Origin of the sequence: Bifidobacterium commune (assembly GCF_900094885.1) — a bacterium.
Lineage (GTDB): Bacteria > Actinomycetota > Actinomycetes > Actinomycetales > Bifidobacteriaceae > Bifidobacterium > Bifidobacterium commune.
On record NZ_FMBL01000001.1, the window covers coordinates 787250 to 844920 of the forward strand.

Below are 57671 nucleotides of genomic sequence, written 5' to 3' on the forward strand. Positions count from 1 at the left end.
CGGACAACTTCACAAATCGCATCGGCTTCGCGAATATTGGCAAGGAACTTGTTGCCCAGACCTTCACCCTCGGACGCTCCCTTGACGATACCTGCTATATCAACAAAAGTTACGGTGGCCGGCACAACCTTTTCGGTGTGCACCAAGTCCGCCAACACGGCAAGGCGGTCGTCAGGAAGGGGCACGATGCCGGTATTAGGCTCGATGGTGGCGAACGGATAGTTCTCCGCGAGCACGTTGTTGCGGGTCAAAGCATTGAACATGGTCGACTTGCCGACATTGGGCAAACCGACAATTCCGATAGTTAAAGACATAGCCACAAGTCTACCGTCAAACCGGACGAAACGTTAAGACCTACCAAACAAAAAAATTGTCCCGAAAAGGTCCTATTGTTTCGCATATTGATTATTCGTAGAAGAGGTCGCTGAACCTATCAGTAACCGTCGCGAGGCGAGATTGCGTCCATGACCGACGGCGAAAGGAGGTTTGGCCGAAATTCCTGAAGTCATTCTGCCTCAGGGGTTGGGCCCGGATCCAATAGATCCGGGACTGTCACGGGAAACCGTGGAGAGCTGTCGATGAATGAGCTTGGTGGACTTCTCGCGATGATGCGTGACCCTGCCGGCTCCACAAATCATGGCGAGCTCGCCCGATCATCGAACTTCTTCCTCATCAAGGGAGGAACCCATGTCGGTGCAAACCGGCCATACAGGCAAAAACCAGAACAACAACATCGCGAGCACGCCTGGTAAGAAAACGGCGACACAACACAGTCCGTCTCAATCTGGCGGCGTGCAGCGCAACCTCAAAACACGTCACGTCTCGATGATCGCCCTCGGCGGATGCATCGGCACCGGCCTGTTCATGACCTCAGGATCAACCATAGCCAAGGCAGGCCCAGGCGGCGGGCTCGTGGCCTATATCGCCATGGGCATCATGGTCTACTTCCTGATGACAAGTCTTGGTGAATTGGCCACCAACCAACCGGTTTCGGGCTCCTTCGCCACATATAACGCCAAATACGTTGACCCTGCCCTAGGATTTGCAATGGGTTGGAATTATTGGTTCAACTGGGCCATCACCGTTGCGGTCGACATCTCCACGGCCGCGCTCCTCATCCAATACTGGCTACCTGACACTCCTGGGTGGGTCTGGAGCTTGGTCGTTTTGGGAATCATATTTCTCATCAATGCACTGACCGTGTCGGCGTTCGGCGAAACCGAATATTGGCTCTCCCTCATCAAGGTCATTACAGTTATCGTCTTCCTCGTTCTCGGATTCGCGATGATCGTCGGCATCATGTATCACCCTGCGATTGGTCTGGGCAACTTCACCTACAAGGATGCTCCCTTTGTCGGCGGATTTCCTGCCATTCTGAACGTATTTCTCATCGCCGGATTCTCGTTCCAGGGAACCGAGCTGATCGGCGTGACCGCGGGTGAATCCGAAGATCCCGAACATGCGGTGCCCAAAGCCATCCACAGCGTATTCTGGCGTCTGCTCATCTTCTATATGCTGTCGATTTTCGTCATCGCGGCCATTATCCCCTACACCAGCCCGAATCTGCTGTCGGCAGCAGACGGCAACATCGCCATGTCGCCGTTTACTTTGGTATTCCGCCGAGCTGGGCTCGCAGCGGCGGCAAGCGTGATGAACGCCATCGTCTTGACCGCAGTGCTCTCCTCCGCAAACTCAGGCATGTACGCATCGACACGGATGCTGTATTCGCTGGCCGAAGAAGGGTATGCGCCAAAGTACTTCGCTCGCACCACCAAACATGGCATTCCGTTGGCCTCCCTACTGGTCACCACAATCATCTCGTTGGCGACCTTCGGCTCCTCGATCTTTGGCGAGAAAATATACATGTGGCTTGTCGCAGCCTCGGGTCTGACCGGGTTCATTGCTTGGGTTGGCATCGCCATCAGCCACTTCCGTTTCCGTCGCGCGTTCATCAGGCAAGGTCACAAGCTTTCCGAGCTCAAGTACCATGCCAAGCTTTTCCCGCTCGGCCCAATCATTGCTCTCATCCTGTGCATCATTGTGATCGGCGGTCAAAATATCGACGCCTTCATCAATTGGGATTGGCAGCAGATCGGCATCACCTACATCGGTCTGCCTCTGGTGCTCATCCTGTATTTCGGATACAAAATCAAGAACCACACTCACATCATCCCCTTGGATGAAGTGGATGTCTCCCCCTCAAAAATTGCAACCGACGACAATACTGCGTCGGCATAAACAGAGCGAAGCTGAAGCTGGGTTGTCTGGATACGGATGCCACCCAGCTTCAGACCATATGACGCAAAATACGGGGCTTGTGTTCTTTGACGATAACGGTCCATGCATCGGCCAGAGCATGAATCAGATGACCCTCCCGACGCTCCGCCGCGGCGATGGCCCTAGCCGCCCTGCCCATAATAGGATTGTCAAGATGCGGAACCACACGGAAATCCACAAGATGCAAACCGCTGACATCATTCGATGCGGGAACCACCCCCCGTCTGTCCATCTGGCCGATATACCCGATATCGGGTCCTGCAACAACGGCACCTGCCGAAACACCGACATAGGTCACCCCGCCTGTCACTTGTTGCACAATAAGGTCGGCTGCACCGGAACGACGCAGTTCATGAAGCAGGAAGAAGCTGTTGCCGCCACCTACCCAAATAATGTCGCAAGTGGTGAGAATATAGCGAATTTCCCTAATATCAGCCCTTGCAACATCTAGCTCATGCACGCGAAACCCTGTGGAACGCAGCATACGCCGCACCGCAGGCCGCATACAACGGCTGGGTTGACCGACATCGGCAGTAGGTATATAGGCGATGCGCAAACCGGCGTACAAGCCGCCATGCTCCCGCAAGGATTTCAGCAACAAACGCCAGGCAGGAAGCGGGCGCGACGCCAAAATAACCCTGCCCATAACCTTTCACCCCTCGATTCATACGATGACTTGCGGCCCCACAACAAGTTGGTCGATGAAACTTCATCATAACGCAGAAAAACGCAATGCAATCCAGTGTTCAATCCCCGCGTACACGCCATATGCGAATCCGAATGGTCAATCCACCAGCGCTCTTACCAATTCCGTTTAAACAAGCTATATCTTATCGTCGTAATCATCATCACAGCTCAAGCAAAGAGACAGCCCGGATACCGCTTGCCGTGTATTCAGCCGTTTTGAATCGCATCGACCCCCGAAATTACCGCGCCTCGGAAACCTTGCTTTTCCAGCTCAGTAACACCTTTGATGGTGGTACCCCCCGGCGAACACACCGCATCCTTCATAGCCCCCGGATTGGTGCCGGTTGCCATATAGAGGGCACCGACCCCCTCGGTCATCTTCGCCGCCAGCCGATAAGCGTTCTCGCGTTTGAGCCCGTACTTCACACCGGCATCAGCCAATGCCTCTATGTACATGGCGGTAAATGCAGGCGCGCATCCTGCCACGGATGAGCCTATACCCATCAACCCCGTATCCACACGTTCAATCAGAGCTATTGGCGAGAACAATTCATTGAAAACGTCTTGCTGGGCATCGGTGAGGCTATTGGCGTTTTCGGTAACCAGAATGCCCTGCCCAACCTCGATCGGCGTATTGGGAACGACACACTGCACATGTGCAACATCACCAAGAAGATCTTGATAGAAGTCAAGATTGCGACCTGCGGCAACGGAAACGACGAACTTGTCATCCTGCCTAAGATCTTCCAGCACATCGGCGAGCGCCGTTTCGATCTGCCATGGCTTAACCGCCACAACCACCACGTCGGCGGCGGCAACCGTTTCCTTGGCGCTGTGTGTCGCATGCGCCCCGATTGCCGCCGCTGCACGCTCGACTTTCTCGAAATGACCGGAGTTGGCAACGATATGCGAACCGTCCAGCACTCCCCTGTTTACCAAGCCCTTGGCAATACCCTGCGCCATATTGCCGAAGCCAATGAATCCGACCGTCACATTCCCCACCATAGGAAACTCCTTATCACGAAACATACCTTGTACGTTAATCCTAAATCATCGAACGTACCTGCCGGCAGCAAGACCCACGTCATCGCAAATCATGGCAAGCGTCGTCAGCCATGCAAATATCCGCCATCGTCGCGAGATCTGACGCATTCGTCGAATTACCGGACATACGCAAGACCCCAAATAAGGACACGATGCCATACCGCCTTGCGCTCACGGTATTCTAGAGAGATGAACACCATTCGACGGTTCGTGAAATGGACTGCCCACAACACTGTGATAGAAGACTGTCTACGGGCGCTCGTCCTGCTGTTCCTTGCATACGACAGCGTGACGAAACACGAACCAGGATTATGGTCCGATTTCAATGAAAACTGGCAAATAACTTGGTCATGCGCACTGCTTATTCCCGTCATCCTTCGTCGCAGATATTCCGAAAAGGCAACATACTCATTCATCGGACTTGTCATTGCTCAATTGTTAGCCGGCCCAAGCTTCGTTTTTGCTGATTTACTTGCACCGGTAATGCTCTATTCCGTCATCGTCCATGGCAATCAAAAACAAAGCAAAACTTTCATCCTATTGGCGGTCATCCTCGGCTCGGCAGCGGCAGTGCTCATTCCATGGAGCGAGGAAATCGGTCCAATCTTCGGTACGGGACAGGCAAACGATACCCATAGTCAGGTTTACCTGTCCTGCCACACGTCCGGCAACATGACCCTCAACAGCTCTTGCGCAAACAGTATTCTCCAGTACATCGCTATCCTTCTCATCATCATCATGCTCATGCTTACGGCAGCCTGCTTCATGGCTTATTGGACACGCAGCAGGAGAATGACCACACAACTGTTGAGAGAACGGAACGCCGCCCTTGCCGCACGAGAAGAAGCGGAATTGAACATTGCGCGCACTGCCGAACGCGCGCGAATCGCCCGCGATATGCATGATGTGGTGGCGCATACTCTCTCCACCATCATCATCCAGTCCGACGCAGGCCGCTATGCAGAATCCAACGACCCCGCTGCCGCACGAACCATCATGAAAACCATCGCCAACGAGTCCCTCAGGGCACAGCATGACATGGAAGGTTTACTCGGTACTTTCGGCGGCGCGCCTCACAACGGCTATGAACAAATCAGCGGACTTGTCGCCCAGGCGAATGCCACAGCACAGGCCACCAACGGAAGCGTAAAGCGAATAATCCACGGACACCCCCAACCCCGACGATTAACGGACAACGCCCAGTCCACCATCTTTCATACGGTTCAGGAAGCACTGACGAACGCTCGTAAATATGCCGGCAAAGGCGCTGAAATCACCGTCACGGAAACATGGGAGGCATCAGCACTGCGCTTGTCCATCCATGACAACGGCAACGGATCGGCAGCCGTGTCGGACGGACACCATCCGGGATTCGGACTTGTCGGCATGCGCGAGCGCATACAAGCCGTTGGAGGCAACGTACAGGCCGGTCCAGCCCTACACGGCGGTTTCGATGTTGATGCGACAATACCTTTTGATTTCGATAAGAACGGATCAACGAAACTTGCGAACACCCAAGGAAACGATGACTATCATGCAGATAGAGTCGTGAACGATTTGAATCATCCGAATTCAGCATTGACGAACACCGAAAACCCAACGGGCATTGCCACAGCACCCCACCGTTCTTTCATTCCTGAAATCGCGGAATCCCGGAGCCGCGCAAAGGACGGCACCAAAGCGCATCCACGACTTCTCTCACAGGCAGTGAGAATGGGGAAAAAGCACTCGACGCAGAGCATCGATGCCCCAAAACTCAACTGGGTGGAACGCATTTCTCGGTTCTTCGCATCACACTATGTACTTTCGGATACGCTCACCGCCACATGTCTCATGATGCTCATCATCCCATGGAATCACTTGTCCTCCAAATACGATTCGGAGACGAGAACCATGCTGTTCAACACCACTGATCCAATACCATCAACGGGTTCAGCCGTCGCCGTCATCATATTGTCCGTGGTCGCCTTCGTTTCACTTGCCTTGCGCCGCCGTTTCCCCCAATCCGCAGCTCTGATGATGCTGTCATCGGCCGTTATATCCCTGATGTTCTGTCCGGATATACCAATCGTCGTATTCATGGCCCCAATATCATTGCACTCAGTCTGCTTGTATGGGACAGGACATTCACGACGATGGTCCAGCTATGCCGCTCTGATCGGATGCATCCTGTTCGCCCTTCGTTTTACCGAATCGCCAGCCGGCTACCCGACATTATTTGATATGATTTTGGGCCATCGATACCAATTGCACGCAGAAATGACCGCAACAGACTATCTCATTTCAGCATCCGCTCTATCCGTGATCTCGATCACGACGTGCCTCGTAGCAATCGGCTCAGCGCTTTGGACACGGACCAGAGGTACCAACGCTATCGTTCTCGAATCGCGCCGTCAGGCAATGGAAGAAGAATTCGCAAAACAGCAAATTACGGCCGCCAACAACGAACGTGAACGTATCAGCGCGGAGATCAGAGGAACCATAAATGAGACGTTGGCTGGTGTGATCGACCAAGCGAACAACGGTTTGGCTTTGCTTGACAGCGATGTCAAGGCAGGCAACACCCCATCCCCGCAGACCATCAACGAAGCGTTCAAACAAATCGGCGAGGAGGGACGATCGGCCCTGGCCGACATGCGACAACTCTTGCGGATGCTGCGCGAAACAGGCGGTAGTGACAACAACGCCGCCATGTCTGCGGCACCGTTGCACCCCGTACAGTAACGTCAGCGAGCAAAATCCGTGTAGTGACATCATTTTACAATCCGCTTCACCCTACCGGCCATGACATTGCCTTCGCATGTTGGTAGCGTTGATGGCATGAATGAAACGAGACCCATTCGCGTTCTTATCGCCGATGATCAGGAGCTGGTACGGGCAGGCTTTGCCATGGTCATCGATTCCCAAGACGATATGGAAGTCGTCGGACAGGCTTCGAGCGGCGATGAGGCGGTCGCACTGAGCCTCCGACTGAAACCAGATACGGTACTCATGGATGTGCGCATGCCCGGAACCGACGGAATCCAAGCCACCAAGCTCATCGTCGACGCCGAAGACAGCTCAGAAGACGAGGGCATACGAACCCGTGTCATTATTCTGACCACCTTCGATCTCGACGAATATGTGATGAACGGCATCGACGCCGGAGCCTCCGGATTCCTTTTGAAGGACACGGAACCGGAAATACTGCTCTCTTCGATTCGAACGGTATATCAAGGCAACGCCATCATCGCCCCAAGCGCCACCAAACGACTTATTGAAAAGATGGTCGAAGGCAAACTCGAGACAGCGCGTGTACCAGCAAACAATGCATCCACCGACGGCAACATTGCCAGTGGAGCAAACACCGGCAACACCGATACGGGCAGCACTTCCGGCAATGGGCACAACAATGCAGCCACAGGACACAACACCATCTGTTCGGCTGCAAATGCGCAGCCGAGCGCGAATACCTCAGCACCTGCCTACCGAGACCCAGCAGTCGATACATTAACCGAACGCGAACGCGAAGTACTGACCGAGATCGCACACGGCCTGTCCAATCAGGAAATTGCGGACAAGCTGCGCATCAGCCTACCGACGGTCAAGACACATGTGGCGCATATTCTGCAGAAAACCTACTCACGGGACCGTGTACAGGCAGTCGTTTTCGCTTACGACAACCAATTGGTGCAACCCGGCGAATAGCATCAACAACGCTCGCAACAGAACTTCACACGCGCTTCGACCGATAACACACTACCGCACACGATTAGAAACCGGCACCCTCGCCATTAGCACACCCTCGAAACCCTCAAAACGACAGCAATCCGCCCGTCTCAAGCAAGAGACAAGCGGATTGTCGTCACACCGTGTTTAACGGTTCCTCGCCGCACACCGAGTCTAGGCTTCGGCCAGCGCCTCCACAGGAGGAGTCTTTACCGCACGGCGGGCCGGAATCACACTGGAAGCCCACGCCGCGAGCGCCGCGATGAGCAGCACCGCACCGTTGAACTTCCAATCGAAGATATACACCACATCGCCAAAGAGACTGAACACCATATAGGAGCCAAACCAGCCAAACACCGTGCCCAGCACAACACCAATCAAGCCGGAAACCAGTGCAATCAGCAACGCCTCGCACGCCAGGGAGCGTTTGAGCTGTCCACGCGTCATACCGATGGCCCGCAAGGTGGCCGATTCACGGGTGCGCTCAATCACCGACAAACTCAGTGTGTTGACAACACCAATCAGCGCAATAAGCACGGATACGGCCAGCAGAGCAATCACCATCTTCATAATGACGTCGATGATCATGTTGTAAACCACACGTTGCGCGCCAGGCCCCGTGATATTGATATCGTCCCCGGTGTCCAAAACATTCTCGACACCTTCGAAGACGTCATTCAGACTCTCAGGGTTGTCATCAAATTTCATGAAAAGAACATGACCGTTGGCGGTGATGTTGTTGGCGGCCAACGTCGACTCATCGACGAAAGCAACCATGGAATACGCAGTGGTGAGATTGCGATAATCGACCTGAGTTGTCTTCATTGCAGGCAACTCAACACCACCGTTCGCACCGATGCCGGAGAAACTGACGATGTTGTTGGCAAAACTGAGCTTATGGCCACTGCGCTCGTCATAGCGTGGAATCAGTACCGTGTCCGGAGCAATGGTACCTGAGGAGATATCGGCACGCATAACCTTTTGCACGGAATCCTTGTTCTTGACGCCAACCAACAGTACAGGCAGGTCATTCTTACCGTTGTTCTGTTTGATATGAGCCGTTACGGTCGGCAGATAAAGCGTATCTGAAATACCGCTGACCTTGGAGACCCTTTCCGCCTTGCTCCGGGAAAGGCCGCGGCCTTCGGCAAGCATGTCAATGCCATAATGCGAATCGAGTGCAGTATCTATCGTTTTCTTGCCACAGGCAGCACCAGTGGCAATGGTCGAAACCAGGGTGACACCGATCATCAACGCAACACCTGTAGAGGCAATGCGCCGCGGATTCTTTTGGATATTCGCATTGGCGATTTTAGCTGATGGACCAACGAGAGCCGTCAACGCGCCGATACCATGCATCAGCAGAGGAAGCCAAAATGCGGCGGTTACGGTTAAGCCAATGAAGATCAGCGCACAACCAGCCATTGCTGAAAGCAAGGCCGGATAATACGAACTCTCGCTTCCAGCGCTCGCCTTATCTGCAACAATCGAAGGGATACGACTGGCACCGAATCCACAGCAGACGACACCGAAAACAATCATCAACACACCAAGTACCGCACGTATTGTGCCAGCTTTACGAGTTTGCGTAATCTCCAACGGACGTAGCGCTTCAAGAGGAGTGACAGCCGTCGCGCTGCGAGCGGAGCCGAGCGAAGCGAGCACCGTCATCACGACACCGAAGACAAGCGGAATCACCACAACCTGCCAAGTGACAATGAGTTTCATCGGAGGACCCGCGTACCCCAATGCGGGACCAAACTGGCTGAATGCACCCATCAAACCTGAAGCCACTAAGATGCCGAGGGACGAAGCGATAAGCCCCAACACACCCGCTTCGAAGAGAACAGAGCAGTAGAGCTGCCCCTTCTTTGCGCCGATGGTGCGCAACAGGGCAAGCGTACGACGCCGCTGGGCGATCATGACTCGGAACGTATTGGCAATAACCAAAGCGGCGACAAACAGAGAGAGGACACCGAAGACCATAAGGAACGTCTTGACCGGCGAACTGTCGGTACCGGCCATGTCCTTCAATTTCTTCTCAGCGATTTGGTCACGCCTTTCAACATTCATGTCCTTGCCCAGAATCGCCTTGACCTGTTTTACAGCCTCTTCGTCCTTGTTGGAATCAACGTCGAACAGCAACCCGCTGATCGGGATATCCGCGAACGAGGGCGCCCCACAGAGTTTCGTATACACTTGCGGAGCAACCAAGGTCACGCCCCCGTACATGGAGTACTCGCCGTAAGCATCACTGGTCAGGCCCACCACTTTCACCCCGTGCTCATCCGTGTCGCCCGAACCGGACATATCCAAGCCGAGCGTGACGGTGTCCCCAATCTGCAAGTGAAGCCTGTCGGCCATTTTCATCGGAACCGCAACCTCGTTATCATTCAGAGGCGAATGCCCTTTTGAGATTTGAACAGCCTGCAGCTTTTTATCCGATGAACCCAACCCAAAAACGGTTCTTGCCGAATCGTCATTTCTTTTAACGGTTCCGTTTCCATCAATCATCACCTGTGTTGCGCTTACGCCATCCACTCTGCTGACTTGATCGAATTTGAAATGTCTTACATCGGACGGGTTTTCCTCAACTTTGGAAGCGTCGTCGCCGTTCGATGACACAGTGACGCTTTCATCGCCGGACGAGCTGGACAACGTACTGCTTTTGTCCGCATCTTTCGGCATTACGACATAATCCGCTTGCATCAATGTTGCAGTCACTTGAGAACGCAATGCATTATCAATCGAATTGCCGAACAGGAAGGTGGCTGCGATGAATGCGGTGCCAATGAGAATGGCGATACCTGCGGGGATGAGTATTTTCCCACTCTTTTTCACAAGTTTGAGTGTTACCGAGAACATCTTTGGTTCCTTTTGATCGAAGTTTCACGACGGGTCAACGTGCGTCTTGCCCGGTTCCGGCCATGCCGTCCATGAGTTGGCTCATCGTGGGAATCACGCCTTGCCGAGCGGCACGTTCGCTTTCTTTCATCAGCAAATCGCTCATTCGTTCGGCAGTGGGATGCTGTTCGTCAGCCACGATGCGGCCGTCCGCAAAAACGATGGCACGGTCGGCATAGGAAGCAGCCACGGCATCATGCGTGACCATGACAACGCTTTGCCCGAACTCACGGACGGAACGCTGGAGGAAACCGAGAACCTCGGCACTGGAAACAGAATCGAGATTACCGGTCGGCTCATCGGCGAAAACCACTTGGGGTTTGGCAATCAGCGCACGGGCAATGGCCACACGCTGCTGCTGCCCACCGGAAAGTTCGTTAGGACGATGCTTCAGTCGATTGGTAAGACCCAGAATTTCAGTCAACGTATCGAACCACTTCTTATCGACCTTGCCACCGGCAAGCGTCAACGGCATGAGAATGTTTTGTTCGGCCGTGAACATCGGTAAGAGGTTGAAGCTTTGGAAGACAAAACCGACCTCCTTACGACGCAGCATTGTCAGCTGATTGTCATTCATCTTGGTCAGATCCTGCCAGCCCATGACCACGCGCCCGCTGGTGACGGAATCAAGACCGGCGAGCGTATGCATCATGGTGGATTTGCCGGAACCGGAAGGACCCATGATCGCAGTGAACTTACCTCGCTCGAAGCCCACATTGACACCACGCAACGCATGAACAACGTTTTCGCCCTTTCCGTAGTCCTTGACCAGATCGATGGCTTCAACGGCGAATTTCCTTTGCCGTGTTGCCGTACCGCTCGCATCTGCAGAGATAGGATTGCCATTGCCCAGCTCATTGGCTTCATTGGTGTTGCCGAGGTTCATAAGAGCTCCTTTACCTTCGTCTCATGGCGTACTAATGGGACAAATTCTAAAGAATCTCGGCATTCGATCCCATCGTGCCGAAGAATGAATTCTTCCTGAATCCAACCAAACACAAGAAACCCATCCCTCATCCTTGAGGATGATGCACCAACGCAGCACGGACGCAGAGATGCAGCAATTGGTTGTGTTCCCGTTTCTCGTCGACTTCGCATGTCGAGACGGCTATTGCCAAGCGAAAACCGTTCGCCACAATACAGAAAGGCTGTTGCATAACCATGATTCGCATAGTTATGCAACAGCCTCAGAACCTGATGAAACCGCCCTTACTGCGCCAAACCTGAAGCGCGCACGGCTTCGAATCCATGCTCAAGATCGGCAAGAATATCATCGATGAATTCGGTACCTATCGACAGACGGATGGTGCCAGGGTGAATGCCTTGGCTATCCAATTCCTCAGCGGTTTCCTGAGAGTGAGTAGTGGATGCAGGATGCACCACCAGGCTTTTCACATCCGCAACGTTGGCGAGCAGGCTGAACAGTTGCAAATTATCGACGAACACTCGTGCAGCATCCTTGCCACCCTTGATTTCGAAGGTGAAAATCGAACCGGCGCCGTTAGGGAAATACCGCCCGTAGAGGCCATGATCAGGTCGGCTCGGGATCGAAGGATGCGAGACGGACTCAACCTCAGGCACGGTTTGCAGATATTCGACTACCTTCAACGCATTCTGGACATGACGCTCGACGCGCAGTGACAGCGTCTCGGTTCCCTGCAGCAGCAGCCAGGCCGCGAAAGGACTGATGCAGGCGCCGGTATCACGCAGCAGGATGGCACGTGCACGGGTGACGAAAGCGGTGCCGCCAAGGGCCTCGTAAAAATTCATACCGTGGTAGGAGGGATCCGGCTCGGTTAAGGTCGGGAATTTGCCCGGTACCGCAGCCCAGTCAAAGTTACCGCCTTCCACAACGACACCACCAAGCGTTGTTCCGTGCCCACCGATGAACTTGGTTGCGGACTCGATCACGATATCGGCACCATGCTCGAGGGGACGGAACAGATACGGGGTGGCGAAGGTGTTGTCCACGAAAACCGGCAGGTTATGGGCATGAGCAAGCTCGGCAATGGCCTCAAAATCGACAAGGTCCGCATTAGGATTACCGAAGGTTTCAAAATAAATGAGCTTTGTGTTTTCTTGGATGGCGTCTTCGAAGTTTTCCGGATCAGCAGGATCGACGAAAGTGGTGGTGACACCGTCACGAGGGAAGGTGTGGCGCAACAGGTTGAAAGTACCACCATAGATATGCGAAGAAGAAACGATGTGATCTCCAGTCTGCGTGATATTTCGCAAAGCCGCTTCGACAGCTGCTGCGCCACTTGCCAAAGCGAGCGCCGCAGTGCCTCCTTCCAGTGCAGCGATACGTCTTTCGAATACATCCTCTGTGGAGTTGGTCAGACGCCCGTAAATATTACCCGGATCGTTGAGAGAGAAGCGCGCTTCGGCATGATCGAAATCATGGAAAACATAACTGGTGGTCGCATAAATCGGCACGGCCCTGGCATCGGTGGCAGGATCTGCTTCCTCCTGCCCCACATGCAGCTGCAAGGTTTCAAAATGATAGTTTTTCGCTGTGTCTTCAACGCTCATGGCATCTCCTTCATGGATGGAATGTTGCATACGCTACTGCTTGATTTCGAGCGTAAACCAGAGCAATGGCTTCCAGCAAGGGCAACGCTATCCCAGAAATCTATAGCTGGTTGAAGGACTCAATTTTCTCGACATTTTCACGGCGGAACATTTGGTTTCAGACAGCGGTCGTTCAAGAACAAAACAACACCCCCAATTCGAAGGACGCCAAGCACGGATGAAATCGATCAAAAGCAACAGGTTCACACACCGAGGATGCGCAAAGCAATAAGCCCCCGTCAAGCAGTAATTCCCACTAATCCGCGGACGAATTGATGCATGTTTCCGCCGCCGGGTCTAGAGTCGATGGGAGCGACGCGACGGACAACCTGCCCGCCGACGGACGCCAATATTATTCATAGACTTTCTGAAAGGTCATGAAATGCAAGAAAATACAACGCTCTACCAGCGTGATCCCAACTATATTCCGCGCGTTGCAGCAGTGCACGACATGTGCGGCTACGGCAAATGTTCGTTGAGTGCGGCAATTCCGATTCTTTCGGCGTGCGGCTGCGATGTGTGCCCGGTGCCCACGGCACTGTTCAGCGCACACACGAAGTTCCCCGAATACACGTTCCACGACACGACGAATATGCTTTCCGGATATCTCGATGCATGGCAGAGCATCGGGGTGGATTTGGATGGCATATACTCCGGCTTCCTTGGATCGGCCGAGCAGGTCGACACCATCAAACGCATGTATCGCGAATATCCGAAGGCCCTGCGGCTCGTCGACCCCGTGATGGGCGACGGTGGGGAGATGTACCCCACATATTCGCAGGAAATGTGTGATGCGGTCAAAACCCTGGCCAAGGATGCCGACATACTGATGCCCAATCTCACCGAAGCCGCCATCCTTACCGAACGAGACTACCCCGGACAGAACCTGAGCGATGACGAGGTGACCGAATGGATCGAGGCGCTGCTTGATTTGGGCGCGAAAAACGTCGTACTCAAGGGCATTGATCGCAATGACGAAAAGTTGCGCAACTACGTAGGCAGCGCCGCAGCGGGAGCTTCGGCCCGAGTTGAGCTGGCGCACAGCAAGCTTCCTTATATGATTCACGGTACCGGTGATGCCTTTGCCTCGGCACTATGCGGCGCGGTAATGACCGGCAAAACGCTGGCAGAATCAGCTCAAGTGGCCGGTGAATTTGTTCGTCATTCTATGGAGTCAACATGCAACCAGCCCGATTTCAAGCGCCGTGGAGTCAGTTTTGAACTTAATCTCGATGAGTTGACCGGACTCGTGGGCTGATATTTCCAAGTGTCATCATCTTCGATATGCCGCCGTCCAGCATAAGCTGGATACAATAAGCAGTTGCACGACAAAACCCTGTCAATTAGCACCGTGCAACGGCAACTTATGCTGCACTCAGCGGCATATCGAAGCGCGATAAACGCTCCGCATCTGCCGCTACACGCCAGAACGTTTCTTTCACACGGCTCCCCTCCCAAAAAGACCCTTCCGTTCCACTTCGGTATCTGATGTAACAAAACACACTTGCCGCACACCGCAAGAGTTCGACTTATGAACCTCGGTGAGGAACAATGCACCACCTCATCCACAATTCCAGTAAGCTGTGACCAAGTTATCCCCAAAATGACAAGCGTTCGACCACAGCACCGGTTTTTGTCACGCTGAAAACATGAATCATGATTGACTCGGGTTCATGGATAACAACATTGCATCAGTACAACAACTCACAAAGCACTACAACACCAAGGCCAGCGTGGAACCAAGTGAAGATACCGAGGAAAACTCACTTGCACAGCTTGAACAGAAGCTCACCGCACCAGCCCTGTCAAACAAGCAGCTCGGAGCAGTCGGTGAGCAATATGCCGCCGCTTGGCTCGGAAAACTAGGATGGCAAGTTCTGGCGAGGAACTGGAAAACACGGTTCGGCGAGCTAGACATCATCATGATCACCGACGAACATATTGTCGTGTTCGTCGAGGTCAAGACACGGCGAGCACGGCGCTTCGGAACCCCACAGGAGGCCATCACTTCCCATAAGCAGGCTCATCTGCGTCATGCCGCAACCTTATGGCTTGCAGGGCCAGGAAAATCCGTTTATCGAACCGGCATTCGTTTCGATGCCATGTCCATTCACCTTGAAGGAAATACGCCAAAGGTCCAGCACATACCGGGGGCGTTCTGATGCCCATCGGAACGGCGATGTCTGTGGGCCTAGTCGGCCTGAAAGCGAACGCAATCCAAATGCAGGCCTTTATCTCGCCAGGGCTGCCGTATTTTTCTATCATCGGACTGCCGGACGCCTCATTAAGCGAGGCGCGCGAGCGCGTCAAATCGGCATGTCAAGCCAGTGGATTCAGTTGGCCAGAGACGAGAGTAACCGTCAACCTCTCCCCTGCATCCCTTCCCAAGCGCGGATCATCGCACGATACCGCCATCGCTGTGTCCGTGTTGAGTGCGGCCAACGTCATTACGCATAATTGCCTTGAAAATACCGTGGTGCTCGGCGAGCTTAATCTGGACGGTTCAGTGCTGCCCGTAACCGGCGTGCTTCCCATAGCGCTCTATGCACGCAAACACGGCATTGAGCGCACCATCGTGCCGCAGCAAAATCTGGAGGAAGCTCAGCTGGTTGAAGGACTCAATGTTACAGGAATACGACACCTCGGTGAGCTCATCGAACTGATGGGCGGCGACGCCAAATATCGAATCAATCGATCCGGTCTCGTCTCCGGTCAAACAGCCGACGATAAAGCCGGTCTTGCACCGACGTTGGGTGACATGGCCGAGGTCATTGGTCAGGAACGCACCAAATGGGCACTCGAAGTGGCCGCCGCAGGCGGTCATCACTTGTTGATGACCGGACCACCGGGATCCGGCAAGACAATGCTTGCCTCACGCATGCCCGGCATCATGTCCCCACTCGACGAGCAGGAGCAGCTTGAAGTGGCTTCTATCCGCTCGCTATGCGGAACACTGCCAAATTATGGCATCACCGACATTCCGCCATTCGAAGCACCGCATCACACCTCCTCCACCGCTGCACTGGTGGGAGGAGGGTCAGGCATTGCCGTCCCAGGAGCCATTACACGAGCACATCGCGGTGTCCTGTTCATGGACGAGGCACCCGAATTCTCGCCACGTACACTGCAAACATTGCGAGAACCGCTGGAATCAGGGTATGTGGCACTGTCGCGTTCAAAAGGAACGACATATTATCCGGCCAATTTCCAGCTCATCATGGCGGCAAATCCCTGCCCCTGCGGTTTTGGCTATGGCGACGGTTCACGTTGCACATGCAAGGAGAAGGATCGCATACGTTATTTTTCAAGACTTTCCGGACCTATTCTCGATCGCATCGACATCCAGGTGGAGGTACCGCCGGTGGAACGTCTCACGGTTCAGAATTCCGAAAAACAGATTACAAGCGCGCAGATGCGAAAAACAGTAGAAACCGCTAGACGTACGGCGCAAGAGCGTTTCACTGAGAGTCACTGGACTTGCAACGCGCAAGCTTCAGGAACCTGGCTACGGGCAAACACCTCCAAAGCCGCACTTGCTCTCATCGATCAAGCCCTCGAACATGGACGTCTGAGTCTGCGTGGAGCAGACAGAACACTGCGATTGGCATGGACATTGGCAGATCTAAGCGGCAAGACCTCACCTGGCCGTGGCGAAATGATGCAGGGAATCGCCTTACGAACAAGGGAATAGACATGAAGGAAGAGATATCAATAGATACATTGTCCCATTGCCCAACGAATATTGGGACACACATCCAGGCATCCACCTCTTCTCAAAACGCATCGTCTCTGATCGAGTCGCATCAAACAGTATCATCGCAGCAGCAGTCCGTTGCTGCACCAACTCAGGAGCAGAAAACCCCAACGACAATCGACGATGAAACGCTCGCACGAGCCGTGCTTACCTTCTGTATCGACAACGCAGACGCACTGCTATTCGCCACAATCAAGGGAGCAGGCGATGCCGCTACCGCATTGCACCTCATCGCGCAATCTCCATCGAGCGCGAGCAATCGTCGGCTCGATGAAGCTTTCGCCACCGGAACGGCACGATGGGGACGCAAAGTTGATTCGCGTGGTATGAATTCGTTTCACCTCAGACTGCAACACTGGCGGAAACGACTCAGCCAGCTGCCGTCAAACGATGCAGATGCACTCAGAAGATGGCTTAGTGCGGATGGTACACAATGGATCATTGGACCCTTTAGCCCCTACTGGCCCACTCACCTTAATGATCTCTCCATTAGAAAAGACTGGGCCACACCATTGTGTCTGTGGGGTATTGGCGACGCGTCCGCGTTGGTGAGCTGCTCCGAACCACTTGCGATTGTTGGATCACGAGGCGCCAGCGATTATGGCCGCTACGTTGCCAAAACATTGTCCAAAAAAGCAGCCGAACAAGGGCATCTTGTGGTTTCGGGTGGCGCATTCGGCATCGATGCCGCAGTTCACGCAGGTGCATTGGAAGCAATGGATAACATTGGTGAATCCGAAAGCGGCAGGACAATAGCGGTATTCGCCGGAGGTCTGAATCATATCGGCCCAGAACGCAACCGTTCCCTGTTCAATAGAATCATCTCAGGCAAGGGGGCGCTGATCAGCGAACTGTGTCCAGATACCATTCCTGAAGCCAGAAGGTTTCTACTGCGCAACCGCATCATCGCGGCCATCGCTTCAACCGTCGTTGTGGCCCAAGCACGCAGCAGATCCGGTGCCCTGAACACCGCCAATTGGGGAGCTGAACTAGGCCGTGAAATTTATGCCGCTCCCGGAGACATCAACATTCCCAGCAACACGGGATGCAACCGGCTTATCCGTGACCATCGGGCCGGCATTCTCACATCCGCACACAACATCGAAGAAATCTGCCATCAAGGGCATTCCCCCCAGTGCGCATCTATTGGCACGAATCCGACTGAACGACATGACGAACCCTCAATTCCTGCGACTAGACCAACCAGCTCGCAAAAGGAAATACTTACTGCGATACGCAGCTGCAGCAAAAAAGGCGTCACCGCCACACATGAAGCCATTCTCGCCACACTCAACACACCTCATCAAACCGGCAACAAGCAAGCATCCAAGGCTTGCAACACCGACAGAACACCTCCCGAACCATGGGATGTCGTCAGACTGGAAAGCGAATTGGGCGAGATGGAGCTGCTTGGATTCATAGAACCCAAATACGGCACGATCCGCATCACAGCGGCAACCTGTCACAGAAAACACCGACAGGGAAATACTAACGAAATGAGATCTGAGCCCAAAGATTGCCACATTTAACGGCGATGAACATGAAACCCATCAATGACAAGGCATAATAAAAATGCATCAGGCAGCACCGAAAATGCACCCATTCCCGACTGTTTCACTCCTGCCATTGGCAACGCTGCAAATCTACCAGCCATCCCTCAGATCCGGTGTTCTCTCGATCAGCGGCGGGAGGTACAAATGACACACCTTCATCCTCAAGCAGAGCCCGCTGACGATCAGGTCCACCGAATGCAAATCCCGGAGCCAATGACCCATCACGGAAAACGACACGATGACAAGGAATCACCCCGGGCTCGGGATTCGAATGCAAAGCATAACCGACGAACCGTGCATTGCGTGGGTTGCCCGCGAGCGCCGCCACTTGACCGTATGTTGCCACTTTGCCTTTTGGTATGCGCCTGACTACCTCATACACCCGTGTGTTGAATACTCCAGCCATGCCTTTAATGGTACTCGACACTCTGCGCAGACGACAAGAGCGACAACCATCTCCTGCATCTACTCTTGCCGACCTTGTGACATAATCGGGAGTATGAGTCCAGAGCATGTTGAAAAGATGTATGACGCCGTAATCATCGGTGCCGGTGCCGCCGGATTATCTGCTGCATTAGGGATATTGCAGTCCGATGAAGCCAAAGAGATGAAAGCTTCTGGCAACAATCCCAAGCTGCTGGTCATCTCGAAGCTACAGGCGTTGCGCTCGCACACCGGTTCCGCAGAGGGCGGCATCGCGGCAAGTCTGGGCAACATTGAGCCGGACAATTGGCGCTGGCATTATTTCGACACTGTCAAGGGCGGCGACTGGCTATCCGATCAGGACGCCGCCGCAATACTTGCCCAATACGCTCCGCAGACCGTCGTCAATCTGGAACGTCGAGGCGTCGCATTCTCACGCACTCAGGACGGCCATATCGCCCAGCGCAAGTTTGGCGGACATACCAAGGATTACGGCAAAGGTCCGGTGAAGCGAACAGCATATGCAGCCGACCGCATCGGGCATCAGATTCTTTACACACTATGGCAGCAATGCATCGGTGCCAGAGTGCAGTTCGCCGAAGAATGGTATGTCACCGATTTGGTGCTTGACGACAAGAAAGAAACAGCTTGCGGCGTTGTCGCCTTCGATACCCACACTGGGAAAACCCATGGGATTGCCGCGCGAAATGTTCTTCTGGCCACCGGTGGCGCCGGACGCCTGTTCCGCACAACTTCGAACTCATGGGATCTGACCGGTGACGGCATGGCATTGGGACTTAAGGCCGGACTCCAACTTGAAGACTGTGAATTCGTGCAATTCCACCCCACAGGCCTGGCACACACCGGCATCCTGCTCTCCGAGGCATCAAGAGGCGAGGGCGGAATTCTGCGCAACGCAGACGGCGAGGCATTCATGGAACGTTATGCGCCAGAACACAAAGATCTGGCGGCACGTGATGTGGTCAGCCGCTCAATCATGGCCGAAGTCGATGCAGGACACGGAATAGCGGACCCTAAGGATCCGGACGGCCCCAAGGATTGCGTGTGGTTGGACATGACAGGCATCGATCAGGATCACATGCAGGAAGTGCTGCCTCAAGTGGTGGAGACCATACGCGATTACGCTGGCCTTGACCCCAGCAAGGATTGGATACCCATCAAACCCACAGCGCACTACACCATGGGCGGCTTGCCCATTACGACAGAAGGTGAAGTTTACCGTTGGATCGACACAGAACGCCATGTCATCAACGGTCTTTATGCCGCCGGAGAATGCTCCTGCGTGAGTGTTCACGGTGCAAATCGATTGGGAGGCAACAGCCTGCTTGATGCGTGCCTGTTCGGTACAAGGGCGGGCGAGGCAATTGCGCGGCATCTGAACCCGGACGACTCCTCAGAAGACCTGATGCCGGACACCGCCACCGTCGAGGAAACACAAGCATACAACCCCTTGGAAGTGAAGGTGAATGAACGCAAGCGTCACATCCAGCTGTTGCTGCAACAATCCTCACACACACACAACGCAGCAGAACAAGCAAACAACATCAGTCTCGACAAAAATCAGACCGACGCTACCGACAGCACGACCTCACCCACTCATCAGGCCGCAACCAAGCAGAAAACTACCCCAAGGTCACCGGTCAATACCACTCAATCAGAAAACAGTAACGACGACAACCCCTATCATCTGTTGGCCGATCTCGGCATAACGATAGAACGTGCAGTTGCGGTGCGGTGCGACGCCGAAACGATCGCCAACGCACAACAAACCATTGTTAATGAACTGGTACCTCGTGTTCAAGCACTGCACAGTCACTCCGAGGCTCCGACTTTCAATCAAGAGCTGACCGCGATATTCGAAGCCGAAAACCTCATCGAACTGGCCCAGGCGGTACTCAAAGCCTCAGCTGCAAGACACGAATCGCGCGGCGCATTCACCCGTACCGACTTCCCCCAGCGCGACGACCAACACTTCCTGAGCCATTCTATGACCGACGAAACAGCAGACGTGACATGGCAACCCGTCCATATCATCGATATGCCGCCGCAGTCACGCGCATACTGATAGAACTTTAGGCGGTGAACAATTAACCCAACTGGGCACGGTTTATGGCAGACTTGCAACAACACAAGCAATGAGGGCAACGACGATGAGCGATGATATAGCACAGGACACAACGGTAATTCTACGAATCCACCGGTTTACTCCTAAACCGGAAACGAAACGAACCCGTCGTCGTCCATCAAGCCCGTTCGGGAACAAATCCCGAAACAGCAATCCGTTCGCTTCTTCACACCCGCAGCGCGGCATCAAAGGTAATCGTTTCACCCAGGACTACACTATCCAGCCACGCTCCGGACAGACCGTGCTTGATTGCCTGCTCTCCATCAAACGCGACTACGACCCCACACTGGCTTTCCGGTATTCGTGCGGCCATGGCGTTTGCGGATCAGATGCTGTGTCGATCAACGGAACCCCCACGCTGCTGTGCACCGCCAAAGTCGAGGACTACGCAAAGTCCCAGGTTCAACCCAGCAATGCCGGAAACGTAGACGAAGGTTTCCGACATACAGGCAATATCACCGGCACTGCGATTTCAGACAACTCAAGCGCATCCCAAGTCGGCAACACCGAACAAGCAGGCGATGTAAACCGAATCGAGTCGCACTTACCCACCATCATCGAAGTTGCCCCACTGCCCGGATTCCCCGTACTGCGCGACCTTATCGTGGACATCGACCGAATGATGGAACAAATCGCCAGACTCCAGCCCCACCTAGAAGCCGACGGCAAACTGGCCAAAACCAGCGATGGCAAAATCGACATGTTCGAATACCTACAGCACCCCGAAGAGCTTAAACGCTACGAGCTTCTGAGCAACTGCATATCCTGTGGCATATGCGAGGGGAGCTGCCCTGTCTATGCCGGAGGCGAGGCATTCGTTGGTCCTGCCGCATTGGTTGCAACATCGCGTTTCGTCAACGACTCACGTGACCGGCTCACCGGGGAACGACTTGAAGCAATCGCCACCGACGATGGAATCATCGCCTGCCAATCCGTTCGTGCCTGCAGTCGTAAATGCCCCCGCGGCATCGATGTCGGCGAGGAGATGTGGCAGCTCACGGAACAGGTCAAAAGTCATCAGGTCTAGCCCATAACGACAAATTCTTCAGCTCATCGCTGTCGTATGCGATACAGTGACTCCCTCATTGGGTTTTGGCAATTGTTGCCGTATTATAAAGACCAGTAACCGGCAGCATCCGTACAACAAATTGTGGAGCGAAATCATGGACAAACCATCATACACAAACATGGCTAAGGTGTGGCAATACGCCGAAGCCCATGCTTCGGAGCTTGAAAGCGAAACCTTGCGCAAAGCACGCACGGACGCCGAGGAAGCCGGACTGCCGCAAGGTTCCGCGGCTCAGGCTCAACTCCTGAACTTTATTACCCACACTTTGAACGCCACATCGATTATCAACGTGGGCACAGGTGCACTTATCGACACGATGCAACTGGTCGAAGGCCTGCACGGCGCAGGACAACTGACAGCTGTCGATTCATCGGCGCGAGGGATCACCATGATACGCAACTTCTTTGCCGAAATCTCAGACACAGCGGACAACAAAACTACCCTGCGTGCCGTCAACACCTCCCCCGCGGTTTTTCTGCCCCGTCTGAACGCAGGCACCTATGACCTGATCGTCGTCTCAGGAGTCACGTCCAACTATGCACCATCGTTCGAACAGGCTGCAAATCTGCTGAAGACCGGCGGACGCATCATCTTCACCGACATGTTAGGAGTGGCATCTCAAGATTCTGACAAGCCCAACGCCATGAACACACTACTGACGGACGTTGAGGAAGATGAGCGTTTTGAGCAGGTGCTGACACCGACCGGAACAGGCATGCTTATAGCAGCCAAACGCTGATTGTCGTTCTGGCTTCTCTGCGCAACAAGTCACTCCAGTGACGGGTATTGTGCTGTTTAGGCAGACAACGATACATTCCTGCAGAACAACACCCTTGCCGACTTCATCGATTCATCCCGTCGATTGCAAACCGCACCGCTTCCTCGGGGTCATCGGTAAAATGCACCTTTTTCAGGTCATTCTCATCTATTAGACCTCGCTCAAGCATGGGTCCACGAGCCCAGTCAAACAGCCCCTTCCAGTAGACGGTATCGAATAAGACCACTGGTTTGGGCGATGTTTTGCCAGTCTGCACAAGAGTAAGAATCTCGAACATCTCGTCAAGCGTGCCGAAACCGCCCGGACAAACAATAAGAGCCGACGAATATTTGACAAACATCATCTTACGCACAAAGAAGTAACGGAAATTCATTCCGAGATTGACCCACTGATTCAACCCGTCCTCGTGCGGCAATTCAATGCCCAAGCCCACCGAAACACCGCCAGCCTCGGCAGCCCCACGGTTTGCGGCCTCCATGATGCCAGGTCCGCCACCTGTGATGACAGTGACGCCGTTCTGTGCCGCCAATTGACCCATCCGCATCGCCTGACGATATTCAGGCTTGTCCTGTTTTATCCGAGCCGAGCCAAACACACACAACGAAGCCCCCAAATCCGCAAGCGCATCAAATCCTTCTACAAACTCCGACTGAATACGCAGCACCCGCCAAGGGTCACTATGACGCCAATCCTTGACGTCGCGCACCGATATGGGATGGTCGGCGTCTCTCGAACCATAAGAACTTTGAACGGCTTCCTGATTCTCACCGTTCATGCGAGCGGTGCTTGTCGCAAGTATACGGCAACTGGCATCAGCAGCGGAAAGCAAGGCATGGTCCGGCGTCTGCTCGGGAATCATCGACCCACGCATCAGCACAGATCCACTTCGATGCGTCTCCCACTGACTTGTATCTGCAGCACAATCATTCACATCCGTCGAGCGATTCGAATCAACCAACTCGTTACCACTTGCTCCGGCCTGATACTGATGAGCTTCCTTATTGACCACCATTGCGCCTCCTGTCTGCATCACTGGGGATGCTCCTCCCCGCATGACAAGCAAAAACAAAAAATCCGCGGAGTACTATCTACCGCGGATGCATTCTGTGCGCGCGACAGGATTCGAACCTGCAACCTGCTGATCCGTAGTCAGCTGCTCTAATCCATTGGGCTACGCGCGCAGCATTGTCAAAACAATTTTGGCAACGTGACTAGGATACACGACGTCACGCGATTGCGCCACTCCAGCGAGTCTTCACCGACAGCGAACTTTCCGACACCATAACTAGTACATGTTTCAGTATCTTCGATCCGTCGTCGTCTTCCATGCCAACCCCTCCAAAGTAGGTGTCGCATTTCATTGCTTCCCCAAACCGTTTACTGCCTGACATGTAAATGCATTACATTTTGTGCGGTGGCTACGTTATTCTTACCATGTAATACATTTGCTCGCGATGGCCCAATTGCCGGAGTTCACGCGGAGATCCAAGGGAGTGGCCATGAAAGGGACACGCCACAGGACCATCACATACAAAGCTATGATGCTACCATTTTATTCTGCGCATTCGCACCCTCTGCCCTTGCAGAGACTGACGGTAGTCCAGTGAGTCCCACCATCCAAGATTCCCCTTCCCAAGATTCGCCCTCCGAAGGCAGCGATTCACGTAACGGCACGAATGACATTGGCCCCAGATAGCCACTCGCGGAGACCCCGGTACACACACGGGATACGGTCCTTACGGAGGCTCACTCGTGTGGAACGAGCATGTAGACGGCGACGACTGTGTCCTCGAACTCGTCTCAGGCACCATACCCAACCACGGCACAGGCCCATACGACTGGATGAATGCCCCATGGTACCAGAATAGCGACAGCATAACGAAGTTGGTGGTGGACGACAACCCCGCCGATCCCGTCACCCTCGACACCAACAGCAGCTACGGCCTATTCTGCCGCATGTCCAATCTACGTTCAGCGGACGTGCGCAACCTCGATACCCACAATGCCACAAGCCTTCTCTGGATGTTCACCGGTTGCGTGAATCTTACGCAATTGGACGTGACCCCGAGGGACAACAAACGGAACACCAGCAACGTCACTAACACGCAAGACCTGTTCAGCGTCTGTACCTCGCTGAAATCAATCATCGGTATCGAACAGTGGAACACCGGCAAGTTCAGCACGACGCTTTCCATGTTCCAACAGGACCGGAGTTTGGAGTTCTTGGACATCAGCGGAAACGGATGGACCACCAGACAAGTAACCGACATGCGAAGCATGTTGGAAGGATGTCCCATACTTCAAAAAATCAAAATCAACCCAAATACCATCAACCTACATCAGGCATTCACAAGCTGGGTTAACAACTCTTCACTATCGGCGCCAGCATACTCGGACACAACCGGAACACAGAAGATAATCGGAGCTACCTCATCCACCATCACCACGACCACACCCACATGGTTGTATTCGAACCAGAACGTCCGTTACGACGCCGGAGGCGGTACCCTTGGCACCACAATGTCGGACCGGAACTGTGTCCGGCCAACCCGTATGCACGGATACCACCAAACCAGGCTATCGCCACACCACAGCAAACGGCACCGGCACCACCTACCCACTGACCAGCAACGTACCATTTGTGCCATTCACTACACAGAATAACGGAATCATCTGGTACGCTATCCCCTACGTGCGTGTAGCGGACAACAATATCGTCCTCTACCCAGTGTGGGAACCAGTGACTCGCGTCATCAGCAAGATCACGCCCAAAACCGACGGCAGCGTGGAAATCAAAGGTACCATGCCCGGAGGTACCGCGCTCGGAGACACTTTCACCACGACCCCCTACACGGTACAAGCCGGAGGAACCCCCGGTACCACCAGTACGAACGGAGCACCCGATAGCGTTCCTACCGCCCCGTGGACCGGCAGCTGGACCAGCAGTACCAACCCATACACCAGCCTTCATGGCCGTACCATCAACGCCGACCAAAGTGTAAGCCTGTGGCTGACCAGCAGACTCAACAACGGACTCAACCAAAGCGCTGAGTCCACACGCGCACGATTCACCATCGACACCATCGCCCCCGCTGCACCCGGACTGCATCTCGGCGGACGCACCGCGTTCAGCGGCACGGGTGTCAGACAGACCATACAGGGAACCGTACGCGCCTACGATAGTGTCAGCGCACCCGCCGGAGGCCGGAGACAAGATCACCGTCACATGGTCTGACGGCACCACCACGACCATCACCAGCGGCACTGGCGGCTCTTCATCGTCGATGCACCTGCAGGCATCATACTGGACGGCAGCCAGAACGCCACCGTAATCATATGGGACCAAGCAGACGGAGATGGAGCCGACGGACACCACCCCGCCTGATACAACAACACAGCCAACCAAAGCCAAGCCTTTAACGTGCAACTCCTACCGGCGATGGTCAACCTACCCGAGACCGGAAATTCCAGCCAACGAACATGGGCAATCGCACTTGGCACCACAGCCGCACTGGCCCTTGTCACCGAAGTCCCCCTCCAATACTACGCACGACGCAAGCACACCATCCGTCGAGACTGAACCCATAAACAAATCGCAAGATTCCCTCGCAGACCAATATTCCCTCATCAAAAGCCCCGAGAACCGCGACATGAAACTTGGAGGCAATCGGGTATCGACCGGGACGAATTCCCGCACCCATACCAGAGCAACCATGCGCCAAGACCATCGGACACACATTCGTGGCCAGTATCTTTTGTTTTAACCTGTACCGTGAAGATCGGAACCGTTAGACATGATTTTGGCCGATGTCACAAATCTATACGGTAAGTTCCATACGACAAGAAACGCACGTGTGATTTGTTTGAAGTAACAAAACCCCTCAGGAGCTAAATTCCCAAGGGTGAAGTGCGCGCGACAGGATTCGAACCTGCAACCTGCTGATCCGTAGTCAGCTGCTCTAATCCATTGGGCTACGCGCGCAGTGTTAAAATCTTTGTTTTTAGCAACTCATCCACTATAGCCCATCTCATCAATTCACGCAAACATGCCGTGTCGCACATGAATATTCCCGACAACGAGCCATCTCATCCCCGTTGTTCAATTGCACGCTTTTCGATTCGACGAGATGAACGGGACGACATAGCAGTCGAAACCACCATCTTCGGAACGCCTTCGCCATTAACGGCTGAGGCATCAACGATAACCTGTCGAACATCACTCATTTCCGGCAGTTGGAACATGGTTTCTTCCAACGTCTTTTCGATGATTGAGCGCAACCCGCGCGCACCGATTCCCTCGTTGATGGCCTTCGCGGCGATAGCCTCGACAGCCTCTTCGGTGAAGGAAAGTTTGACCCCATCGACGGCAAACAACTTACAATATTGCTTAATGAGCGCATTGGCGGGCCGTACAAGAATGTCTCTTAAATCCTGCTCAGTGAGCTCATCGAGCACGCTGACCACAGGAAGTCGACCAATGAATTCCGGCAAAAGGCCAAAATCAGCGAGATCGTCGGCAGCTACCTTGCGCAGCAGCTCGGCAACGGGCTGATCGTGTGCCCGCAACGTTGCGGTAAAACCGCTTTCCTGCGCACCAAGACGCTTGCGCACAATGGATTCAAGACCGACGAACGCCCCACCACAAATGAATAGAATGTCTCTCGTATCCATCTTAACGGTGTTCTGGTCACGATGTTTGCGTGTCCCCTCGCCTTCGAGCGGCACAGAAGCGATGGTGCCTTCAAGAATCTTCAATAGGGCTTGCTGGACGCCCTCACCACTCACATCGCGGGTGATCGAGGTGCTTTCCCCGCTTTTGCGAGCTATCTTATCGATTTCATCGATATAGACGATGCCATGCTGGGCACGATCCACATCCCCATCAGCGGCCTGCAGCAAACGCTGCAACACACTTTCAACATCATCGCCGATATATCCGGCTTCAGTCAACGTGGTTGCATCAACGATAACGAATGGTACGTTCATCACACGGGCCAGCGTTTGAGCAAGATAGGTTTTCCCGACACCTGTCGGCCCAAGCAACAGAATATTGGATTTGGCCACCTGGACGTCAGCCAACGGGTCCTTGCCCCCCGTTGCAGAAGGGCCCCCACTGCGCTTACCGTTGCCGGCAACAGATTTGTGTGCCGTTTCGGACGTCGCTGCCGCTTTACCCATTCCGGCCCCAGTAACGCGCCCGCCTCCGTCTCGCTCCATGTTGACGCGCTTGTAATGGTTGTAAACGGCCACGGAAAGAGTACGCTTGGCCTGCGGCTGCCCCACCACGTATTGGTTCAGATAAGCGTAAATCTCAGAGGGTTTAGGCAGGTTCAGCGCATCGATTTTCACATCTTCGTCGTTTTCATCATTAATCAGGTCGACGCATTGGGCAATGCATTCGTCGCATATTGCTGCACCCTGACCGGTAACCAGTTTGCGGACCTGGCGTTCACTTTTCCCGCAGAATCCGCAGCGTGGAGAGGAATCGTTATAATCCACCACGTCGCCCATGCCTTCTCCTTACCGCTTCGAGCACATTACATCCCGACCCGGTTCGGGTTTCCCCGCCAGGTTCATGTTCATCCCAAGTACGACGATACCCCTTACGCGCGAACGCAAGGGGTATCTCGCCTGTTGCCGGACTATCAGAGTACGACGGCCGCATGTTTACTTGCGGTTGGCGAGCACCTCGTCAACCATGCCATAATCCTTGGATTCTTGAGCCGTCAGGAAGGTATCGACCTCAATATCCTTACGAACACGCTCCTCCGGCTGGCCGGTATGCTTGGAAAGCGTTTCTTCGAGCCATTCGCGCATACGCAGCATTTCCTTGGCCTGAATCTCGATTTCGGTTGCTTTACCGAAGCCTTGGTCGATGGCAGGCTGGTGGATGAGCACACGAGCGTTAGGGAGCATCAGACGCTTGCCCTTCGTACCGGCAGCAAGAATGACTGCCGCAGCTGAAGCTGCCTGGCCGAGACAGACGGTCTGTACATCGGGCTTGATGTATTGCATCGTGTCATAGATGGCAGTCATGGCGGTCATTGATCCACCGGGAGAGTTGATGTACATCATTACGTCGCGGTTCGGGTCCTGGCTCTCCAGTACGAGAAGCTGAGCCATGATGTCGTCGGCGGAGGTATCGTCCACCTGCACGCCCATGAAGATGATCCTGTCCTCAAACAGGCGGCTGTATGCATCCTGCGTCTTCATGCCATACGGTGTCTTCTCGCTGAACTGGGGCATGACATACCGATTCTGCGGCACAAATCCGGCTACACCTCGTGCACCGGCGAGACGCTCGGCTCGTGCTACAAACTTCGCTTCTTCACTTGCCATGTTCACTCCCCGTCCTTCGTTGCACTCATGGTGCCCGGCGTGGTCACGATCTTGTCGAAGAAACCATACTCCAGCGCCTGCTGCGCCGTGAACCAATGATCGTACTCATTGTCACGATAGATCTCTTCAACGGTGTGACCGGTCTGCTCGGCGGTCAGTTGCGAAAGGGTCTTCTTCATATCCATGATCAGCTCGGCATTGATACGCACGTCAGTGGCAGTGCCGCCAATGCCACCGGAAGGCTGGTGCATCAAAATTCGGGCATGGGAAGTGGCAAACCGCTTGCCCTTTGTGCCACTGGAAAGCAGGAACTGGCCCATGGAGGCCGCCATGCCCACAGCAACCGTGGCGACATCAGGTTCAATCAGCTGCATGGTATCGTAAATGGCCATACCCGCGGTGATGGAACCACCAGGCGAATTGATATACAGCCAGATATCTTTCTTTGGATCTTGGGCTGCAAGCATCAACATCTGGGCGCAAATGACGTTGGCGTTCTGGTCCTTGACCTCATCGCCAAGCCAGATGATACGTTCTTTAAGCAATCTATTGAAAATCGGATCCGTCATGGAGGGGACAGAATCCTCCCCTTCATCCATCGACGGCGTAGATGTCAGTAATCCTGCCACCATATCTCCTTGATATTCACGTTTTATTATCGTTTAAGACATAGTACCGCGACTTATACGACAGCGCTTTCTTTTTTGCGCTCAGAACGAGAAAGAAACCCGCCAAACCCCTTGGAAATTAACGTCGACACGGCTACGCCAACAGCGACCGGAACAAAGAACTCCATTGGAGCCCTCGTCAGTTCCATGACCAGGCACATCGCCATGAGCGGAGCCTGCTGCGATGCCGCTAGCAACGCGGAAGCACCTACGAGCGCGCATGATGCAATCGTGTCACTGGGACTACAAACAAGCCACAGGATGCCAAGCAGCGCACCCAGTACGGCACCTATGGCAATACCGGGCTGCAAAACACCACCGGATGCACCGGAGCGGATGGTAGCCAGCGTGAGCACAGCTTTGGACACCAATAGGGCCAACAGCATCGGCACCACGGCCGCAGCCTGTTCTGAAGTGACCGAAAAGGCGTACTGTGCCATGGAACGTCCATTGCCCATAACCTGGGGCAGCCAAATCGCCACGATGCCAGTCACCAAAGCGGTCAACGGCATCATCCACAGAATGCCGGCTTTCTTGGGTTTGCTGCTCTCTGCCCATTGCGAGCCTTTGCGAAACAGCAGTCCTGCGATGCCGCAGGTCACGCCAACAATAACAGCGAACACCATTAAAGTCCAAGAGGGCGTTACAGATCCACCCATGGCTTCCATGCCATAAAACGTACCATGCTCACGAATAGAGGAAGCAACATAAGCCGATACCGACGACGTGCCGAGCGCCAGAATGACGGTTTCGACACTGATATCACAAAGCAGAATTTCAAGCGCAAAAAAAGTACCGGCGAGTGGCGCATTGTAAACGCCAGCGAGACCTGCGGCAGCCGATACCGCCACAACAGTGGTACGTTGCTTTTCATCAATCGCATGAACGAATTGCGAAAACCGCTGGCCCAACATCGCACCAAACTCACGAGGCGCCACTTCACGACCAATGGATGAACCAGAACCAACGATAATGATCTGAAGCAGAACGTGGGCAGCGGTCTGCCATAGCGGCATTTGCTCTCCCGATACCGCCTGCTTAACCGAGGGGACTTTGGTGGTTTTGGTGCGCAGCAGCCACCATACCAATGCTGCGAACACAGATCCTCCGACCACCGAGACAATCCTGCGCCATGACGCAACCTGATAGGGACCGGGATTTGCAGGACCCTCAACATAGCCCAGCATCAACTTCTCGACACCGCCGAGCATCAGACCCAGTAAACCGGAGCTTATGCCGACGACACCGCCCAGCAGGAATATGATTGCCACATTCACACCCAACTGCTTCAGCGTGTCATTGTTTTCCTGTTTCACCAGCAACTCCGACTCTCTACCACAACCTGCATGGAACATCTCTCATCTCTGACTTTAATCTCCATGACCGATATCGCGGATGATCGAACCGGCAGGCACCGCACGGACGGACTCCTGAATACCCCTAGGTCAACATACCCAAAGTCAATGTGCATCGCAAAACGAGAGGTCCCGCTTTTACTTCCAAGCGTGCAAGATCATTGAAAACACCACGCCAACGAAAAAGGGAGCCGAGGCTTGCCCCGGCTCCCTAAATGACCTTCTATCGAAAATCAGTCCCCGACAGAAATCGTCATCCGCAAATCACTCGGCTTTGTCCTTACCGGAAAGCTCGTCAGCAACTGCAGCAGCAGCGGAAGCTGCCTCGATGCTTTCGCTCTCTTCGGCATCCTCAAGAGCTTCATCCTCACCCAGGAACGGGGTCAGATCAAGGTCCTTGCCTTCACAAGTAAACTTGACGGCACGCATACCGGCAAGAAGACCCTTCGAACGTCCCACTTCCTGAACAGCGCTGCCAAGCTGACCGTTCTGGACAATGGCATTGATGAAGGCGCTTGGATCCATGCCGTACTGTTGGGCGATGGAAGTGAGGAAGTTGGTAACGTCCATCTGCGAAACCTTGACATCAAGCTGTTCAGCCAAGGTATCAAGTACGATCTGGTCCTCAAGTTCCTTATCTGTAGCCTCTTCGGCTTCCTTCTTCTGCTCGTCGGTAGCCTTGTCGGGATCAGCGGTGAGCTGCTTGAGACGATCCTCAATCATGCTCTTACGCACACCGGAAGGCAACGGAATCTCGATGTCCTTCTTCAGAGCTTCGATAAACACATCGCGCGCTTCGTTGGCCTGGCGACCTTCGCTGTCACGCTCGCAAGCCTTGCGGATATCCGCCTTGAGCTCATCAAGGGTATCGAACTCGGAAGCTTCCTGAGCAAAGTCGTCGTCAAGCTTCGGCAGTTCCTCGGTTTTTACGCTGTTGACCTTGACCTTGATCTGAGCTTTCTCACCCTCGTGCTCGCCGCTTTCCAGCATGCCTTCGAAGGTGGTCTCTTCACCTGCGGACAGACCTTCAAGCGCTTCATCGATACCGTCGAGCAGCTTGCCGCTGCCGAGCTCGTAGCTCACACCTTCCTGGGAATCGACGGACTCGCCGTCAATCTGCGCGTCGAGGTCGATATTGGCAAAATCACCCTTCTTGGCTGGGCGATCAACACCAACGAGGGTGCCGAAACGCTGGCGAAGGTTGTCGAGACGCTTGTCGACGTCTTCATCGCTGACCTCGGTCTTGGCGACCTCCAAGGTCATTCCCTCGATCTTCGGAAGCTCGATTTCCGGACGACGCTCAACAGTGGCAATGAACTTGACCTTGGTATCGTCGCTAGCGCTGGTCGGCAGTTCCTTGACATCCAATTCAGGCTGAGCCATCGGGCGGATCTTCTTCTGCTCAAGAGCCTTGGAGTAGAGCTCCGGAACGGCAGTGTTTACGGCTTCGCCGGCAACAGCGCCGAAACCGACGCGCTGGTCGACGATCTTGCCGGGGACGTGACCCTTGCGGAAGCCCGGAATGGTGATCTGCTTAGCAATCTCCTTGCGAGCCTGATCAAGATAGGGGTCGAACTCTTCCGGGTCGACGGTGACGGTGAGCTTCACCTTGGTGGGCTCGAGATTCCTCACGCTGATTTTCACGCTAGTGCTCCTGACGATTATTCCAACTACTTCTGCCCTTAGGCAACCCTTATATGATAACCCGACTTACGGACTCTGCAACCAACTTAATCTGCCATTCTCGTGCACCTTGCTCACGCAGAAATGCGGGAATGTCAAGCTCGGTCGCATCGTCTTGCCAACACAGGTTACGAATGATCTGAGGTTTAATTATCACATCCGGCGGAGTGTGCGTATCGTGACCGATTCGGACAATAACGTCGCGCACTTGACCAAGCCGATCAAACCTGTCGGGATGATGACTCGCCCAGTATTTCATGGAACGCGGCGCGTTGGTCTGAGACTCGGCACATGGAGCGGCCGGCTCCGGCCATTGATCGGGCTTTAATTCCAAGGCTTTCTGGATGGTGTTTTTCCAAACGTTTGACTTAACAGAACGCTGAATCGGTGCATAACGCTCAAACATCTTGTCGCGTTCATTGCCCATTCGGATACGCACACGCTCGTTGAGAATCCGGATGGCGCGAAACTCTCGAGCATTATGAGGCTTTTTCTGGGCCGCCTCAATAATGGCGGCGTCGCTGAGTAGGAGTGTCGGCGCGATATCGTATTTACGAGCCAGTTCGTCACGTTTCTCCCACAATGCCTTGGCAACCGCCTGCCCCTGCCTATCGTGACCGAGAACCGTGAAATGCGAGATGCGCATCCACGGCACCGGATGCTCCCGCCGCGGGGCGGTTCCTTGAGCAAGGACATATGCGAACTCCTCTTCAGCCCATTCGCTTTTTCCGGCTCGGTCAAGATCATTGCGCATCTTGTCTTCAAGCTCAATCAACAATTCGACATCAAGCGCCGCATAATTACGCCAATCGCGAGGCAACGGACGATAGGACCAGTCTACGGCGGAATGCTCTTTGGCCAGCGTGATACCGAGATAATGCTCGGTAACTGCCGCCAAACCGAAACGTTTCAGCCCCAACAGCCTAGCAGCTACTTCGGTATCGAAAAGCCGGCTAACCGTCATGCCCAAATCGATGAATCCCGGAAGGTCCTGCAGAGAATCGTGGATAATCCAAGTTGCATCGCTAACAGCACGGCTAAATTCTCCCCAATCGGCACCGGCGGCATTCAAAGCCATGGGGTCAAGAAGAACGATACCGGAACCTGTGCGCTTGAACTGCACCAACCAATCCTCATGCCCGTATCGATAACCCGACGCACGCTCCGCGTCAGCCGCTAGCGACCCCTTGCCGGCAGCAAGCCTGCCACAAGCCTCATGGAACCCATCAAGCGTGTCGATGACCCCAGGAACGCCTTCACGCGGCTCCGCCTGCAATCGTGGCTCGCTCAAACCGGACTCCTACTTCCATCCACCAACGCAATGCACAACCATGTCCGCACCACAAAGCCTTGCAAACCAGCCTTGCAGTAAACATAGTCATACCTCAATCCGGCGTCCACCATAGCGCAAGGCTTGGGCAGCGCCGCCAGTGTTGCGCATTAACTGTCAAGAACAGCGCAATGGCCGACAGCAAGGACGAATCAAACCAGCTGCTTAAGCCGATGGCTTTGCATAGGAATCGCCCAACTTGGCACAATTCGTAAGAACCGACAGCACGAACAGCGTGATTCACTACGTCTCATCGCTATTGATTCGAACGCACCACTTCCATGAAACGCGGTCCGTAAAGATGCAGCTTGTTCTCCCCCACACCGTTGACCGCAAGAAACTGAGCATCTGTCACTGGCTTGATGCGGGCCATGTCATGCAAGGTCTTGTCGGAAAACACGATATAGGGCGGCTTACCGATTTCTTGCGCTATGGTGCGTCGCAACTCGCGGAACTTTTGGAACAGCGCCTCGTCGTCCTCGTTGAATTCAACCTCATCACGGGACGCTTTTCCTGTGTGTGAAACCGAACCATTTTCAGCATCAACGTCATAGGAACCGGACGATTGCTCAACCGATGTTTTGCGTTGAACACGCTTGATTTCATAATGAAAATCAGGCTGAACCGTCTGCGCAGCACGCGGACCAAATCCGACAACCGGTAGCCTTCCTTCCGAAACGGTAAGATAGCCGTCCGTGACCATCTGGTTGATGACATCACGAATGCGAGCGTCCGGTACGTCATGAAGCGCCGCGTAACTAGGAACCCGATCAAACCCTCGGGCAAGGAGGTCTTGTGCCTTGGAACCTCGGAGCACCGATACTATCTTGCCCATGCCGAAACTTTGATGGATGTCATGGACGCAACGGCTGACGGCCCTTGCCACATCGGAAACATCAATGGTCTCGAAAGTGCTTTCGCAATTGAAGCAGTTACCACAATTCTCCTTATGTTTGCAGTCCGAGAAAGTCCCGTCTGCCTTTTTAGCGGCTACGCCTCCATCATCAGTGCCATCGACGCCGACACTGTCCGGATCAGCAAAATATCTGACGATGTAATGATGGAGGCAATCGGTGGTACGACAATATCCGATTATTGCATTCAGCAGACGGCGGTGACTGTGTCGGACGATGTCCCGTTCTTCCGAGGTCAACCACTCGTTTTCTGAACCCATATCCAACAACCGGCGACGCGTTACAATATCGAATTCATTCCACAGCAGGGTGCAACGCCCCGGCTCTCCGTCTCGTCCGGCTCGACCAGCCTCCTGGTAGTACGCCTCGATGCTTTCAGGCATATTGTGGTGAATGACATACCGAACGTTTGACTTGTCAATACCCATACCGAAGGCGTTCGTCGCCACCACCAACGGCACCCGATCGGTGACGAAATCACGTTGCGCACCGTCTCGCGCATCCGCCGACATGCCACCGTGGTAGGCAACAGCACGAAGGCCACGTCGATTGAGCTCATCGGCCAGCGTCTCCGTCTCTTTGCGAGTGGCGCAATAGACGACACCTGATTCATCCGAATGTTTGGCCGCATACTCACAGATCCATGCATTCTTACGCTTGGTGGGCATGTTGATGATATCGAAATACAGATTCGCGCGATCAAAACCAGTGACGGTAATCTCGGGTGTCTTTAACCCTAGCAATCGAACGATATCACGACGCACCTTTTCGGTGGCCGTTGCAGTAAACGCGGCAACGGTCGGACGTGTAGGCAAACTGGCAATAAACTCACCGATTCCCAAATAAGACGAACGGAAATCCTGACCCCATTGAGAAACGCAGTGAGCCTCATCGACGGTAATCAGCGAGATGTTCATATGAGCCGCAAAGTCACGGAAACGATCTGTCTCTAGGCGTTCCGGAGCTACATAAAGCATCTTTACATCACCGCGCCGGGCTTGAGCAAAGACCATTCCCTGCTCATCGATCCCCTGCGTCGTGTTGATGAATGCCGCTTTGATTCCCACGTCGTTCAAAGCATCCACCTGATCGCGCATCAACGAAATCAACGGAGAAATAACGATGGTCAACCCGTGAAGCATGGTTGCAGGCACCTGGTAACAAATCGATTTGCCGGCACCGGTGGGCATAACACCCAGCACATCATGCCCGGCAAGAATCGCATTGACCAAGCCAGACTGACCTTCACGGAAGGAGTCATAACCAAAGTACTGTTTTAACACTTCCAGCGAACCCTGAGCGGGCGCTGACGATGAGGATTGCTTTTCATACAAGGACGACACAGGCTCCATCCCACTTGACAACAAGGACGATGCCGACATCAGTCACCAATCCCTTTCTTTAGTTCTATACCAGCTTCACTCATTTCATTGCGCGCATCAATGCCCTGACTTTCACTGACCGGTTCGGTCATATCCTCAAAAACCGTCACAGCATAGCCAAGCTTCATGGCATCAAGTGCGGTCTTCTTGACACAATGTGATTCCGCCAGGCCTACGACATCGACATGGTCCACACCTGCATCCTGCAAGCTCCGGGCCAACGTCCGACCTTCTCGTTGCATCGCCACGAATTCCTCACGTGTTTGTATGTTGGCAGTGTTGTCTTCAATGCCTTCGAAACCCGAATACGCCGATGCGTACTGCCCTTTCTTGAAATGATGACTTAGGCCGAGAGCGGCGATTTGTGGCATCAACTCTGCGTTCACAGTGCCGGCCACACCGTGTTTCGGCCACGAATCAACAAAATCAGGTCGTTCAGAGAAATGCGAGCCGGGCTCGATGTGCCAATCCTGCGTGGTGGCGATATAGACATAATCATCGCCGCGAGTATTCACATATTGCGCAATGCGGTCAGCTACGGCCGATCCACCATCCACCCCAAGTTCCCCGCCTTCACAGAACGTTGGCTGCACATCCACGATAATCAACGCCTTGCTTGCCATCGGTGCTCCCATCCTTTACAAATCCAAACGCCTTCCGACACCCATCAACAATGCTGAAAAACCACTCTACAAGAACACAACACTTGCGTGCCACCGCATCAAGGAATGACCTCTACAACGACGCGGCCGCAATCAGTTCACGGGTATAGACAGCTTTCGGCCGGTTCAACACGTCATTGGCACTGCCACTTTCCACGACCTTACCCTCGTGGAGGACGACGATTCGGTCCGCAATGCGCTGAACAACACCCAAATCATGAGAAATCACAATAACCGAGGTTTCCGGCCTAGCCTGGCGGATCGCTGCAAGAGCCTCAAGTATCTGCAACCGCGCCACCACATCAACGGCACTCATCGGCTCATCAGCAACAATAAGCTTGGGGTCGGTCATCAATGCCCTAGCGACGGCAACACGCTGGGCCTGTCCACCTGAAAGATCGGCAGGATACCGCTCCAAAAATTCCGCAGGATCAAGACCGACCAGAGACAGGGACTCGCGGGTTTTCCGATCAATATCGAGACTATTCTTTCTCGAATGCCGTCCAAGTCGGATATTCAGCGGTTCCGCCATTGACCGAAAAACCGTCCAACGCGGGTCGAGTGAGGTGAACGGATTCTGAAACACAAGGCTTGAATCTCGTCGCAATGCCTGATATCCAGCCGACCTCCGGCCTTCCACCAACTCACCATCAAAGGTCACCACACCACTTGTTGGTTTATCAAGGCCCAGCAGAATCCGCATCAATGTGGACTTTCCCGACCCCGAACCGCCAATCAGTGCTAGGCATTGCCCCGAATGAACCTCAATGTTGACTTCATCGACCGCAATCTGACGCCCTCTGCCTTTCCCAAAAACCTGCTGTATCCCTCTGCCGGTTAGCAATATTTGTCCCTCAGTCATTGCCATCCTACTTCCTCTGCAATGTCAATTCATGTGCCGCATCGACGAGTTTCCGTGTTGAATTGGCCTGTGGATCTGCGAGTAGAGCCGCGGTTTGTCCGGAGTCGGCAATCTGTCCGCACTCAAGTACATAGCATCGCGTCGTGGCACATGAGAGTACCGAAAAATCGTGGGTAATGAACAGCATCGAGGCCCCGGCCTTGTCAACCAATTCAACCAACAGATCGACGATGCGACGTTGCGTGATGGAATCAAGCGCCGTCGTGGGCTCGTCGGCAATAATCAGACGAGGCGACGTAATGAGCGCTGTAGCTATGCCTACGCGTTGCTGTTGTCCACCGGACAGTTCGCTCGGATATTTCTTCGCTATCGTTGCGTCAAGACCGACCTTTTCAAGCATCCTAGCCACACGCGCCTGCCGGTCAACCTTGTCCAAATCGTAATGAAGCTTGAGAGGCAATTCGATTTGCTTACCCACCGAAAGAACAGGATTCAGCGATGAAGCCGGGTTTTGAAACACCGTACCAACGTAACGACCGCGCAGACTGGCCAGTACGGGTTCGCTTGCCTCAACAACTTGTATACCGCCCACCATTGCGGAACCGGAAACCTGCGCATTGGTCGGTAACAACCCAAGCAGCGCCTTGGATATCATTGATTTGCCCGATCCCGATGAACCGATAAGGCCGACGCGTTCACCATCGCTAATATGCAAATCGATATCCCGCACAATCGGCTTGCCGTTTATACAAACGCCGAGCCGCTTAACATCAACCGACATCTCAGGACCTCCTCAATTCCGGATTCGAGGACGGATCGGTGGTATCGCGCAGCACATCGCCGAAGATATTGAGCGCAACCGCCACGATGGTGACGATAAGCCCCGGCCAGAGCGCGCTCAGCGGGTAGACGTCGATAAGCTTCACCGAGGTTGCCAACGAATGACCCCAGCTTGGCACACCGCTTGGCACACCGATTCCCAGGTAGGTCAGTCCTGATTCGGCAAGCACCGCCGTACCAGCGGACAAGGAAAGCTGGACCATGACGGTCGGCATAACATTGGGCAGGATATGATGCAGCATCACCGAAAAACCGGAAGCCCCGTACGAAAGCGCCGATCCAACATAGTCCGAGTTCGCCGCCAGCAACGCCTCCGGCCGTGCGACACGAGCCAGATTAAGACCATAACCGATTCCGCAGGCAAGAACGACAACCATAACGGAAGCACCCATCGGAACCGCAAGGATCAAGGCAATCAGGATGGTGGGGATCGAAATCAATGCATCCACCGCCACCACCGACCCGTTCGACAGCGCAGAATTGCGTGAAACCATAATGCTTATCAGCAATACGCCCAATATACCGGCGAATATCACAGAAGCAACGGCAATAAACAGATCGGTGCGTGCACCAGCCATAAGCCAACTGAATACGTCGGCACCAATGCCGTCAGTTCCCAGCCACTGCGTTGCTGAAGGCTTGGCCCACACCTGATAACCGTCCGTTTTCCACAGCGACTGCGGCGTCCAAAACAGCGAAATCAAGGAAATCGCAACCCATGAGGTCATTACGGTCAGAGCAAACTTACCTTCGCCTCGTTTCCATATCAATCGCAGCACAACCGCAAATCCCCTACCCAAAGCTACGTTTTCCCTATCTTTCGCAGCCCTTTTCGACGGCTGATTTGCCGAACGTTCGACAGATGAGACAGCACCCTGTCGCATGTCTGACAAGTCCGTACCGGTCTGATATTCCTCTGCTCTGTTGTGCGAATCGTTCCGCATCATCATGCTCTCTCCTGTACGGCGTACCTGAGACGCGGATCAAGAAAACGATGCAACAAATCTACCAGAAAACCAATGAACAGGAAGAACGCGGCCAACATGAACAATTCGCTTTGCACAGCAATAAGGTCACGGTTGCCCAAATCAGTCACCAACCCAGTGCCTATGCCCGGAAGTGCAAAAAGATTTTCTACAACCATAACGCCGGTGATCATACTGGCGAACATCAACCCGACCACGCTCACCAACTGGGGCATCGTCAATCGCAAGCCTACCTTCAATGCAGCCGCACGGCGCGTATAACCGCAAGCCATCGCCTGGTCAATATAGCCGCTGTGCATGATGTCACCCAAAGCCGAACGCGTATAGCGCATAAGGCTTGCTCCGCTAATCACGCCTACAGTCAACGCCGGCAACACCAGCGACGCGAAGGCCGTACGGAAACTGTCCCATCCGGTTTCGGGGAAGCCTTGGGACGGCAGAACACCCAGCAATCCCGTTCCTCGGCCGAACAACAAAATCAACAGAAGACCTCCCCACAACGCAGGAATCGCACCTCCGATCAGCCCAAGTAAATGAAAACCGGAACGTAATGCAGGACGCGTGGTTAAAACAGCCATCACGCCAAATGTAAGACCGATTGCGATGGCCACAATCAGCCCCAGAACGATAAGGGGAAACGTGACCGAGCACCGGGCTGCAACCATCGAGCCAATCGGGCGACCAGTGAGCAGCGATATGCCAAAGTCGCCATGCAACAGGCCATCTATCCAACTAGAATATTGCACTGCGAGCGGCCGATCAAGACCCATTTGCGAGCGCAACATAGCAACCCGTTCCGGCGGCGCGTTCAACCCTGCCATCACACTGGGGGCATCTCCAGGCAAAATGCGCAGTGCCGCAAAAATCACCACCGAAATAACGAACAATGCCGCTACAAACAGCAGGAAGCGCCGAACGATGAATCGCATCTCACACCCCTTACTCACGTGAACTCAATCATTGCCCACTACCGCTGTGCCGGAACATAGGTCACATCACGAAGCGGCAACAGGGTCTGGTTCAGATTAAGCGGAAAACCAGTCACACCAGTTTTCATCGCTGTGGTGATGCGGTAGTTGAAGAGCCAGTCGGCCGGCGCATCTTCACTGACCTGACGAGCGGCTTTGGACAGTAAAGCATCGCGTTGGGAATCATCGGAAGCTGCCATCGCCTGCCTGTAATAGTTCTTGACCTTCTCGTTGCTGTAGTTGTAGTAGTACTGGTCGTCCGTCCACTGCGAGAAGTCATGACTTTCATTGTGGTCAACCAGCGACAAATCGTAATCCTTGTTTTTCAGCACGTCCTGCAACCATGTGGAGAACTCGACCATGTTCACCTTAAGGTTGATACCGATGGGTTTGAGCTGACTGCGGAGCTGATCACCCAGTTCAGTGCCGTATGTGTTGGCATAAGTCAGCCGCAGCTCCAGCGGGTTCTCGGTTGTATAGCCGGCTTCTTTCATCAGTTCTCTGGCCTCGTCGACATCGTGCGGATAGAGGCCCGTCAAATCTTCGTACCCAGGATCAAGCGAGGCAATCGGTCCACCCAGCGGCTTATCGGCACCACCGCGGGAGGCAATAAGCTGCTTGTGGTCGATGGCATGGCGAATGGCACGGCGAACCCTTATGTCCGAAGTCGCGGCACCTTTGGAGTTCATCGCCAGAACGAACTTGTCGGTACCGTCTCCGGCAGCAACGCGGTAATGCTCGTTGTCTTTTTCGAACGGCCCGGCAAGATTTTCGCTAACAGGGGCCAGCACCTGAACATCTCCGGATTTCAACGCGTTGACAGCCGCATTGTCATCTGCGAAATAACGCAGCACAACGGTCTGCGTTATAGCCTTGCCACCCCCCCAATAGTGCGGATTGGCCTTGAGCGTTATCGAATCATTCGGCACGAACTTGGCAACGGTGTACGGACCAGAACCAACTGCTTGAGTCTTTATGTCATACTCGGCGTTCCTGTCGAGCACAAGACCTGGCCGGCACGCAAGCACCCACAACAGGTCGGAGTATGGTGCGGTCAGCTCGATCTTAACAGTATCGGTATCCGCGGCAATGGCTGACTTGAAATTCATCAGCAACTCCGAACTGTGATAATGGTTGACCATCAATTCGTTGATGGACCATGCCACGTCTTCAGCATCAAGTTTGTCACCATTCGAGAAGGTCATGTTGTCGTTCAAATGGAACGTGTAGATAGTGCCGTCGGCACTCTTTTCCCAGCTTTTGGCCAGTCCTGGCACGACATTGTTATGCGAGTCACGGGCGACGATGCCCTCATAGACATTGCCGACGAGCACCTGATCGAGCGATGTACCGGATTGGTTGCGAATATCAAGATTCGTGGGGGCAAGTTTGAGACCAATGCTCACAGAATCAGCTTGATGAGCTCTGTCGGTGACGATTTCGGCTTTCTGTCGAATAACCAGAAAAACAGAGATAAGCGCCACTACCACAACCATGGCTGCAATTGCCCAAATCCAGCCTTTCTTCGTAAGGCCGTTCGCCGCTCTCTTGCCTCCAACAGCACGTTTTTTGACATGTGCGTTAAGCGTCTCGTCAGTGCTGGCTGCGTTCTGCGCATCAGGAACATCCCTTGAGCCGTTAGCAGTAGGCGACGTGACTACATGTCCAATTCCGTCTGCCGGATCCGCTGTTTGACGGGTTGCGTCGTTTTCATCGTACGCACCTGAATTGGTAGGCATACATTCCTCTTTGATGTGATAGTAATCAAGTAAATATTGCTAGCCGCCCAAAGGGTCGCCCGCACCTCTATCATAGGAATACGGATAGATTTGCACCGCCGACGGCGTATTATGGAAGCGGATTATCGACGGAACACAGGCGCCGCATCTTGCGACGACAGCCGGAAAGCAGACAGAATGCTACTCGCGATTGACATCGGCAATACCAACATCAATATTGGCGTCGTGGACGGTTCTCCGATTGCCACCGTCGGCGAAAGCTGGCGAATTACCACTAAAACCGCACGAACAAGCGACGAATATGGTCTGTTGCTGGTTCAGTTTCTCAGGTCGGCCGGATATGGCCCCCATGACGTGGAAGATGTGATCATCGCATCTGTGGTTCCTCAAATTATGCATTCATTCCGTTCCAGCATCATCAAATTCCTTGAAATCGACCCGATGGTCGTCGGCCCGGGAATTAAATCCGGTCTCTCAATTCGTTTGGATGACCCTAAATCTTTGGGTGCCGACTGCTTGGCCGATTGCGTCGGAGCGTACGGCGTATACGGCGGCCCCGTGCTTGTAGCGGATTTCGGCACCGCGACTACATTCAATTACATCGACGCAGACAAAGCCATTATTTCCGGGTTAATCAGCCCTGGACTACAGACTTCGGTCAGCTCGCTCGTTTCCGGCACGGCTCAGCTGCCTGAAGTGGAAATCACCCGACCCGATTCCATCCTGGCCAAAGGCACGAAAACCGCCATGCAGGCCGGTCTTTACTACAACTTCCTCGGCGGTATCGAACGAACAGTCAAACAATTCCGACATGAAATCGGTCAAGACTTCAAGGTCATCGCCACCGGTGGCCTCGGTTCCCTTTTCAAGAATGATACAGACGTCATCGATATCTACGACCCTGAACTTATCTTCAAAGGTATGGCGATCATCTATCGTCTTAACGCCTAGATCCGGCCTAACTTTGAGATGCATATACACGGCCAATACACACCTGGGCAAGTTTACGATTGTAATGCGAAACCTTGATTGGTGCCGTATTCTTTGATGTCTTTCTGCCATAATCTGATGCCCGCCATCAAACTAATTTTAGGACCTGGATCTTGAGGGAGCGACAGAGGACTTCCATCAGCATTCCTCTGCCCCAAGTCAATTCGTGTTTGAACTTTTTGCCGATCACGGGCAGCGTTCGACCATTTATATGATTGCCCAACCGTTGCACGGAAATCTCCTCGCGAATACACCTCAAATGGCAAGTATTGATAATCAACCCTCACATTTTCAGCCGCATCGGCGAGTACTCGATTGAACTGCTGTCCACCGAAATACTCGACATCGATTCCACGCGAATCGCGTATCGTTGTCTTATTCAAAAACTGTTCGCTGTTTAATGCCGACTTGTCTGCGGGAAAAGCACCACCGTCGACTCTTTTGGACACACCTTCGCGATCAAGGCAAACGTATCGGATAAAACGCATAGCAGCCTCTGGCTTGCGACTCAGATTGAGCACGGAAAGCGCCGAACCGCCATTTTCCGAATTGACGGATAAACCATCAGCGGTCGGCATGGGAGCCACCCTCCAAAGCCCAGCGCTTCCCGGAACGTCTGAAACCAAGAGCGAAGGCATCCATGCACCGGTAAACACCGAGGCAACCGATCCCGTAGCCAACGCATTTTTCCACCCATCAGACCAAGTGTTCAGACGAGTGTCGATCAAGTCCTCGTCAATCATTTTCTGCCAGAAATCAGTGAAACCTTTTGTACCGGCATCATCGTCAAGATTGACCGTGACTGTTTTACCATCGCCCGAGGTACGGAACGGACGTCCTCCGTTAAGCCAGATCATAGCGTTGTAAAAACTCGCATCACCCGAATCCGCCGCAATATAAACCCCTATTGACTTAAGTTTTTTGGCAGCTTCGTAGTAATCGTTCCAAGTATGCAGCTGTGAAGCATCGACACCAGCCTGTCGAAAAACATCATCGTTGTAAAAGAAAGCCATTGGGCCAGAATCCATCGGCACTCCGTAAACACGCCCGTTGAGATGCACACTAGCCCATGTACCTGGCGTGTAGTTATCGCCGTAATCCTGCGTCCGATCGGTAATATCGCGAAGCTGTCCGCTGACCGCATATTGCGGCAGTGCAAAATATTCAAGCTGTACCACATCAGGCATGCTATAGCCATCCTGGATAGCAGAATTGAGGTTATCGTAACCGCTGGTGGTTTTCACATCCACACGAATATCTGGATTAGCTTTTTCGAAGTCACGGGCTTCAGCCCGCATGCTCGGTTCCCATGACCACACGGTTACCACAGTGCGATTGTCTTGTTGCCCGCATGCAGCCGTGGCGACAAGTACGAGCATCGAACACAGCGCAGCAAGTAGTCTTATGCACCGACGCGCTTTCATATTGGCCCGCTCCCAGATCACTCATTCATTTACACACGACATTACGCCATGGCCAAAACCGTTGAAAGCCCGAAATTCATGGAATATATTTTCCCACAGAAATGACGCTGCAGCGGCACGCAGAAATTTTCTCCGAGTGATGGATTAAATGCGATCCGAATCTCATAACGCACATATGTTTTGAGGAATGTCGCTCAATCCTCTCGATTGGTTAAGATATATCCGAACATGCCCTACCCAGCCTAAAGCGCTTCCAAGTCCCATGACTGGTCCACGGCACCGGCGGAAAAACGAAGTCAACGCGCGAAGGAACCATGACCATGAAACGATCCGTTCTTAACAATAAGACAGTCGGCATTCTGGTTGGCATCATGTTTCTTGCCATCATTTCACGGTTTGATTCGATCATTTCCCCTTCTGTTGCACAAATCCAGAAGGCGTTCCCCTTAGAAAATCCGTCAAAAGTTGAATCCATCGTTTCCATAGGAGCTTCTGCCGCGATAGTTTCAGCTATCATCTTCGGTAAAATACTGGAAAAACTTTCCTTCAAAGCAGTCGGAATAACGGCGTGCCTGTTTGTTGCGTTCGGTGGATTAACGCCGCTGTTCCTGCACAGGAGCGTCAATGAGCTGCTGGTTTGCGCCGTTATCGCCGGTTTTGGAACCGGTATTATCACCACCATGCTACCCAGTCTTGCCGCACATTTCTTCCACGGAGAACAACTCTCCAGTCTGATGGGCAAGATTATGGCAATGCAGGATGGGTCTTCAATGATGATCATGTATCTCGGCGGTTTGTTCGCAATGTCTGGATGGGTACACAACTACTGGCTTTACGCCATCAGTCTCGTTGCGCTTACTTTCGTCATCATCTTCGTTCCAAGCGATTCCGTAGCCGATACCGTCAAGGAGAACGAGAATGAAACACAACCCAAAGAATGTGCAAAACAAAGCACTCCAGCGATTATCGCTTGTGAAATCTTAGGATTCTTTAGTATTTTCCTAGTTGCCGTTCTCTATAACAAACTTTCCATCTATGTCGACGCATATCATCTGGGAGCCTCGGATGCGGCAGGCATCGCACTGATGTTCAACACAGGCTCATCGGTGGTGATCGGCCTGTTAATCAACCGCATTCAGGCGCTCCTCAAGACATTTACTATCCCGTTCGCCTTTTCTCTGATGGCGGCCGGCGCGGTACTGTTCATCTTCACCCGTTCCTTTCCTGTAGTGTGTCTTGCCGCGTTTCTTGTCGGTTCAGGAAGCGCGATCATCATGACAAGGACACCGTATCTGCTTTCCAACATTACGGAGAAAAAGCATTATCCCTTCGTCATGGGCATTTTTTCTGCAATCAGCAGCCTCGGTTTCACCATCTCCACGTGGTTCTTCAAGCTTGTTTCGCAGATTTTCAACCTTGACCCACTGATCGGAACGTTCTGGTGCATGCTGATTATTTCCGTGGTCATGGCCGTTACCCTGATTGTTTTGTGTTTCCAAAAGAAAATCGAGGCCCACTACATATACAAATAATTAGACCTATATCAGCTGTTGATTAACCGTGACAAGCAAACGATTGTCGCCATCAACGCAGGCGCGCCACAGCATTCATCACACCGTTGCCCATGCTCCACAATAACAACATCATTCAGACAAGAATTTCCGACTTAAACAGCATCAACCGGTGACTTACCGGGTCAACAAATCGTACCGACCGCGCTACCAGTTGAAGCGGATTGGAAAAATCGGTGTAATCCGGCTCAATGATTCGTGGGTACAAATCATCTCCTGCAATCGGTAAACCCAGTGAGTTCATATGCACCCGCAACTGATGGGTCTTGCCTGTTTTAGGATGCAGCACATAACGACGATAACCCGGAACAACAACGCTCCCCTGCGCTGACGCCAGTTCAATCATCGTCTCGGCGTTGACCTCTCCGGGTACCTCATATGCCTGCAACCGCCCACGATCCTTGAGAATTCGCGAACGCCTTATCAACGGAAATACGGATGGAGCGGCAAGCTCCTTAACGGTTCCTGTTCGAGGCACTGCCACAGGTCGGCAAGGGGCCAAACATTCATATGTTTTCTCAACCTGTCGATGTTGAAACAGCATCTGATAGTCTCTGCGTACCGTCGGATTGCGCACGAACAGCACTATCCCCGCAGTCATACGATCAAGACGATGTGCTGGAGTTATCTGAGGGTCATCAAAATACTCACGCAACCTGATAAGCGCCGTTTGCCGATACCACATACCCCGTGGTGTCGTCGCCAGAAAATGCGGCTTATCCACCACGATGATGTTGTCATCCTCATAAAGAACCGTCAGTTCAAACGGCACTTCCGGTTCATCAACGACAAAACGATGGCTTGTTCGCAAGAAGCTTTACTCCACCGTTACCGACTTAGCAAGATTTCGCGGTTTGTCAACATCATATCCCTTGAGTTCTGCCATGTCCAAGGCCAGCAGCTGCAAGGGCACCACATCGACCAAAGGGCTGAGCAACGTCGGGCACTCGGGGCGCCAAAAAACAATATCCGCATACTTCTCGGCATCCGGATCACCGACTTCGGCCACTGCGATGGTGAACGCACCTCGAGCCTTAACCTCCTCGATGGCGGAAATAACCTTGTTATGCAACACATTGCGGCCACGCGACGAAGGAACGATGACAACAACCGGCTCCCCTTCTTCGACAAGCGCGATAGGACCATGCTTGAGTTCCCCAGCGGCAAAGCCCTCGGTAAAGGTATATGCAATCTCTTTAAGTTTCAGTGCACCTTCCATTGCCACGGGATACCCCACATGACGCCCAAGGAAGAGGAACGACTTGGCATTGATCATCTTGCTTGCCGCATCATTGATACTCTCGGCCTCATGATCGAGCACCCATTGGATCTTTTCGGGCATTTGCTTGAGTTGATCAAGAATCTGATGGATTTCATCGCGGTAAAGCGTGCACTTGACCTGGGCAAGATAAAGGCCGAGCAAGTAAGCCGCGACGATTTGGGCGACAAATGCTTTGGTAGAGGCCACGGCGATTTCTGGACCAGCATGAGTGTAGAGCACCGCATCAGATTCTCGTGGAATCGTAGATCCCTGCGTATTGCAGATGGCAAGCACGCGAGAACCCTGCTCACGGGCATGGCGCAAAGCCATGAGCGTATCCATGGTCTCACCTGATTGCGAGATGGCAACAACAAGCGTACGCGGGGTGAGGATTGGGTCACGATAACGGAATTCGTGTGCAAGTTCGATCTCGACGGGAATACGAACCCAATGCTCAATGGCATACTTGGCAACCATGCCGGCATAACTAGCTGTTCCGCAGGCAACCACAATGATTTTATCAATCTGGCGGAACGCCTCTGCATCAATGTGCACTTCATCTAGCTTGATTTCGCCGTCTTCATCAAAACGACCAATCAATGTATTGCGCACAGCTGAAGGATCCTCATGGATTTCCTTGTCCATGAAAGAATCCCAACCGCCTTTATCGGACGCGCTCGCATCCCAATCAATGGTGAATCGCTTGGGATTGTTGACCAAATTGCCATCGAAATCGGTAACAGTTACGCTATCTCCGGAAATGCAGACAGCCTTATCCTGATCGACTTCCATTGCCTCTTTGGTATACGCGACAAACGCCGCGACGTCTGAACCAAGGAAGTTTTCGCCATCTCCGAGACCTACGACAAGCGGCGAGTCATGACGCACGCCAACCACTATATCGGGTTGCCGAGCATCGACGGCGAGAATGGTGAATGCACCTGTCAACATACGGGCCATGCGGCGCAAAGCCTCGAACAAATCCGGCTTACCGGTCTCGTCAATGACAATATTGGCAATCTTGCCCAGAAGTTTTGCAGCTACTTCAGTATCAGTCGCGGAAAGGAATGTATAACCTTCCGCTTGTAGATCGAGACGTAGGGTCCCAGCATTCTCGATGATGCCGTTATGGATAATGGCAATCTTGCCATCTTCGCTGGTGTGCGGATGCGAGTTTATATCACTCGGTGCGCCATTGGTAGCCCAACGAGTATGACCGATGCCCACGGTCGCATCTGGCACGGGGATCCGTTTGATATCGGCCGCCAGATTGGACAGACGTCCGGATTTCTTACGTACGGCTACCCTCTGCATGCCCGGAGCCGCCAACGCGACACCAGCAGAGTCATACCCTCTATATTCGAGGCGTTTCAGCCCCTGCATGCATACTTCCAGCGGTTTTCCGCAAGCTGTCTTGTTTCCCGCATATCCAACAATTCCACACATAAACTATGAGTTTATGCGAAACCCCGCCCAGCCCACAACAACCTGACAAAAGTTTCGCTAACTGCCCACATACCACTACAGCACGTGGCTCAGGAAGTCTTGGAAACGAGGTTCCTGCGGATGTTCGATGATTTCGGCACCGCCGTGCTCAACAACGACTCCGCCGTCCATAAAGACGATCTGATCAGCCACTTCACGGGCGAACCCAATCTCATGGGTCACTACAATCATCGTCATGCCGGCATCTGCCAGCGAGCGCATGACAGCAAGCACTTCCCCCACCAGTTCCGGATCAAGGGCGGAAGTCGGCTCGTCGAAGAGCATAATCTTCGGTTTCATCGCCAAGGCGCGAGCAATGGCTACCCGCTGCTGCTGCCCGCCTGAAAGCTGCATGGGATAATAATTCGCTCTGTCACCCATACCAACACGCTCGAGCTCCTTTAAGGCCTCTTCGCGAGCCTGCTTTTTGGGCACTTTGGCGACATGAACCGGCGCTTCCATTACGTTTTGCAAAACAGTACGATGCGGGAAAAGATTGAAACGCTGGAACACCATACCCAGCTTTTCGCGCTGTCGAGCCATTTCTTTGTCATTCAAGGTTTGCAGCACATCCTCACCTGCCCGGTTGACATGTTTATAGCCGATGAGCTCGCCATCGACCTCGATGCTGCCCCCGGTCAGGGTCTCAAGTTGGTTGATAAGCCGCAGGAATGTAGATTTGCCGGAACCAGAAGGGCCAAGGATGACGGTGACTGTTCCAGGCATCACCTCCATGTCGATGCCCTTGAGCACGTGCAAATCGCCGAACGCCTTGTGTACCTGAGTTGCTTTGACAGCTGGTACAGTGTTCGAAACGGGATTCCCGACACTTTTCTGCTTTTCACTCGGGGACATGGCTGCAGGTAAATCATTAATCGTGGTGGTGTTCTTTTCCATGTTTCAGCCCTCTTATGCGTTGAGTCCAAGAAATGTGGCCTTGACAACTTTTGAATCGTTTTTTGCAACGGATTGCCCATCCTCATCGCCATCATCCGCCGGCGCGTGAGCCCCGGAACCTTCGTTAAAGCCCTTACCAAAGTACTTCTCAAGTCGTGACTGCACAATCATCAACACAGAAGTAATCACCAAATACCAGAAGCATGCCACAATCAGCAACGGAATCGGCTTATAGATGCGACTTGCAATCGCATTCGTCGCGAACTGAATCTCAAGGCTGAAGGGCACCGCAGAAACCAACGAGGTAGTTTTGAGCATACTGATAACCTCATTGCCTGTCGGCGGAACAATGATGCGCATGGCCTGTGGAAGAATCACACGACGCATAATCAATGTACGAGACATACCAAGCGCTTCAGCCGCCTCACCCTGCCCCGGATCGACAGCTTCAAGCCCCGCACGTACGATTTCAGCGAGATATGCCGACTCGTTGAACGCCAAGCCGATCATCGCCGCAAGGAAGCCTTGGGCTATCAGTTTATTGAGCTGTTCGGTGCTCATTTGCCAGAAACTGATGTCGGTAAACGGAATCCCGAGCGAGATCGTCGGTATCAGCACTGAGAAAAGACCCCAGAACACCAGCTGAGTATATACAGGGGTACCACGGAAAAACCAAATCCAAAACCAGCTAACCCCACGCAGCACAGGATTGACCGATTGACGCATCACTGCCAAAATCACGGCCAGAACTATGGCGATGAACATGGAGGTAACCGTAAGGATAATCGTCCAGCCGATACCGCTGAGCACATGCTCATTGAAAAGGTATTTCCAAACGGTCGGCCAATCGAATTTCTCATTGCTAACCATACCATGCACGAGCATCACTACGAGGAACGCAACGATGATGGCCGCAATAAGCGAGCCCGGACGGCGCACTGGTTTGGCATGAATCCGATTCGGGATACCAAGCCCATCCGATTGACTGCAGCGTGCCATAGCGCACCTTTCTTTGCTTCTGAAGCGTGACATATCCGTCTTTTTCTATCCGTCAGGTGTATCTCTCAACAGAATTTATTTGTATATTATACTTCAGTGCGCATAATCGCACCTGACATCTCATTCAAGGCCGCACTGCAGTCACCGCTAGATACACAAGCTAACTGCACAGCACGAGACCTCACAAAACACATAGTGTGACGCAAACAATGAAAAGGTCTGGTCGCTGCCCAAACAACACCGACCAGACCTCTGCACTGACCATCACATCTTATTTGATGTCGGTATAGTCGTTGATCTTGGCTTGCTTAACAGCGCCAGCTTCGTTACCCCAAGACTTAAGAATCTTGGCATAGGTGCCGTCATCCATAAGTTTCTGCAGTGCAGCCCGCACAGCCCCGGCCGTCTGCATGTCACCTTTCTGAACCACCACGGCCTCTGGAGTCATGTTGAAAGCCTTACCCATAAGCTCCAGCTGATTGCCGTTCTGTTTGACGGCATAACCGGAAACAGTCGAATCAGCGCAGAAGGCATCAGCCTTTCCAGTAGCGACATTGGTCGCGACCACAGTCTGTTCCTTCATCGGTTGAATTTCGATGGCCTTCTTACCGGCCGCGACACACTGGGAATTTAGATCTTTAACCGTCGTTTCATGCACGGTACTGGTCTGTACCGCCACGGTATGACCACACAGGTTGTCAACCGTCAACTTCTTCGGGTTGCCCTTCTGAACCACAAAGGACGCCCCAATGTTGAGGAAGGACACGAACTCAGCGGCATCCTTTCGAGACTGGTTCATGGTGAATCCGGAAATGCCGACATCATACTTCGAACCAATGCCCGGCATGATGGAGTCGAAATCAGCAGCGGTCGGGTCGAACTTCAAACCGAAAACGGCCGAGAGGGCCTTGGCGACATCCATGTCATAGCCGATCGGCGTCTTACCGTCCTTGTCAAGGAACTCAGCAGGAGCGTAATCAGGTGAGACACCGACGGTAAATTTGCCGTCCTTTTTTATAGAATCAGGCAGCATCGCGGCAATCTTGTCGTCCTTCTTCACGCTATCGACAATCGATGCATTGCCCTTAGGCGATGCACTTTCATCAGTTTCGTCAGTGGTTCCGCAAGCAGACAAGCCCGCAACCATTGCAGTGGAGCAAACCCCTACCAGAACACTTTTGACCAGTTTTGAAATTCCCAAAGACATTTTTCGTCCTCTCCGGAACGACTAACCGTTCCATCCGCTATTCACATTTTGCATATTATTCCTATTTCTGCATTTATACAATTAGCCGTCTCACTTGCCGGACAACTGACAGTCGAATTACAGCCCAGCCACAAGCATCATCGACTTGCCTTTACAAACCACATACCATTCGCACGAAGAAACACGTACCATCAGGACCGTTCATTAAGTTGCGAGAAAAAGCAATCCGACGAATAATTGCTCAAGCTTTGACAGTTTGGCGGACATTCGACAAGACCCATTCAAGAAACAAACCGGAGTCGGCCCTCAGTAATATATAGCTGTCCGTTGCCAGCCGCGAACATATCGGACAATCTAGCGCACAAGCTTGTTTTCATAACGCATAGCGCGAAGAGCTTCGCGCTTATCTTCCGCTTCTCGCAGCGCTTGGCGCTTATCATATTCCTTCTTGCCGCGAGCAAGTGCAATCTCGACTTTAACTCGACCATTCTTAAAATAAAGGCTCAGCGGAACGATGGTGTATCCCTTCGCCTCAATCTGCCGTTCCAGCTTGGCGATTTGAGCAGAGTGGAGCAAGAGCTTTCGTTTACGCTTGGGGGCATGGTTATTCCATGTTCCGTTGAGGTATTCAGGAATGTTTGCCCCTTCGAGCCACATTTCACCCTTACGATCAATAGAAACGAACGATTCGACAAGCGAGGCACGACCCTCTCGAAGCGATTTGACCTCGGTACCGGTGAGGACCAATCCCGCCTCATAATGATCTTCGATCGAATAGTTGTGACGCGCTTTACGATTCTGTGCAATAAGTTGCGTACCCTGTTCCTTCGCCATGCCTGCCCTCGTTTCCTCAATTCCTAAGATATGCCCGACGATAGCATAAACGCGCCACCCAAACGGGAAGGCGCGTTTATGCCTGCTTCTATCGACACTGAATCAAATCCTGTACCCACATATCAGTAGATATATTCATAAGCGCTCGAAGCTGCGATGACCTCGTAATGCGGAAAATCAGGGAATCCCGTTCCACCTTCGGAAATCATCATCGTTCCACCATTAATGGCCTCAACAACAGCTACATGGCCGTATGCTCTGTGAGCATTCCAATGACCGCCGACACTCTGTCCTCGAGCAAACACGACAACCGCTCCGACAGCTGGGGTCCTTCCGACCGACCAACCCATGCTCCGCGCAGTATTCGCCCAATCACCACCATTACCCATACGACCAGTCACCGGTTTGCCGAGTGCGTTCCTGCGCATCCAAGCCCACAAAGTGCATTGTTTGGGAGGATACGGTGCTGCTCCACCACTCGAACCACCGCCACCAGTGGACGGTTTCGAAGGAGCAGGTGCAGGAGTTGGTGTACCTTTGCCTCCTGAGGAATTCGAGGAAGAACCGTTCGAAGGCTTACTCCACGTCTGCCCGCCGTTGGAATGCGCATTGTAATTCTTGTTAGCTGCAACAATGGCTGCCTGAGCTTGAGCATCGATTTGCGCCTTGAGCGAGACCATCTGCACGGCCGCCCTTGCAGAATCAGTCGTCAGCTGACTCTTCTGGCTTTCCAGATAGTTGCGCTGGCTGACACCCTGGTCAAGCAAAGTTTGCAAACTGTTCTGCTTAGCTTGCGCCGTCTGTGCCGCCTGTTGCGCAGCAGCTGCATTATTGTCAGCCTCGACTTTGAGTTTGGAAATCTGAGCTTCAATGGCTTCCAGCCGCTGCTTACGATTCATTGAAGAGTTGAGCGTGTTGGCGTCCTCATCCGCAGCATTGACCTCACTGCGTTTGACGGCGGCCTGAGACTGCAACTTATCAACGAAATCCTGGGTTGTGGAAGATTTGGTAACCACATCCATAACCTGCGTGGCTTGTGTGGCATGGAAACCATCACGGGCTACCTGAGCAACACCGGCCTTAGCATCGTCATAATCCGCACCGGTCTGCTCAATCTTGGCCTGCAGATCTTGCTTATCTTTTATAGCTGCGTTAAGCCGCTCAGTGGCCGACTGTGCGGCGGTCTGAGCTTGCGTCGCGCTGTCTTGCGCATCGGATGCGGCTTGCTGAGCCGCGGGAATCTGATTATCAGTCAGATCGTTGAGCTGGATGATTTTATTGGCCAAATCCGCATTTACACCAGCCAACTGGTTACGCAAATTATTGGCTTCCTGTTGCTTCTGTCGATAGTCGCCCCATGTAACGGCCTCGGCCTTCTCCGGATTGGTCACAAATACCAGCGCGACAGAAGTAAACATCACGGAGAATGCAACTACCATGCCCACTACTGTACGTACTCGTTGGGCGACTTTTAACACAACAAAACCTTTCATTAGACGTTGCAATGGTGTCATTGTAACAGACTCACATCAAGAGTCCCTGAGAACATCTGAACCCGATAGGTTCAAACCTGCAGGTATCTGCGCAGCGAAAGCGTGGAAACGAATGCCGAAAGTAGCATGGAACCAGCAACCAACGCCGGAGCCATCAACCACACGGTTTTCTGATTAATGAACGGCATCCATTGCACGGTTTGGGCCAGCCAATCGGTTATGAACAGTTTAACGATAGCGCTAAGCGCCGCACACGACAGCAGCGATCCCAGGAATGAAGCCAGCACACCCTCGAGAATGAAGGGCAGACGAATCGTCCAGTTGGATGCACCGACGAGGCGCATGATTTCCGTTTCGTTTTTCCTGCTCGCAGCACTCATTCGTATGGTGATACCCGTCAACAGAACAGCAACGACGACCATTACCGCAGCCAGCACCAACGTGATGGCTGTTCCTTTATTGAGTATTGCGAACACGGGATCAAAAATCTGACGCTGATCAAGAACCTCTTCAACCCCTTGGCTGCCAGTGAGAGTTTCCGATACCTCTTGGTACTTGGTCGGATCTTTGAGTTTCAGTCTCAGCGAATCCTGCATATCAGCAGCCGTCAAAGTCCGTCCCTGATAAATCCCATTGGGATATTGCTTCAAAAATGTGTTCTTGTAAAAGTCTTCGCGACTCTCGTACGTGATTTTGTCGACCACATTATGAAGATTGTCATGAATCTTCTCTTCGAGCTGGACGATTTCCTGCTGAGTCGGAGCCTTGCCGACAGAGCAATTGGCTGCCTGACTTGTACCATCAGGGCAAAGCCAGACCACAACTTCGACCTCTTTGTACCAATCCCCTTTCGCTTTTGTAATCTGCGCCTGCATCAGACCGGACGCACCGATGAAAAGGAAGGAGATGAAAGTCACCAGCAACACCGAAAAAATCATCGAGACATTCTGCTTCAAACTCGTCCATGTCTCGGAAAGAATAAACCGCGCTCTCACTTGCTTTCCCCTTTGGCTTCTCCGTTATCAGAAGATTGACCATCGGCATTGCGCCGACTACCTCTATTGCTATCACTTGATTGAGTTGCCGTTCTTTTCGGAGGAATCGGCGGTGAAGGTATATCTGAAACATTGGTCTTTGCAGCGGACTTGCTGTTTATTTCGGGCTTAGCAGCATCCTGATTATGACCATGCTGATCCGTTTTTGATGTTGAGGTCTTTGGGGACTCTGGTTCAGAGTCATGAGCACTGACCAGCTCTTCATTGGTCAGTCCTTTACCCCAGGTCATCGTGGTTTCGGCAGACTGGAATGCCTCACCATACCGCCCTGTTCTCCCTGAATGCACGGCATTGGCCAAGCGGGCGATCCCCTCGTTCTCACCGGTTCCATTGACCACAGCATTCGCAACGGCATCCATAGCCCGTTCCACGACAGTGGAACGATTGCTAGTGGGTCGCTTAGGAACATCAGTCGTCTCTGACGGAACAGTCTCGGCATCTTCTTGTGATCGCTTAAATTTGCCCTCGTCGGATTCAATGACTTGCTTGGCTTTAGACTCCACTTCGGCATCCGGGAAGTATTTCGACGAATCGTAACTGCCCTTTGCCTCATCACGTACGATGTTGCCTGTATGCAGCTCGACCACTCTCTTACGCATGGAATTGACGATTTCTTCGTTGTGTGTCGCCATGAGGATGGTGGTGCCGGTGCGATTGATGGCGTCCAAAACTTCCATAATACCTAAGGAAGTGGTCGGATCCAAGTTACCAGTGGGCTCATCTGCCAAAATAATCTGTGGATGGTTCACATATGCACGAGCAATGGCCACACGCTGGGCCTCACCGCCGGAAAGCTCGTGCGGATAATTATTCTCTTTGCCCGTGAGCCCGACTGTTTCAAGCACTCTGGGCACCAACGTCTTAATGGTCGAACGTCGGGTTCCGATAACTTCCAAAGCAAAAGCGACATTCTGCCAGACCGTTTTGTTGTTCAACAATTTGTAGTCTTGGAAAATGAAGCCGATGGAACGCCGATACTGTGGAATTTGACGGGTTGTAAGACGTCGCAGATCGTTACCGGCCACACGGATTTCACCATCGGTGGCCTCCTCTTCACGGAGGAGCAAGCTCAGCAACGTCGTTTTGCCTGAGCCGGAGGCGCCTACAAGAAACACAAAATCGCCGCGCTCAATATCCAGACTGATGTTGTCAAGAGCCGGCCGCGTGCCTTTGGGATAGATCTTCGAGACCTCATCCAATGTAATCAACGCCATATTGCCGTTTCCTTACTGCTTTCGAGTGTGTTCAAATATATTGACATAGTATCTTTTGCAGTCTGACAAAATGCGAAGGCATTCCACCAAACCTCATCAGCCTTTATCTTCAGCTTGCTCTGCAGCGGCCTCACGCCGTTGCTCATGGCGCCAGCGAATGCCCGCGTCAATGAAACCGTTGATATCGCCGTCGAAGACGGCCTGCGTCTGCGAAGTCTCATAACCGGTACGCAAATCCTTGACCATCTGGTAAGGATGAAGCACATACGAACGCATCTGATCGCCCCAGCTTGCCTTGATGTCACCGGCAAGTTCCTTTTTCTTCTTAGCCTCTTCCTCGTGGCGAAGTACCAGAAGCCGGGACTGAAGAACGGCCATCGCCGCGGCACGGTTCTGTATCTGGCTACGTTCGTCCTGCATCGTCACCACAATGTTGGTGGGCAAATGGGTGATGCGCACCGCGGAATACGTGGTGTTGACACCTTGTCCTCCCGGGCCCGACGAGCAGTAGGTATCCACACGAATCTCCGAATCGGGAATGTCAATGTGATCGGTTGCCTCAACCAACGGTACGACTTCAACCGCAGCGAAACTGGTCT

At 53.2% G+C, this 57671-nt stretch carries 45 protein-coding genes, 2 tRNA genes, 1 pseudogene and 1 riboswitch (2 of these 49 running past the window's edge); of the genes and pseudogenes, 14 read left to right on the forward strand and 34 right to left on the reverse strand.

All coding sequences use genetic code 11. The annotated features are described in order from the left end of the window. Positions 1–314, reverse strand: partial view of a redox-regulated ATPase YchF gene (gene ychF / locus GA0061077_RS03165; protein WP_091847428.1) — the 5' portion only. It extends 775 nt beyond the left edge of the window; the window shows 314 of its 1089 coding nt (coding positions 1–314); the start codon lies at positions 312–314; the stop codon falls past the left edge of the window. 93 nt (positions 315–407) lie between these two features. Beyond that, positions 408–583: riboswitch (Lysine riboswitch) on the forward strand. Between the two features lie 104 nt (positions 584–687). On the opposite strand from ychF, the gene GA0061077_RS03170 reads away from it, so the two are divergent. Continuing rightward, positions 688–2238 carry an amino acid permease gene (locus GA0061077_RS03170; RefSeq protein WP_091847429.1) on the forward strand — a complete coding sequence of 517 codons (1551 nt, stop codon included), beginning with the start codon at positions 688–690 and terminating at the stop codon, positions 2236–2238. 49 nt (positions 2239–2287) lie between these two features. Here GA0061077_RS03170 and GA0061077_RS03175 read toward each other — a convergent pair whose 3' ends face one another. Next, a complete protein-coding gene (locus GA0061077_RS03175; RefSeq protein WP_091847430.1) occupies positions 2288–2923 on the reverse strand; it encodes a Type 1 glutamine amidotransferase-like domain-containing protein in 636 nt (211 codons plus the stop codon). 248 nt (positions 2924–3171) lie between these two features. Beyond that, positions 3172–3969 (reverse strand): pyrroline-5-carboxylate reductase, encoded by a 798-nt coding sequence (proC, locus tag GA0061077_RS03180; protein ID WP_091847637.1) that lies wholly within the window; start codon positions 3967–3969, stop codon positions 3172–3174. A 228-nt stretch (positions 3970–4197) separates the two neighbouring features. Here proC and GA0061077_RS03185 point away from each other — a divergent pair, with 228 nt between their 5' ends. Together GA0061077_RS03185 and GA0061077_RS03190 are read left to right on the forward strand one after the other, a co-directional pair. Further along, positions 4198–6732: a sensor histidine kinase gene (locus GA0061077_RS03185; RefSeq protein WP_446325275.1), complete on the forward strand. Its 2535-nt coding sequence runs from the start codon at positions 4198–4200 to the stop codon at positions 6730–6732. Positions 6733–6828: 96 nt separating this feature from the next. Continuing rightward, entirely contained in the window at positions 6829–7695 is an 867-nt protein-coding gene (locus GA0061077_RS03190; protein WP_091847638.1) for a response regulator, read from the forward strand. A 195-nt stretch (positions 7696–7890) separates the two neighbouring features. On the opposite strand, the gene GA0061077_RS03195 is transcribed toward GA0061077_RS03190, so the two are convergent. From GA0061077_RS03195 to GA0061077_RS03205, 3 genes are all read right to left on the reverse strand, one after another. Further along, entirely contained in the window at positions 7891–10581 is a 2691-nt protein-coding gene (locus GA0061077_RS03195) for an ABC transporter permease (RefSeq protein WP_091847432.1), read from the reverse strand. Positions 10582–10615: 34 nt separating this feature from the next. Beyond that, positions 10616–11506: an ABC transporter ATP-binding protein gene (locus tag GA0061077_RS03200; protein WP_091847433.1), complete on the reverse strand. Its 891-nt coding sequence runs from the start codon at positions 11504–11506 to the stop codon at positions 10616–10618. 323 nt (positions 11507–11829) lie between these two features. After that, complete coding sequence (locus GA0061077_RS03205; RefSeq protein ID WP_091847639.1) at positions 11830–13152, reverse strand: O-acetylhomoserine aminocarboxypropyltransferase/cysteine synthase family protein; 1323 nt, start codon at positions 13150–13152, stop codon at positions 11830–11832. 421 nt (positions 13153–13573) lie between these two features. Between GA0061077_RS03205 and GA0061077_RS03210 the strand changes: the two genes are divergently transcribed. The 4 genes and pseudogenes from GA0061077_RS03210 to GA0061077_RS07235 form a co-directional block, all read left to right on the forward strand. Continuing rightward, positions 13574–14449, forward strand: a complete 876-nt coding sequence (locus GA0061077_RS03210; RefSeq protein ID WP_091847434.1) for a pyridoxamine kinase — start codon at positions 13574–13576, stop codon at positions 14447–14449. A gap of 415 nt (positions 14450–14864) precedes the next feature. Further along, a complete protein-coding gene (locus GA0061077_RS03215; protein ID WP_091847435.1) occupies positions 14865–15353 on the forward strand; it encodes a YraN family protein in 489 nt (162 codons plus the stop codon). Continuing rightward, a complete protein-coding gene (locus GA0061077_RS03220; RefSeq protein ID WP_091847436.1) occupies positions 15353–16882 on the forward strand; it encodes a YifB family Mg chelatase-like AAA ATPase in 1530 nt (509 codons plus the stop codon). Before GA0061077_RS03215 ends, GA0061077_RS03220 begins: the two co-directional genes overlap by 1 nt. Before the next feature lie 389 nt (positions 16883–17271). Next, a pseudogene (locus GA0061077_RS07235) lies at positions 17272–18009 on the forward strand (DNA-processing protein DprA); the annotation flags it as partial. A gap of 550 nt (positions 18010–18559) precedes the next feature. Here the strand turns inward: GA0061077_RS07235 and GA0061077_RS03230 are convergent. Continuing rightward, a complete protein-coding gene (locus GA0061077_RS03230; RefSeq protein ID WP_183193114.1) occupies positions 18560–18904 on the reverse strand; it encodes an MGMT family protein in 345 nt (114 codons plus the stop codon). A gap of 93 nt (positions 18905–18997) precedes the next feature. Here GA0061077_RS03230 and GA0061077_RS03235 point away from each other — a divergent pair, with 93 nt between their 5' ends. The 3 genes from GA0061077_RS03235 to GA0061077_RS03245 all read left to right on the forward strand — a co-directional run bounded on the left by GA0061077_RS03235 (position 18998) and on the right by GA0061077_RS03245 (position 22875). Continuing rightward, entirely contained in the window at positions 18998–21007 is a 2010-nt protein-coding gene (locus GA0061077_RS03235) for an FAD-binding protein (protein WP_091847438.1), read from the forward strand. 85 nt (positions 21008–21092) lie between these two features. After that, positions 21093–22094 carry a succinate dehydrogenase/fumarate reductase iron-sulfur subunit gene (locus tag GA0061077_RS03240; RefSeq protein WP_091847439.1) on the forward strand — a complete coding sequence of 334 codons (1002 nt, stop codon included), beginning with the start codon at positions 21093–21095 and terminating at the stop codon, positions 22092–22094. A gap of 136 nt (positions 22095–22230) precedes the next feature. After that, positions 22231–22875: an O-methyltransferase gene (locus GA0061077_RS03245; RefSeq protein ID WP_091847440.1), complete on the forward strand. Its 645-nt coding sequence runs from the start codon at positions 22231–22233 to the stop codon at positions 22873–22875. A 103-nt stretch (positions 22876–22978) separates the two neighbouring features. On the opposite strand, the gene GA0061077_RS03250 is transcribed toward GA0061077_RS03245, so the two are convergent. Both GA0061077_RS03250 and GA0061077_RS03255 read right to left on the reverse strand, forming a co-directional pair. After that, positions 22979–23926: an LOG family protein gene (locus GA0061077_RS03250; RefSeq protein WP_375773970.1), complete on the reverse strand. Its 948-nt coding sequence runs from the start codon at positions 23924–23926 to the stop codon at positions 22979–22981. A 95-nt stretch (positions 23927–24021) separates the two neighbouring features. After that, positions 24022–24095, reverse strand: a tRNA-Arg gene (locus GA0061077_RS03255). Positions 24096–24666: 571 nt separating this feature from the next. Between GA0061077_RS03255 and GA0061077_RS03260 the strand changes: the two genes are divergently transcribed. Both GA0061077_RS03260 and GA0061077_RS03265 read left to right on the forward strand, forming a co-directional pair. Further along, positions 24667–25578, forward strand: coding sequence for a BspA family leucine-rich repeat surface protein (locus tag GA0061077_RS03260; protein ID WP_143249593.1), 912 nt, complete (start codon positions 24667–24669; stop codon positions 25576–25578). After that, positions 25556–26149, forward strand: a complete 594-nt coding sequence (locus GA0061077_RS03265) for a hypothetical protein (protein ID WP_143249594.1) — start codon at positions 25556–25558, stop codon at positions 26147–26149. Before GA0061077_RS03260 ends, GA0061077_RS03265 begins: the two co-directional genes overlap by 23 nt. A gap of 673 nt (positions 26150–26822) precedes the next feature. On the opposite strand, the gene GA0061077_RS03270 is transcribed toward GA0061077_RS03265, so the two are convergent. The 14 genes from GA0061077_RS03270 to GA0061077_RS03335 all read right to left on the reverse strand — a co-directional run bounded on the left by GA0061077_RS03270 (position 26823) and on the right by GA0061077_RS03335 (position 42642). Further along, positions 26823–26896: transfer RNA gene (locus tag GA0061077_RS03270), tRNA-Arg, on the reverse strand. Between the two features lie 104 nt (positions 26897–27000). Next, positions 27001–28425 (reverse strand): ATP-dependent Clp protease ATP-binding subunit ClpX, encoded by a 1425-nt coding sequence (clpX, locus tag GA0061077_RS03275; RefSeq protein WP_091847443.1) that lies wholly within the window; start codon positions 28423–28425, stop codon positions 27001–27003. A gap of 156 nt (positions 28426–28581) precedes the next feature. Then, positions 28582–29253: an ATP-dependent Clp protease proteolytic subunit gene (locus tag GA0061077_RS03280; RefSeq protein WP_091847444.1), complete on the reverse strand. Its 672-nt coding sequence runs from the start codon at positions 29251–29253 to the stop codon at positions 28582–28584. Between the two features lie 2 nt (positions 29254–29255). Then, a complete protein-coding gene (locus GA0061077_RS03285) occupies positions 29256–29852 on the reverse strand; it encodes an ATP-dependent Clp protease proteolytic subunit (RefSeq protein ID WP_183193126.1) in 597 nt (198 codons plus the stop codon). An 83-nt stretch (positions 29853–29935) separates the two neighbouring features. Then, the gene (locus GA0061077_RS03290; RefSeq protein ID WP_234696477.1) at positions 29936–31237 is read right to left on the reverse strand and encodes a chloride channel protein; all 1302 of its coding nucleotides are present in this window, start codon (positions 31235–31237) and stop codon (positions 29936–29938) included. A gap of 303 nt (positions 31238–31540) precedes the next feature. After that, entirely contained in the window at positions 31541–32920 is a 1380-nt protein-coding gene (gene tig, locus GA0061077_RS03295; protein WP_091847446.1) for a trigger factor, read from the reverse strand. Between the two features lie 49 nt (positions 32921–32969). Beyond that, positions 32970–34250: an HRDC domain-containing protein gene (locus GA0061077_RS03300; RefSeq protein ID WP_091847447.1), complete on the reverse strand. Its 1281-nt coding sequence runs from the start codon at positions 34248–34250 to the stop codon at positions 32970–32972. 295 nt (positions 34251–34545) lie between these two features. Then, positions 34546–36537 (reverse strand): DNA helicase RecQ, encoded by a 1992-nt coding sequence (gene recQ / locus GA0061077_RS03305; protein ID WP_234696478.1) that lies wholly within the window; start codon positions 36535–36537, stop codon positions 34546–34548. 47 nt (positions 36538–36584) lie between these two features. Beyond that, positions 36585–37208, reverse strand: coding sequence for an isochorismatase family protein (locus GA0061077_RS03310; protein WP_091847644.1), 624 nt, complete (start codon positions 37206–37208; stop codon positions 36585–36587). 112 nt (positions 37209–37320) lie between these two features. After that, positions 37321–38109: an ABC transporter ATP-binding protein gene (locus GA0061077_RS03315; RefSeq protein ID WP_091847646.1), complete on the reverse strand. Its 789-nt coding sequence runs from the start codon at positions 38107–38109 to the stop codon at positions 37321–37323. 7 nt (positions 38110–38116) lie between these two features. Then, the gene (locus GA0061077_RS03320) at positions 38117–38890 is read right to left on the reverse strand and encodes an ATP-binding cassette domain-containing protein (RefSeq protein ID WP_091847448.1); all 774 of its coding nucleotides are present in this window, start codon (positions 38888–38890) and stop codon (positions 38117–38119) included. A 1-nt stretch (position 38891) separates the two neighbouring features. Then, positions 38892–39677, reverse strand: coding sequence for an ABC transporter permease (locus GA0061077_RS03325; RefSeq protein WP_234696497.1), 786 nt, complete (start codon positions 39675–39677; stop codon positions 38892–38894). Between the two features lie 218 nt (positions 39678–39895). Further along, positions 39896–40864, reverse strand: a complete 969-nt coding sequence (locus tag GA0061077_RS03330) for an ABC transporter permease (protein ID WP_091847449.1) — start codon at positions 40862–40864, stop codon at positions 39896–39898. A gap of 38 nt (positions 40865–40902) precedes the next feature. Continuing rightward, positions 40903–42642: an ABC transporter substrate-binding protein gene (locus tag GA0061077_RS03335; protein WP_091847450.1), complete on the reverse strand. Its 1740-nt coding sequence runs from the start codon at positions 42640–42642 to the stop codon at positions 40903–40905. A 177-nt stretch (positions 42643–42819) separates the two neighbouring features. Here GA0061077_RS03335 and GA0061077_RS03340 point away from each other — a divergent pair, with 177 nt between their 5' ends. Beyond that, entirely contained in the window at positions 42820–43593 is a 774-nt protein-coding gene (locus tag GA0061077_RS03340) for a type III pantothenate kinase (protein ID WP_091847451.1), read from the forward strand. Between the two features lie 53 nt (positions 43594–43646). On the opposite strand, the gene GA0061077_RS03345 is transcribed toward GA0061077_RS03340, so the two are convergent. Then, the gene (locus tag GA0061077_RS03345) at positions 43647–45056 is read right to left on the reverse strand and encodes an ABC transporter substrate-binding protein (protein WP_091847452.1); all 1410 of its coding nucleotides are present in this window, start codon (positions 45054–45056) and stop codon (positions 43647–43649) included. A gap of 320 nt (positions 45057–45376) precedes the next feature. Here GA0061077_RS03345 and GA0061077_RS03350 point away from each other — a divergent pair, with 320 nt between their 5' ends. Further along, positions 45377–46588 (forward strand): MFS transporter, encoded by a 1212-nt coding sequence (locus GA0061077_RS03350; RefSeq protein ID WP_159426905.1) that lies wholly within the window; start codon positions 45377–45379, stop codon positions 46586–46588. 115 nt (positions 46589–46703) lie between these two features. On the opposite strand, the gene GA0061077_RS03355 is transcribed toward GA0061077_RS03350, so the two are convergent. The 10 genes from GA0061077_RS03355 to prfB all read right to left on the reverse strand — a co-directional run. Continuing rightward, on the reverse strand, positions 46704–47438 hold the full coding sequence (locus GA0061077_RS03355; RefSeq protein ID WP_091847454.1) for a pseudouridine synthase: 735 nt from the start codon (positions 47436–47438) through the stop codon (positions 46704–46706). A gap of 6 nt (positions 47439–47444) precedes the next feature. Continuing rightward, entirely contained in the window at positions 47445–49334 is a 1890-nt protein-coding gene (gene glmS, locus GA0061077_RS03360; RefSeq protein ID WP_091847455.1) for a glutamine--fructose-6-phosphate transaminase (isomerizing), read from the reverse strand. Between the two features lie 75 nt (positions 49335–49409). Continuing rightward, on the reverse strand, positions 49410–50228 hold the full coding sequence (locus GA0061077_RS03365; protein ID WP_183193127.1) for an amino acid ABC transporter ATP-binding protein: 819 nt from the start codon (positions 50226–50228) through the stop codon (positions 49410–49412). A 54-nt stretch (positions 50229–50282) separates the two neighbouring features. After that, complete coding sequence (locus GA0061077_RS03370) at positions 50283–51269, reverse strand: amino acid ABC transporter permease (protein ID WP_091847457.1); 987 nt, start codon at positions 51267–51269, stop codon at positions 50283–50285. Between the two features lie 271 nt (positions 51270–51540). Beyond that, positions 51541–52470, reverse strand: a complete 930-nt coding sequence (locus tag GA0061077_RS03375) for an ABC transporter substrate-binding protein (protein ID WP_375773977.1) — start codon at positions 52468–52470, stop codon at positions 51541–51543. A gap of 360 nt (positions 52471–52830) precedes the next feature. Then, the gene (gene smpB, locus GA0061077_RS03380) at positions 52831–53310 is read right to left on the reverse strand and encodes an SsrA-binding protein SmpB (protein WP_091847459.1); all 480 of its coding nucleotides are present in this window, start codon (positions 53308–53310) and stop codon (positions 52831–52833) included. A gap of 122 nt (positions 53311–53432) precedes the next feature. Then, the gene (locus GA0061077_RS03385; RefSeq protein ID WP_234696479.1) at positions 53433–54749 is read right to left on the reverse strand and encodes a CHAP domain-containing protein; all 1317 of its coding nucleotides are present in this window, start codon (positions 54747–54749) and stop codon (positions 53433–53435) included. A 125-nt stretch (positions 54750–54874) separates the two neighbouring features. Next, a complete protein-coding gene (gene ftsX, locus GA0061077_RS03390; RefSeq protein WP_091847461.1) occupies positions 54875–55798 on the reverse strand; it encodes a permease-like cell division protein FtsX in 924 nt (307 codons plus the stop codon). After that, positions 55795–57072, reverse strand: coding sequence for a cell division ATP-binding protein FtsE (gene ftsE, locus GA0061077_RS03395; protein WP_234696480.1), 1278 nt, complete (start codon positions 57070–57072; stop codon positions 55795–55797). The genes ftsX and ftsE overlap by 4 nt, the downstream gene beginning before the upstream one ends. A gap of 96 nt (positions 57073–57168) precedes the next feature. Then, positions 57169–57671, reverse strand: the 3' end of a protein-coding gene (gene prfB / locus GA0061077_RS03400) for a peptide chain release factor 2 (protein WP_091847462.1). 637 nt of this gene lie beyond the right edge of the window; the window shows 503 of its 1140 coding nt (coding positions 638–1140); its start codon lies beyond the right edge, outside the window — the gene reads right to left on this strand; the stop codon is at positions 57169–57171.

Excerpts from the sequence above, each read along its gene's own strand:
- GA0061077_RS03190 (WP_091847638.1), top strand. The coding sequence starts at position 6,829 with ATGAATGAAACGAGACCCATTCGCGTTCTTATCGCCGATGATCAGGAG.
- GA0061077_RS03330 (WP_091847449.1), bottom strand. The coding sequence starts at position 40,864 with ATGCGATTCATCGTTCGGCGCTTCCTGCTGTTTGTAGCGGCATTGTTC.
- GA0061077_RS03220 (WP_091847436.1), top strand. The coding sequence starts at position 15,353 with ATGCCCATCGGAACGGCGATGTCTGTGGGCCTAGTCGGCCTGAAAGCG.
- GA0061077_RS03285 (WP_183193126.1), bottom strand. The coding sequence starts at position 29,852 with ATGGATGAAGGGGAGGATTCTGTCCCCTCCATGACGGATCCGATTTTC.
- GA0061077_RS03215 (WP_091847435.1), top strand. The coding sequence starts at position 14,865 with ATGGATAACAACATTGCATCAGTACAACAACTCACAAAGCACTACAAC.
- GA0061077_RS03175 (WP_091847430.1), bottom strand. The coding sequence starts at position 2,923 with ATGGGCAGGGTTATTTTGGCGTCGCGCCCGCTTCCTGCCTGGCGTTTG.
- GA0061077_RS03365 (WP_183193127.1), bottom strand. The coding sequence starts at position 50,228 with ATGTCCCCGAGTGAAAAGCAGAAAAGTGTCGGGAATCCCGTTTCGAAC.
- GA0061077_RS03350 (WP_159426905.1), top strand. The coding sequence starts at position 45,377 with ATGAAACGATCCGTTCTTAACAATAAGACAGTCGGCATTCTGGTTGGC.
- clpX (WP_091847443.1), bottom strand. The coding sequence starts at position 28,425 with ATGGGCGACGTGGTGGATTATAACGATTCCTCTCCACGCTGCGGATTC.
- GA0061077_RS03250 (WP_375773970.1), bottom strand. The coding sequence starts at position 23,926 with ATGGTGGTCAATAAGGAAGCTCATCAGTATCAGGCCGGAGCAAGTGGT.
- smpB (WP_091847459.1), bottom strand. The coding sequence starts at position 53,310 with ATGGCGAAGGAACAGGGTACGCAACTTATTGCACAGAATCGTAAAGCG.
- GA0061077_RS03310 (WP_091847644.1), bottom strand. The coding sequence starts at position 37,208 with ATGGCAAGCAAGGCGTTGATTATCGTGGATGTGCAGCCAACGTTCTGT.
- GA0061077_RS03185 (WP_446325275.1), top strand. The coding sequence starts at position 4,198 with ATGAACACCATTCGACGGTTCGTGAAATGGACTGCCCACAACACTGTG.
- GA0061077_RS03335 (WP_091847450.1), bottom strand. The coding sequence starts at position 42,642 with ATGCCTACCAATTCAGGTGCGTACGATGAAAACGACGCAACCCGTCAA.
- GA0061077_RS03370 (WP_091847457.1), bottom strand. The coding sequence starts at position 51,269 with ATGGCACGCTGCAGTCAATCGGATGGGCTTGGTATCCCGAATCGGATT.
- GA0061077_RS03280 (WP_091847444.1), bottom strand. The coding sequence starts at position 29,253 with ATGGCAAGTGAAGAAGCGAAGTTTGTAGCACGAGCCGAGCGTCTCGCC.
- GA0061077_RS03195 (WP_091847432.1), bottom strand. The coding sequence starts at position 10,581 with ATGTTCTCGGTAACACTCAAACTTGTGAAAAAGAGTGGGAAAATACTC.
- proC (WP_091847637.1), bottom strand. The coding sequence starts at position 3,969 with ATGGTGGGGAATGTGACGGTCGGATTCATTGGCTTCGGCAATATGGCG.
- GA0061077_RS03345 (WP_091847452.1), bottom strand. The coding sequence starts at position 45,056 with ATGAAAGCGCGTCGGTGCATAAGACTACTTGCTGCGCTGTGTTCGATG.
- GA0061077_RS03240 (WP_091847439.1), top strand. The coding sequence starts at position 21,093 with ATGAGCGATGATATAGCACAGGACACAACGGTAATTCTACGAATCCAC.
- GA0061077_RS03245 (WP_091847440.1), top strand. The coding sequence starts at position 22,231 with ATGGACAAACCATCATACACAAACATGGCTAAGGTGTGGCAATACGCC.
- GA0061077_RS03200 (WP_091847433.1), bottom strand. The coding sequence starts at position 11,506 with ATGAACCTCGGCAACACCAATGAAGCCAATGAGCTGGGCAATGGCAAT.
- GA0061077_RS03210 (WP_091847434.1), top strand. The coding sequence starts at position 13,574 with ATGCAAGAAAATACAACGCTCTACCAGCGTGATCCCAACTATATTCCG.
- GA0061077_RS03235 (WP_091847438.1), top strand. The coding sequence starts at position 18,998 with ATGAGTCCAGAGCATGTTGAAAAGATGTATGACGCCGTAATCATCGGT.
- ftsE (WP_234696480.1), bottom strand. The coding sequence starts at position 57,072 with ATGGCGTTGATTACATTGGATGAGGTCTCGAAGATCTATCCCAAAGGC.
- GA0061077_RS03315 (WP_091847646.1), bottom strand. The coding sequence starts at position 38,109 with ATGACTGAGGGACAAATATTGCTAACCGGCAGAGGGATACAGCAGGTT.
- GA0061077_RS03205 (WP_091847639.1), bottom strand. The coding sequence starts at position 13,152 with ATGAGCGTTGAAGACACAGCGAAAAACTATCATTTTGAAACCTTGCAG.
- GA0061077_RS03325 (WP_234696497.1), bottom strand. The coding sequence starts at position 39,677 with ATGACCTCATGGGTTGCGATTTCCTTGATTTCGCTGTTTTGGACGCCG.
- GA0061077_RS03320 (WP_091847448.1), bottom strand. The coding sequence starts at position 38,890 with ATGTCGGTTGATGTTAAGCGGCTCGGCGTTTGTATAAACGGCAAGCCG.
- GA0061077_RS03340 (WP_091847451.1), top strand. The coding sequence starts at position 42,820 with ATGCTACTCGCGATTGACATCGGCAATACCAACATCAATATTGGCGTC.
- GA0061077_RS03230 (WP_183193114.1), bottom strand. The coding sequence starts at position 18,904 with ATGGCTGGAGTATTCAACACACGGGTGTATGAGGTAGTCAGGCGCATA.
- GA0061077_RS03385 (WP_234696479.1), bottom strand. The coding sequence starts at position 54,749 with ATGGTAGTTGCATTCTCCGTGATGTTTACTTCTGTCGCGCTGGTATTT.
- GA0061077_RS03170 (WP_091847429.1), top strand. The coding sequence starts at position 688 with ATGTCGGTGCAAACCGGCCATACAGGCAAAAACCAGAACAACAACATC.
- glmS (WP_091847455.1), bottom strand. The coding sequence starts at position 49,334 with ATGTGTGGAATTGTTGGATATGCGGGAAACAAGACAGCTTGCGGAAAA.